Below are 43,060 nucleotides of genomic sequence, written 5' to 3'. Positions count from 1 at the left end.
CGGGCGAGCCGGCTCGCGGACGCGAACGTGCGCGTCGGTGTGGTCCGGGCGTTCTTCGACCCCGTGATCGACCTGCTCCCGAACGTGGGCACGCTCGCGGTGCTCGTCGTCGGGACGTGGCGCGTGTCGACGGGGAGCATCGAGACGGGTGACGTGGTCGCGGCCGCGTACCTGCTGACGCTGCTCGCGGTACCCGTACGCGCCTTCGGCTGGGTGCTCGGGGAGATCCCGCGTGCGCTGGTCGGCTACGACCGGATCGCGCGCGTGGTCGACAGCACCGGCGCGCTGCCCGCCGGCTCGACCCGCTGGAGCCCGGCGGCCGCCGGGGCGGCCGTGCGGTTCGACCACGCGACGCGCGTCGTCGAGACGCCGCAGGGTCCCCTCACGCTCGTCGACGACGTCGACCTGGAGCTGGGCGCAGGCCGCATCGTCGCGGTCGTCGGGCCGACGGGCGCCGGCAAGACGAGTCTCGTCACGCTCGTGCCGCGACTGTCCGACCCCGACCGTGGTGCGGTGCTCGTCGACGGCGTGGACCTGCGCGACCTCGACCCGCACGACCTCGCGAGCCACGTCGCGCTCGTCGCGCAGCACGCGTTCGTCTTCGAGGACACGGTGCGCGGCAACGTCACCCTCGCCGACGCCGACGACCCCGCGTGCCCGACCGACGACGAGGTGTGGCACGCGCTGCGCGTCGCGCGGGTCGACGACGTGGTCCGGGCGCTGCCCGGCGGCCTGGACGCCCACCTGGGCGAGCGCGGCGCGAACCTCTCGGGCGGTCAGCGCCAGCGGCTCGCGCTCGCGCGCGCCCTGGTACGGCGTCCGCGCGTGCTCGTGCTCGACGACGCGACCTCCGCGGTCGACCCGCGTGTCGAGCAGGAGATCCTGCGCGGTCTGCGCGGCACCGCGGGCGAGCCCGGGCCCACGGTCCTGCTGGTCGCCTACCGCATGTCGTCGGTGCTGCTGGCCGACGAGGTCGTGCACCTCGACGGCGGCCGGGTGGTCGACCGCGGCACGCACGCCGACCTGCTCGCGCGCGACCCGGGGTACCGCGAGCTCGCGACCGCGTACGAGCGTGAAAGCGAGCGGCGCGCCGGCCGGGCGTGGGACGAGGACGAGGACCTCGACGCCCCGCTCGACGAGACGGCGGACGCCCGATGACGCGCGCAGGTGAGGAGCCCACGGTGACGGACGGCACGGCGACGGACACCACGGCGACGGACACCACGGCGACGGACACCGCGGCGACGGACAGCGCGGCGACGGGCTCGACGGCGACGGACACCGCGGCGACGGGCTCCACGACGGTGGACGGCTCGAGCGGTTCCGACGACGGCGCGACGCGCGGGCACTCGATGGCGTCCGCGAGCAGCCTGGGCGTGCTCGCGACGCTGCGGCGCGGCATCGAGGTCTCGCCCCGGCTGGTCGAGGGCGTGTGGGTCACCATCCTGCTCGCGACGCTCGCCGCGGTCGGTCGTGTGCTCGTGCCGATCGCGGTGCAGCAGACCGTCGACACGGGGATCCTCGCCGCCGGCGGGCCGGACGTCGCGCGCGTGGCGACGCTCGCCGGGATCGCCGCGACCGGGCTCGTGCTCGGCGCGCTGTGCTCCGCCGCGGTGAACATCCGGCTGTTCCGCTCGAGCGAGGCCGGGCTGCTGCAGCTGCGCACGCGCGCGTTCCGTCACGTGCACGACCTGTCGGTCCTGACGCGCGGCACCGAGCGCCGCGGCAGCCTCGTGTCGCGCGTGACCTCCGACGTCGACACGATCTCGCTGTTCGTGCAGTGGGGCGGGATCATGCTGCTCGTCTCGGTGCTGCAGATCCTGGTCGCCACGGCGCTCATGGCGGTGTACTCGTGGCAGCTCACGCTGCTGGTCTGGTTCGGGTTCGTGCCGCTCGTCATCGCGCTGCAGCCGCTGCAGAAGCGGGTCAACGCGCGCTACTCGACCGTGCGCGAGCGCTACGGGGCGATGCTCGGTGCGATCTCGGAGTCGGTCGTCGGCGCCGAGACGATCCGCGCGTACGGCGTGGCTGACCGCACGCAGCGCTCGACGGACGCGGCGATCGGCGCGACGCGCCGCGCGATGATCCGCGCGCAGAACCTCGTCGCGACGGTGTTCTCCTCCGGCGCGCTCACCGCGAACCTCGTGCTCGCGGTCGTCGTGGTCGCGGGCACGTACCTCGGGGTCGCGGGAGACCTCACCGTGGGGCGGCTGCTCGCCTTCCTGTTCCTGGTGCAGCTGTTCACCGGTCCGGTGCAGATGGCGACCGAGATCCTCAACGAGCTGCAGAACGCGGTGGCCGGCTGGCGCCGCGTGCTGGGCGTGCTCGAGACCCCGGTCGAGCTCGTCGACCCGGGGGAGAGCGGCACGGTCTCCCACCGGGCTCCCGCGCGCGTCGAGCTACGGGGCGTCGGGTTCGCCTACCCGGACGGCCCGCCGGTGCTGCACGACGTGGACGTCGTCGTGCCGGCCGGCTCGTCGGTCGCGGTCGTCGGGGCGACGGGCTCGGGGAAGACGACGATCGCGCGCCTCGTGGCCCGGCTCGTGGACCCGACCCGCGGCCAGATCCTGCTCGACGGGGTCGACCTGCGCGAGATCCGGCACGACCACCTGCGGCGCCGCGTCGTGCTCGTGCCCCAGGAGGGCTTCCTGTTCGACGGCACGCTCGCGCAGAACATCGCGTACGGCCTGCGTCACGACCACGACCCGCGCTGGACCCCACCGCACGACGACCCGCGCGTGCGCGAGGCCGTGGACGCGCTCGGGCTCGGACCGTGGGTCGACGAGCTCGTCGCGGGCCTCGGGACGCCCGTGGGGCAGCGGGGCGAGTCGCTCTCGGCGGGCGAGCGGCAGCTCGTCGCCCTCGCGCGGGCCTACCTCGCCGACGCGGACCTGCTGCTGCTCGACGAGGCGACCTCGGCCGTCGACCCCGCGACCGAGGTGCGCCTCGCTCGCGCGCTCGCCGGGCTCACCGCGGGCCGGACCACGATCACGATCGCGCACCGGCTCTCGACGGCCGAGGCGGCGGACGCGGTCGTGGTCGTGGAGGCGGGCCGGGTGGTCGAGCACGGTCACCACGACGAGCTCGTCGCGGCGGGCGGTCTCTACGCGAGCATGCACGGCGCCTGGGTCTCGCAGACGCGCTGACCACGCGCGGGGCAGGTGCGGTCGGTCCGCGCGGCGCGGACAGGCCGTGGACGTCCGGGCCGGTCGTGGCAGGATTCTCGGGTGCCCACCCTGGATCCCGCAGTCGCCTCGCGCCTGAAGCGCGACGAGGCAGGTCTCGTCGCCGCGATCGTGCAGCAGCACGACACGCGCGAGGTGCTCATGCTCGGCTGGATGGACGACGAGGCGCTGCGTCGCACGCTGTCGTCCGGTCGCGTGACGTTCTGGTCCCGCTCGCGCCAGGAGTACTGGCGCAAGGGGGACACGTCGGGCCACGTGCAGCACGTGATGTCCGTGAGCATCGACTGCGACGGCGACGCGCTGCTGGTCCAGGTCGACCAGGTCGGCGCGGCGTGCCACACCGGCGCCCGCACGTGCTTCGAGGCCGGGGGTGCGCTGCCGTTGACCCTGCCCGGGCAGGCGGGGGAGACCCGATGAGCGGCGCCGAGACGGCCCAGGTGCCCTGGGGCGGGACGTGGCCCACTCTCGAGGGCTTCCGGGAGCTCGCGCGCGACCGCCGCGTGGTGCCGGTCGTGCGGCGGCTGCTGGCCGACGACGTGACGCCCGTCGGCCTGTACCGCACGCTCGGCGCGGGGCGTGCGGGCACGTTCATCCTCGAGTCCGCGGAGGCCGACGGGACGTGGGCACGCTGGTCGTTCGTCGGCGTCCGCTCACGCGCGACCCTCACGGTGCGCGACGGCGAGGCCGTGTGGACCGGTGACGTGCCCGTGGGCGTCCCGACGAGCGGGGACGTGCTCGACGTGCTGAGCGAGACCCTCGACGTGCTGCGCACCCCCGTGCTGCCCGGGCTGCCCCCGCTGACCGGTGGCCTCGTCGGCGCCCTGGGTTGGGACATCGTGCACCACTGGGAGCCCACGCTGCCCCGGAAGGCACCCGAGGAGCTCGACGTCCCCGAGCTGACGCTGCTGCTCGCGACCGACCTGGCCGTGGTCGACCACCAGGACGGGTCGGTCTGGCTCGTGGCGAACGCGATCAACTTCGACGACACCGACGAGCGCGTCGACGACGCGCACGCGGACGCCGTCGCGCGGCTCGACGCGATGCAGGCGCAGCTGCTGCAGCCCGCCCCGTCGGCGGTCGCGGTGCTGGTGGACGTGCCCGAGCCCGAGCTGCGGTTCCGCTCGACCCGTGAGGAGTTCGACCACGCGGTGCGGTTCGGCAAGGACGCGATCCGGGACGGCGAGGTGTTCCAGGTCGTCATGTCGCAGCGGCTCGACCTGGACTGCCCGGCCGAGCCCCTCGACGTCTACCGCGTGCTGCGCACCATCAACCCGAGCCCGTACATGTACTACCTGCAGCTGCAGGACGCCGACGGGCGGGACTTCGCGGTCGTCGGCTCGAGCCCGGAGACGCTCGTGAAGGTCGACGAGGGCCACGTCACGACGTACCCCATCGCCGGCTCGCGGCCACGTGGCGCGACTCCCGAGGAGGACCGCGAGCTCGCCGACGAGGTGCTCGAGGACCCCAAGGAGCGCGCCGAGCACATCATGCTGGTCGACCTGTCGCGCAACGACCTGGTCAAGGTGTGCGACCCGACGAGCGTCGAGGTCGTCGAGTTCATGGCCGTGCGCCGGTTCTCGCACATCATGCACATCACGTCGACGGTCGTCGGGCGCCTGCGTGCGGGGGCGACCGCGCTCCAGACGCTCACGGCGACGTTCCCCGCGGGGACGCTCTCGGGCGCACCCAAGCAGCGGGCCATCGCGCTGATCGACGAGGTCGAGCCCGCACGTCGCGGCATCTACGGCGGCACCGTCGGTTACTTCGACTTCGCCGGAAACATGGACATGGCGATCGCGATCCGCACGGCGCTCATCCGCGACGGACGCGCGTCGGTGCAGGCCGGTGGCGGGATCGTCGCCGACTCCGTGCCCGAGCTCGAGTACGCCGAGTCCCGCAACAAGGCGCAGGCCGCGGTCCGCGCGATCCAGGTCGCGTCCCGGCTGCGTCGGGCCGACTCGTCGCGATGACGGCGTCCGACGACGGCTCGTCCGTCGCACCGGTGCCGGCGCCGTCCGCCGGGCGTGCCGGTCGCGGCCGCGCCGCGGGTGCCCTGCTGCTCGCCGCCGCGCTCACGGGCCTGAGCGCGGTGCCGACGTGGCTCACGGCGACGACCGAGTCCGTGCTCGGCGCGGCCGAGACCATCCGGGTCTCCGGAGCCGCGGCGGCGCCGACTCTCGTCGCGGCGGCCCTCGTCCTGCTGGCCGCGACCGGTGCGGTCGCGCTCGTCGGGCGGATCGGTCGCTGGGTCGTGGTCGCCACCGTGGCGCTGGCGGGGCTGCTCGTCGTGGGCGGAGCCGTCGGCGTGCTGCGGGATCCGGCTGCCGCGATGGCGCCAGCGGTCGCGGACCAGATCGGGATCGAGCGTGTCGTCGGTGACGTCGTCGTCGCGGCCTGGCCCTGGGTCGCCCTCGGGGTCGGGCTCCTCGACGTGCTCCTCGCGGTGTGGCTCGCGCGGGCGTCGGGCGGATGGTCCGCCACCGAGCGGCGCGACCGGCACGCCCGTCCGGAGCGCCACGCGCACGGAGCCGCCGCCGGAGCGACCGCAGGGCCGCGCACCGGCACGCGCGACGAGCCCGTCGACGAGCGTGACCAGTGGGACGCGCTGTCCCGGGGCGACGACCCGAGCGAGGCCGACGACCCGGCCTCGGGCGGGCGCTGAGCGCCCGCGCACGTGTGTCCACCGTCGCAGCGGACGTGCCACGTGGCGCGACGACCTGCACGCTAGGGTGAGCGAAGAACCACTGGAGAAGGGTCGACCATGGCCGACAACACGCTGGCGCACCGCGCACAGAACCCCACCGTGACGGAAGCGGTGCACCTGCCGCCCAGCGCGCCGCCGACGAACCACGGGCACACGGTGGCCGCGTGGACGACGACGTGGACCGTCGTCGCGGGTGCCCTGATCGCTGCGCTCGCGATGGTCTTCGCGCAGGTCTGGCTGTTCTGGGCCGGGCTCGGCGTCTGCGTGGTCGGTCTGGTGGTGGGCAAGGTGCTGCAGGTCCTCGGCTACGGCCAGGGTGGCGCCGCGACCCTCGCGAAGCAGGCGCACGGCGGTCACTGAGCCGCGGCCGGCGGGTCGCGCCCGCTGAGCTCACCGCGGCGCGGCCGGCAGGCCCGTGCGCACGCCGCACGCCGGCGTCGGCGCTTCACGTTCTGCGACGAAGAGGACACATGAGCACTCCTGCGCAGCCGCCCGCCCCCGACGAGCCGCACGAGCCGTCGGAACCGCTCGACCCCTCGGTGCCCGGTGCGTCCGCACCGGACGACGAGGCGCTCTCGAGCCCGGACGCGAGCCCGACGGAAGCGGCGCGCCCCGGCCCACCCGCGTACGAGCCGCCGCCGGCGTACGAGCCGCCCCCGGGCTACACCGCACCGTCGGTCTACCAGGCGCCCGCGACGTTCGGGACGCCGTCCTCGGGCGGCGCGTCGGACGACGACTCCGAGCCCGGCGGCGACGGCGACCCGGACCCCGCGCCTTCTCAGACCCGTGGTTCGGCGCCCGCCGGAGGCGAGGCGCCGGTTCCCGAGTACGGCACCCCGCCGGTCTACGGCACGCCTCCCGCGTACGGCACGCCTCCGACGTACGGCACGCCGGCGACCGAGGACGGTCCGGCGAACGGTGCTCCTGCGTACGGGACGCCCGGTGACGGCGCGCCCGGCGCCGGTGAGCCGCCGCAGCCTGGCTCACCGTACGGTGCCCCCGCGTACGGCTCCGAGGCCTACGGACCTCCTGCGTACGGACCTCCCGCGTACGGACCTCCGGCGTACGGAGCGCCCCGGCGCCCGTACGGGCCGGCGACCGGGGCCTCGTACGCGACCTGGGCCCTCGTGCTCGGCATCCTCGGCGTCGTGCTCGCGTGCGCGTGCCCCGTCGTCGGCCTCGCCGCTGCGATCGCCGCGATCGTCCTGGGCGGCCGCGCGACGTCCGCCGCTGCGCGCGGGCTGGTGGTCAACGCCGGCCAGGCCAAGGCGGGCGTCGTGCTCGGGTGGGTGGCGGTCGGCCTCACGGTGCTCTCCTTCGTCGCCCGCGGCATCGGCTCGATGAGCTCGAGCGGGTTCTGAGCGGACGACGGGCGCAGCAGGGTGGACCAGCGATGAGCACCGTCGAGCACCGCGCGGTTCCCGCCGCGCGGGTGTGGCGCGGGCCGCTGCTGACCGCCGGGATCGTGGGTGCGGCGACGCTCGTGCTCGCGGTGCGGGACCCGCACCGGTCGGGGAGCTACGGGTTCTGCCCGCTCTACGCGGCGACCGGGCTGGCGTGCCCGGCGTGCGGCGGGCTGCGCGCAACGCACGACCTCGCGCACGGCGACCTCGCCGCGGCCTGGGCGATGAACCCGCTGTGGGTCTCGCTCGTCCCGGTGGTCGTGGGCCTGTGGGTCTGGTGGGTGGTCCGCGCGGCGCGCGGTCGCAGCGCCCCGACGCTCCCGGCGTGGTCCGCCTGGGCACTGCTCGTCGCGATCGTCGTGTTCGGCGTCGTGCGCAACCTGCCGGGCTTCTCGGCCCTGGCCCCCTGACGGACCGCCGTCCGTCCGGCCCCGCACCGGCCCGGCCTGCTCCGCGCAGCGCGTGACTCCTGGCAGAGTGAGTCCCGACGACGACGCGACGCGACGGGAGCAGACCTGATGAGCACGCCCGACCAGCCCTCGGACCCGCTGCAGCCGAGCGACCCGGCGAGCTCGTCGCCGTACGCGCCGCCGCCGGCCGACGCCTCGGCGCCCGGTGCTCCCGCGAACGGTCAGGCCGCCGCCTCGGTACCCGCCTACGGTGGGCCGCCGGCACACGACCGGCCTCCGGCCTACGGTCAGCCTGCGGCCTACGGCCAGGCGCCGTACGGGCAGCCGCCGTACGGCCAGGCGCCCGCGTACGGGTACGCGGCAGACCTGCCCAAGAACGGGCTCGCCGTGTGGTCGCTGGTCCTCGGGATCGCGAGCCTCGTGCTCTGCGGCCTCTTCTCGGGCATCCCCGCGATCGTCGTCGGCAACAAGGCCAAGCGCGCCGCGGCGGCCGGCGAGGCGAACAACGAGAGCCTGGCGACGGGCGGCATCATCACGGGCTGGATCGGCACGGTCCTGTCCGGCCTCGGCGTGCTGATCGTCCTCGTCGCGACGCTCTCAGTCTGGCAGACGTCCTGAGCTCGTGTTCGGAGCGGCGGCTCGACGTCCCGGGCCGCTCGTGGGACAGTCGGCGGCGCCCGCCCGGCCGCGCCGAGGACCGGCACCGGCTCCTGCGCCGCGTGACGGGCCACGCGCCCAGCTCGTCGGTCCCCGGACTTGTCCGCAGGGCGGGAACGACCGATAGCAGTGATCAGCAGCACCCCACCGACCGTCCGACCCCTGGAGCGCCGCATGTCCACGCCTTATGACCCCTACAACCCGTCCGGCGAGCAGCCGAACGGCGGGCAGCCCTACGGCGGGCAGCCCGGTGGACAGCAGCCCGACGGCGGGCAGCAGCCGCCGTACGGCACCCCGCCGGCCTACGGGTCCACGCCGTCGTACCCGTCGACCCCGTACGGCGCGCAGGCTCCTGGGTACCCGACCGCTCCGCCGCCCGCGGGCGGCGCCGGCTACGGCGCCCCGCCGCCGCCCAACTACCTCGTGTGGGCGATCCTGACGACCGTGCTGTGCTGCCTCCCGCTCGGGGTGCCGTCGATCGTGTTCGCCGCCCAGGTCAACAGCAAGTGGTACGCCGGCGACGCCGCCGGTGCGTACGACGCGTCGCGCAAGGCCAAGCAGTTCGCGATCTGGAGCGCGGTCGCGGGCGCGGTCGGCATCCTCGCGTACGTCGCCCTCGTGGTCGGCGGGATCCTGTCGAGCGACTCGAGCAGCATGTGACGACGAGCGGTGCCGAGGACCGCACGGTCGCCCAGACCCTGCGGTCCTCGGTGGCGCGCTCGGCACCGGCGCCCGACCGGGCGGGCGTGCGTGCGGCGGTGGCCGTCGCCGCTGCCGCAGTGGTGGGCGTGGCCGTGCTCGCTGCGGTCGACCCGCACCAGCCGGGCCACTACCCGACGTGCCCGTTCCTCACGCTGACCGGGCTGTACTGCCCGGGCTGCGGGTCGTTGCGCGCGGTGCACGACCTGGCCCACCTGGACCTCGCCGGCGCCTGGGCCATGAACCCGGCTCTCGTGCTCACCCTGCCCGTGCTCGTCGCGGCCTGGGTCGCGTGGCTCCGCCGCGGCGTCACCGGCCGGCCGCGGCGGCTCGTCCTGCCGGCGTGGAGCATCTGGACGCTGCTCGTGGTGATCCTGGCCTACTGGGTCGCACGCAACGTGCCCGCGCTCGCGCCCTGGCTGGCCCCCTGAACCGGTCGCTGACGGCTCGGCCGCCCGTCATCGCCGGGTGACCTGCACGACGCCCGTTCGGCGCCGCTCCGGGCGGTCGCCGCATCCGGCGTCCCGCCCGCGCCGGCGCCGGTCCACCAGGCGGGCCGTGGTCGGGGTCACTCTCGGACCCCTCTACGATGGCCGGGAGCGAACCTCGCACATGCCGCACGGCCGGAGGTTCCGGGGGTCGTAACGAGGGGTGAGGCAGCCATGAGCGTGCTCGACGAGATCGTCGCCGGAGTCCGGGAGGACCTGGCCGCCCGAGAGGCGCTCACGCCGTTGGCGCAGGTCAAGGAGCTCGCGGCGCGCCGCGAGTCCGCGATCGACGCCATCGCGCGCCTGCGCGTCGAGGACGCCGTCACCGTGATCGCGGAGGTCAAGCGCTCCAGCCCGTCGAAGGGCGAGCTCGCGGCGATCTCCGACCCGGCCGCGCTGGCCGCGGAGTACGAGACCGGCGGCGCCGCCGCGATCTCGGTCCTCACCGAGGCCCGGCGGTTCAACGGCTCGCTCGCCGACCTGGACGCCGTGCGGGCCCGCGTCGACATCCCGGTGCTGCGCAAGGACTTCATCGTCACGCCGTACCAGGTCTGGGAGGCACGGGCGCACGGCGCCGACCTGTGCCTGCTCATCGTCGCGGCGCTCGAGCAGACCGTGCTCGAGTCCCTGGTCGAGCGCGTGCACTCGCTCGGCATGACCGCGCTGGTCGAGGTGCACGACGAGGACGAGGTCGCGCGGGCGGTCGACGCCGGCGCGCGCGTCATCGGGGTGAACGCGCGTGACCTGCGCTCGCTCGAGGTCGACCGGGGCACGTTCGCACGGGTCGCGCCGTCGATCCCGTCGGACGTCGTCAAGATCGCGGAGTCGGGCGTGCGCGGGCCGCACGACGTCATGGACTACGCCCGGGCGGGCGCGGACGCGGTCCTCGTCGGGGAGGCGCTCGTGACCGACGACGCGCCGCGTCGCTCCGTGGCCGACCTCGTCGCCGCGGGTGCGCACCCGTCGCTGCGCGCGGTGCGCCAGTGACGGCGGACGTGGGCGGTCGCCCGCTCGTGCCCGGTCAGGAGCCGCGGCTCGGCTCGCTCGCGACGCACGTCGGCCCGTACTGGGGCGAGTTCGGCGGACGGTTCGTCCCCGAGGCCCTCATCGCGGCGCTCGACGAGCTCGACACGGCCTACCACAAGGCGTTGGCGGACCCGGCGTTCGGTGCCGAGCTCGCGCGCCTGCACCGCACCTACACGGGCCGCCCGAGCCCGCTGACGGAGGTGCCGCGGTTCGCGGCGCACGTCGGCGAGGGCGTGCGCGTGTTCCTCAAGCGCGAGGACCTCAACCACACGGGCTCGCACAAGATCAACAACGTCCTCGGCCAGGCGCTGCTCGTGAAGCGTCTGGGCAAGACGCGCGTGATCGCCGAGACGGGTGCGGGCCAGCACGGCGTGGCGACCGCGACCGCCGCGGCACTGCTCGGGCTCGAGTGCACGGTCTACATGGGCGAGGAGGACACGCAGCGGCAGGCGCTCAACGTCGCGCGCATGCGCCTGCTCGGTGCCGAGGTCGTCCCCGTGACGATCGGCACCCGCACGCTCAAGGACGCCATCAACGAGGCCCTCCGCGACTGGGTCGCGAACGTCGAGACGACGCACTACCTGCTCGGCACGGTGACGGGTCCGCACCCGTTCCCCGAGATGGTGCGTGACTTCCACAAGGTCATCGGCGAGGAGGCGCGCGCCCAGCTGCTCGCCGAGATCGGGCGCCTGCCCGACGCGGTGGCCGCGTGCGTGGGCGGTGGGTCCAACGCGATGGGCATCTTCAACGCGTTCCTCGACGACGAGGACGTCCGGCTGTTCGGCTTCGAGGCGGGCGGTCGCGGCCTCGGGCACGGCGACCACGCGGCGCGCTTCCAGGGCGGGGCGCCCGGCGTGCTGCACGGCGCGCGGTCGTACCTGCTGCAGGACGAGGACGGGCAGACGATCCCGAGCCACTCGGTCTCCGCGGGCCTCGACTACCCGAGCGTCGGTCCCGAGCACTCGTGGCTGCACGACATCGGGCGCGCCACGTACCTGCCCGTGTCCGACGACGAGGCGATGGACGCCTTCCGGCTGCTGTGCCGCAGCGAGGGGATCATCCCCGCGATCGAGTCGGCGCACGCGCTGGCGGGCGCGATCCAGATCGGTGCCCAGGCGGCGCAGTGGTCGAACGAGCCGGTGGTCCTGGTGAACCTGTCGGGCCGCGGCGACAAGGACGTGGCCACAGCCGCGCGGTGGTTCGGCCTGCTGGGTGACGACGACGGCGAGGGAGATCGGTGAGCGCGGTGGAGGCCACGAGCCAGACGACGGGCGCGGCGGACCCGTCCGCGAGCCCTGCGACGACCGGCCCCCTCCTCGACCGGTTCGCGGCCGAGGGACGCTCGGCGCTCGTCGGCTACCTGCCGGTCGGCTACCCGAGCGTGCCCGGCTCGGTCGACGCGGTGCGCGCGCTCGTCGACGCGGGTGCGGACGTGGTCGAGCTCGGCATGCCGTACACCGACCCGGTCATGGACGGCCCGATCATCCAGCGCGCGGTCGACCACGCGCTGCGGGGCGGCACGCGCGTGCGCGACACGCTCGCGGTCGTCGAGCAGGTCGCCGGTCGCGGTGCGCCGGTCCTCGTCATGACGTACTGGAACCTCGTGCTGCGCTACGGCGTCGAGGCCTACGCGCGCGACCTCGCGGCGGCGGGCGGAGCCGGGCTGATCACGCCCGACCTGATCCCGGACGAGGCCGCGGAGTGGATCGCCGCGTCGGACGCGCACGGGCTGGACCGTGTCTTCCTCGTCGCGCCGAGCTCGACGCCCGAGAGGCTCGCGAGCACGGTCGCTGCGTCGCGGGGTTTCGTCTACGCGGCGTCGACGATGGGCGTCACGGGGGAGCGGGCCACGGTCGGCTCCCGCGCGCAGGCACTCGTGGCGGACACGCGAGCGGCCGGGGCGGCGCACGTGTGCGTCGGTGTCGGCGTGTCGACCCCCGCGCAGGCCACGCAGGTCGCGAGCTACGCCGACGGTGTGATCGTGGGCTCGGCGCTGGTGCGCACGCTCGTGGACGCACCCGACGAGGCGACCGGCATCGACCGGCTCGCGCAGCTCACCTCCGAGCTCGCCGCCGGCGTCCGCGCAGCCGACCGCCCGGCCTCCGGCGGAGCGGGTCGGTGACTCTCACGGCCCTGACGGAGGGCGTACGGGCCGCGATCCCCAGCCCGTCCCAGGGTGTGTGGTACCTCGGACCGTTCCCCGTGCGCGCGTACGCGATCGCGATCCTCATCGGCATCGTCGCGGCCGTGCTCATGACGCAACGGCGCTGGGCGGAGCGCGGCGGCGACCCCGACCAGGTCGTCGAGATCGCGTTCTGGGCGGTGCCGTTCGGCATCCTCGGCGGCCGCATCTACCACCTGATCACGTCGCCCGACGCGTACTTCGGCAAGGGCGGCGACCCGTGGCGGGCCTTCGCGATCTGGGAGGGCGGCCTCGGCATCTGGGGCGCGGTCGCGCTCGGCGCCGTGGGCGCGTGGATCGGCTGCCGCCGGCTCGGCGTGCGTCTGACCGTGTTCGCGGACGCGCTCGCACCCGGTCTGCTCGTCGCGCAGGCGATCGGTCGCCTCGGCAACTGGTTCAACCAGGAGCTGTTCGGCGGCCCGACGACGCTGCCGTGGGGCCTGCGCGTCGACGACGCGGTGGCGGAGGCGGCCGGTCACACCGCGGGCACGCTGTTCCACCCGACTTTCCTGTACGAGATGGTGTGGAACCTGCTGGGTGCCGCGCTCCTGATCTGGGCGGACCGCAGGTTCCGGCTCGGGCACGGCCGGGTGTTCTGGCTCTACGTCGTCGTGTACACCTCGGGACGGCTGTGGATCGAGGCGCTGCGCATCGACCCGGCGCACGGTTTCCTCGGGCTGCGACTCAACGTCTGGACGTCGATCCTGGTGGGCCTCGGAGCGCTGGTAGCGTTCATCGTGGTCGGCCGTCGCCATCCCGGACGTGAGTCGACCGTGACGCTGGACGGCCTGCAGGTACCCCCCGAGCAGCAGGAGGACCAGCACCAGGACGTCCCGCAGGGCGCGGAGGCCGACGAGGCCACCGTCCCGACGGACGACGAGGACGGTCGCCTGGCCACCTGACGGCAGGGTCCGACCGCCCCAGAACGGCCCGGCTCGGTGTGAGCCTGGTCACACAGGGCGATGCGGCTCCCCGTCTCGGCGGGTTGTATCGTCGCCCCACCACCAGGGCCGACGACGTCCCGATCCCCCCAAGTTCGTGCGAGCCCCGGACCCGTCCGGGGCACTGTGAGGACGGTAGAGATGACGTCGCCCAGCGGTCTGCCGAGCACGTCGCTCGACCGCGCGTCGTACCCCATGTACGACGCGTCGGCCGAGCACGACGCCTGTGGTTTCGCGTTCGTCGCGACGCTGCGCGGCACGCCGGGACGCGACATCGTCGACGCCGGCCTGACCGCGCTGCTCAACCTCGACCACCGCGGCGCCGTCGGCGCCGAGGAGGACTCGGGCGACGGTGCGGGCATCCTCACGCAGATCCCCGACGCGTTCCTGCGCGACGTGGTCGACGCCGAGCTGCCGCCCGTCGGCTACTACGCGATCGGCATGGCGTTCCTGCCGCAGGACGAGGTCGAGCGCGCCGCCGCGGTCGCCGCGGTCGAGGCCGTGGCCGCCGAGGAGAAGCTGGACGTGCTGGCGTGGCGCGACGTCGTCGTGACCGCCGACCTCGTGGGTCCCACGGCCCGCGCGTCGATGCCGGTCTTCCGCCAGCTCGTCGTCGCCGACCCGTCCCGCGAGCTGTCGGGCATCGCGCTGGACCGCCGCGCCTACCGCCTGCGCAAGCGCTCCGAGCGTGAGCACGGCGTGTACTTCGCGTCGCTCTCGGCACGCACCATCACGTACAAGGGCATGCTGACCACCGGCCAGCTCGAGCCGTTCTTCGCGGACCTGTCGGACCCGCGGTACGCGTCCGAGATCGCGCTGGTCCACTCCCGCTTCTCGACCAACACGTTCCCGTCGTGGCCGCTCGCGCAGCCGTTCCGGATGATCGCCCACAACGGCGAGATCAACACCGTCCGGGGCAACCGCAACTGGATGGCGGCGCGTGAGGGCATGCTCGCGTCCGAGGAGCTGGGCGACCTCGCGCCGCTGCTGCCCGTGTGCACCCCCGGTGGGTCGGACTCGGGCAGCTTCGACGAGGTGCTCGAGCTGCTCCACCTGTCGGGCCGGTCCCTGCCGCACGCCGTGATGATGATGATCCCGGAGCCGTGGGAGAACCACGCGCAGATGGACCCGGCCACGCGCGCGTTCTTCGAGTACCACTCCACGCTCATGGAGCCGTGGGACGGCCCGGCGGCCATGACCTTCACCGACGGGACGCTGATCGGTGCCGTGCAGGACCGCAACGGCCTGCGCCCGGGTCGCTACTGGGTGACGGAGGACGGCCTCGTGGTGTGCGCGTCCGAGTCGGGCGTGCTCGACCTGGACCCCGCCTCGATCGTCGCGAAGGGCCGCCTCGAGCCCGGTCTGTTCTTCCTGGTCGACACCGGCCAGGGCCGGATCATCGCGGACTCCGAGGTCATGGCGGGCCTCGCGGCGCAGCGTCCGTACGCGCAGTGGGTCGAGGAGAACTCGGTCTACCTGGAGCAGCTGCCCGAGCGTGAGCACGTCGCGCACTCGGCGGCCTCGGTGCGCCGGCGGCAGCGCGCGTTCGGGTACACCGAGGAGGAGCTCAAGGTCCTCCTGACGCCGATGGCCGCCAACGGCGCCGAGCCGCTCGGCGCCATGGGGTCCGACACGCCCGTCGCGGTGCTCTCGCAGCGTCCACGCCTGCTGTTCGACTACTTCACGCAGATGTTCGCCCAGGTGACGAACCCGCCGCTCGACGCGATCCGCGAGGAGCTCGTCACGGCGATCGGCGGCGCGATCGGTCCCGAGCCGAACCTGCTGCAGGACGGGCCCGAGCACGCGCGCAAGCTGATCCTGCCGTTCCCGGTGCTCGACAACGACCAGCTCGCCAAGATCGTGCACGTCGAGAAGGAGCCCCGGCACGGGTTCCGCTCGACGATCATCCGGGGCCTGTACAAGGCGTCCGGCGGTGGAGCGGCGCTCGAGGCCCGCCTCGAGGAGATCTTCGCCGAGGTGGACCGTGCGGTTGCCGACGGCGTCAGCTTCGTCGTCCTGTCGGACCGCAACTCGGACGCCGAGCTCGCGCCGATCCCGTCGCTGCTGCTGCTCTCGGCGGTGCACCACCACACGTTGCGCCGCCACACGCGCACGCAGATCTCGCTCGTCGTCGAGGCGGGCGACGTGCGCGAGGTGCACCACGTCGCGCTGCTGATCGGCTACGGGGCCGCGGCCGTGAACCCGTACCTCGCGATGGAGTCCGTCGAGGACCTCGCGCGCAACGGCTACCTCGGCGACGTGACGCCCGACAAGGCCGTCAAGAACCTCATCAAGGCGCTCGGCAAGGGCGTCCTGAAGGTCATGTCGAAGATGGGCATCTCCACCATCGCCTCCTACCGCGGTGCGCAGGTGTTCGAGGCGATCGGTCTGTCGCAGGCGCTCGTCGACCGGTACTTCACGGGCACGACGAGCCGCCTCGGTGGCATCGGCCTGGACGTCATCGCGGCCGAGGTGGCGGCACGGCACGCCGACGCGTACCCGGCCTCCGGCAACCGCCAGCCCCACCAGCGGCTCGCGGTGGGCGGCGAGTACCAGTGGCGCCGTGACGGCGAGGACCACCTGTTCGACCCCGAGACGGTGTTCCGCCTGCAGCACTCGACCCGCACGCGGCAGATGGACGTGTTCCGTCAGTACACCAAGCGGGTCGACGAGCAGAGCAAGCGCCTCATGACCCTGCGCGGCCTGCTGGCCTTCAAGGAGGGCGTGCGCGAGCCCGTGCCGCTCGACGAGGTCGAGCCCGTGAGCGAGATCATCAAGCGCTTCAGCACGGGTGCGATGTCGTACGGCTCGATCTCGGCCGAGGCCCACGAGACGCTCGCCATCGCGATGAACCGCATCGGCGGCAAGTCGAACACCGGTGAGGGCGGCGAGGACCCGGAGCGCCTGCACGACCCCGAGCGCCGCTCGGCGATCAAGCAGATCGCCTCGGGCCGGTTCGGCGTGACGTCGGAGTACCTGACGAACGCCGACGACATCCAGATCAAGCTCGCGCAGGGCGCCAAGCCCGGCGAGGGTGGTCAGCTGCCCGGGCACAAGGTCTACCCGTGGGTCGCCAAGACGCGGCACTCGACGCCCGGCGTCGGGCTGATCTCGCCGCCCCCGCACCACGACATCTACTCGATCGAGGACCTCGCACAGCTCATCCACGACGCGAAGAACGCGAACCCGAAGGCGCGCATCCACACCAAGCTCGTCTCCGAGTTCGGCGTCGGGACGATCGCCGCGGGTGTCGCCAAGGCGCACTCGGACGTCGTGCTGATCTCGGGCCACGACGGCGGTACCGGAGCGAGCCCGCTCACGTCGCTCAAGCACGCGGGCACGCCGTGGGAGATCGGCCTGGCCGAGACCCAGCAGACGCTCGTGATGAACGACCTGCGCGACCGCGTCGTGGTGCAGGTGGACGGTCAGCTCAAGACCGGCCGCGACGTCGTGATCGGTGCGCTGCTCGGTGCCGAGGAGTTCGGCTTCGCGACCGCGCCGCTCGTCGTCTCGGGCTGCATCATGATGCGCGTCTGCCACCTCGACACCTGCCCGGTGGGCGTCGCGACGCAGAACCCGGAGCTGCGGGCGCGGTTCACCGGCAAGCCCGAGTTCGTCGAGGCGTTCTTCGAGTTCATCGCCACCGAGGTGCGCGAGCACCTCGCCGCGCTCGGCTTCCGGTCGATCCAGGAGGCCGTGGGCCACGTCGAGCTGCTCGAAACGCGTGCGGTGATCGACCACTGGAAGGCCGAGGGCCTGGACCTCGCGCCGGTCCTGGCGGTCCCGCAGCCCAAGCCCGGCTCGGCGCTGCACCACACGAAGGACCAGGACCACGGCCTCGACCGCGCGCTCGACAACCGGCTGATCGCGCTGTCCGCGGACGCCCTCGAGCGCGGCGAGCCCGTGCGCATCTCGCTGCCCGTGCGCAACGTCAACCGCACGGTCGGCACGATGCTCGGGCACGAGGTCACGCGGCGCCTCGGCGGTGCGGGTCTGCCCGACGACACGATCGACGTGACTCTCACGGGGTCGGCCGGGCAGTCGTTCGGCGCGTTCCTGCCGCGCGGTATCACGCTGCGTCTGTTCGGCGACGCGAACGACTACGTCGCCAAGGGCCTGTCGGGCGGTCGCGTGATCGTGCGCCCCGACCGCAGCTCGGTGCTCTCGTCCAGCCACAATGTCATCGCCGGCAACGTGATCGGCTACGGCGCCACCTCCGGCGAGGCGTTCCTGCGCGGCCTGACGGGCGAGCGCTTCGCCGTGCGCAACTCCGGCGCGACGCTCGTCGTCGAGGGTGTGGGCGACCACGCGTGCGAGTACATGACGGGCGGGACGGTCGTCGTGCTCGGGCGGACGGGCCGGAACTTCGGCGCGGGCATGTCCGGCGGCACGGCGTACGTCGTCGACCTGCAGCCCGAGCTCGTCAACGTCGAGGCCGTCCGGTCGGGCGAGCTGTCGCTCGCGCCGCTGGACGACGACGACGCGGCGCTCGTCGAGTCGCTTCTCGTGCGCTACGCGCAGGACACGGGCTCGCCCGTGGCCGCCGAGCTGCTCGAGGGCGACTGGCGCCCGCGCTTCACCCGTCTCCTGCCCACCGAGTACGCACGCGTCCGGCGCGCGCTCGCGCAGGCCGAGGCCGAGGGCCTCGACCCCGCGGCCCCCGGCGTGTGGGACCAGATCCTGGAGGTGGCCCGTGGCTGACCACCGTGGCTTTCTGAAGGTCCGGGAGCGCGAGCTCCCGCCGAACCGTCCCGTCGAGGTGCGGCTGCGCGACTGGAAGGACGTGCACGCGCACCTCGAGGAGGGGCAGCCGTTCCTCAAGGAGCAGGCCGGCCGGTGCATGGACTGCGGCGTGCCGTTCTGCCACAACGGGTGCCCGCTCGGGAACCTCATCCCGGAGTGGAACGACCTCGTCTGGCGCGGCCAGTGGTCCGACGCGATCGAGCGCCTGCACGCGACGAACAACTTCCCCGAGTTCACGGGCCGGATCTGCCCGGCCCCGTGTGAGTCGTCGTGCGTCCTGGGCATCAACCAGCCGCCCGTGACGATCAAGAACATCGAGGTCTCGATCATCGACGAGGCGTTCGCGCGCGGCCTCGTCACGCCGCAGGTGCCGCAGCGGCTCACGGGTCACACCGTGGCCGTCGTCGGCTCGGGCCCGGCCGGCCTGGCCGCGGCCCAGCAGCTCACGCGCGCCGGTCACACCGTCGCCGTGTACGAGCGTGACGACGCGATCGGCGGCCTGTTGCGCTACGGCGTGCCGGACTTCAAGCTCGAGAAGGTCCACATCGACCGTCGCCTCGCGCAGATGGAGGCCGAGGGCACGCGGTTCCGCCCGGGCGTCGAGATCGGCCGCGACCTGTCGTGGGAGCAGCTGCAGGCGCGCTACGACGCGATCGTCATCGCGACCGGCGCGACCGTGCCGCGTGAGCTTGCCGTGCCCGGCAAGGACCTCGACGGCGTGATGTTCGCCATGGACTTCCTGCACCCGGCGAACGCGGCGGCCGCGGGCAAGCCCGTGGCCGGTCAGGTGACCGCCGAGGGCAAGCACGTCGTGATCATCGGTGGCGGTGACACCGGCTCCGACTGCCTCGGCACCGCCCTGCGTCAGGGCGCGGCGTCGGTCACGACCCTCGCGATCGGCAAGCGCCCGCCCACCGAGCGCCCTCCGCACCAGCCGTGGCCCACCGACCCGATCCTGTTCGAGGTCTCGTCCTCGCACGAGGAGGGTGGCGAGCGCGCGTACCTCGCGTCGACCGTGGCGTTCGAGCCGGACGCGACCGGCACGCGCGTCGCGTCGCTGCGCCTGGCGACCACGCACTACCTGGAGGACGGCCGCCGCGTCCCGACGCCGGGGACCGAGCGTGAGCTCCCGGTCGACCTGGTGCTCATCGCGATGGGCTTCACGGGCCCCGAGACCCAGACCGCGGTCGCGCAGCTCGGCCTCGAGCTCACCCCTCGCGGTGCGTTCGCCCGGACCGACGACTACGCCACGGCCGTGCCGGGCGTCTTCGTCGCGGGCGACGCCGGCCGCGGGCAGTCACTCGTCGTGTGGGCGATCGCGGAAGGCCGCGCGGCGGCCGCCGCCGTCGACACGTACCTGTCAGGTGCGACGGAGCTCCCCAGCCCCGTCGAGGCCAGCACTCTGGCCCTTCGCCCCTGACCCCTACCCGCGGGCCGCGGTGGTCCGACGGGACGTTCGGACCCAGCACATGTGAACGAAAGGCATAGGCTCGCCTTCATGCGTAGAGCAAAGATCGTCTGCACCCTCGGCCCGGCAACGGAGTCGCTCGACATGATCCAGGCGCTGGTCGACGCCGGGATGGATGTCGCCCGCATCAACCGGAGCCACGGCGAGCCCGAGGAGCACGCCAAGGTCATCAAGAACGTGCGTGCCGCCGCCCAGGCGTCCGGCCGCTCGGTCGCGGTCCTCGTCGACCTGCAGGGCCCGAAGATCCGTCTCGGCCGGTTCGTCGAGGGCAAGCACGACCTCGCGGTCGGCGACACCTTCACCATCACGGTCGACGACGTCGAGGGCACCAAGGAGCGCGTCTCGACGACGTTCAAGGGCCTCACGGGCGACGTGAAGCCCGGCGACCCGATCCTGATCGACGACGGCAAGGTCCTCGTGCGGGTCATCGAGGTCGTGGGCAACGACGTCGTCACGCGCGTCGAGGTCCCCGGCACCGTCTCCAACAACAAGGGCCTCAACCTGCCCGGCGTCGCGGTCTCCGTGCCCGCGATGAGCGACAAGGACGAGGCCGACCTGCGCTGGGGCCTGGCGCAGGGCTGCGACTTCATCGCGCTGTCCTTCGTCCGGTCCGCCTCGGACTACGACCGCGTGCGCCAGATCATGGAGGAGGAGGGCCGGATCGTCCCGGTCGTCGCCAAGATCGAGAAGCCGCAGGCCGTCGAGAACCTCGCGGAGATCGTCCAGGCGTTCGACGGCATCATGGTCGCCCGCGGTGACCTGGGCGTCGAGCTGCCGCTCGAGCAGGTCCCGCTCGTCCAGAAGCGTGCTGTCGAGCTCGCTCGCCGCAACGCCAAGCCGGTCATCGTCGCCACCCAGGTGCTCGAGTCGATGACGACGAACCCGCGTCCGACCCGCGCCGAGGCCTCGGACTGCGCGAACGCGGTGCTCGACGGCGCCGACGCGGTCATGCTCTCGGGCGAGACCAGCGTGGGCGACTTCCCGATCGAGACCGTGCGCACGATGGCGCGGATCATCGAGGCCACCGAGCAGCTCGGCCGCGAGCGCATCGCTCCGCTCGGCTCGACGCCGCACACGCGCGGCGGTGCGATCACCCGCGCTGCCGCCGAGATCGGCGAGCGGATCGGCGTGAAGTACCTCGTGACGTTCACGCAGTCCGGTGACTCGGCGCGCCGCATGTCGCGTCTGCGTTCGCCGATCCCGCTGCTCGCGTTCACGCCGGTCGAGTCGGTGCGCAACGTCCTGTCGCTGAGCTGGGGCGTGCAGACGCACCAGGTGCCGCAGGTCGGCAGCACCGACGAGATGGTCGGCCAGGTCGACAAGACGCTGCGGGCCAACGGTCTCGCCGAGGTCGGCGACTACGTCGTGGTCGTCTCGGGCGCGCCGGTCGGCGTCGTCGGCTCGACGAACTCGATCGTCGTCCACAAGATCGGCGACGAGTCGGACCGCGTCGCCTGACGTCGCTCCTCACCTGACATCGACGGGCTCGCCGCCCGGTCCTCGCGACCGGCGCGGCGGGCCCGTCGTCGTCAGGCGCCGCGCTGCGGTGCGAGCTCGCGGAGCGCGGCGACGAGCACGCGGTTGAACGCCTCGGGCGCGTGCGTGTTGACGTCGTGCCCGGCACGGGGGACGACCGTCAGGCGAGCCCCCGCGTGTGCGCGCAGGTAGCGACGCTCCTCGAGGCGCAGCGGGTCGTGCCGCCCGTTGACGAGCCAGACCGGCAGGGTCAGCCGGCGCAGGTCCGCCAAGGGGGAGTAGGCCGCGAGCGCGTGCAGCATGTCGGTGACGACGTGCCACGTCCCGCCACCCAGGTGCAGCACGTCGGCGACGCGCGTCGAGACGCGGCTGTAGGCGCGCAGGAGCGGGCCGCGGGTCTGCGTCGAGCAGCCGGCCGCGACGACGCCCGCGACACGGTCCTCGTGACGTCCCGCGTACGCCAGGCTCACGTACCCGCCGAGCGACAGCCCGACGAGGAGCGGGGGAGCCGCGCACGACGTGACCGCGGCGTCCACCGCGTCGAGCGCGCCCTCGAGCGTGAACCGCTCGTGCGTGCGGGCGCCGTGGCCGGGCAGGTCGATCGCGACGGTCCCGTGCCCGCGGCGCTGGAGCTCGGCGACCTGCGGCGCCCAGATGGCCGACGACGTGCGCGTCCCGTGCACGAGCACGATGGGCCGCGCGGGGGCGCCGAGGCCGCGGGTGGCGGAGATCACCGCTTCGTCGATCTCCGCTGCGTCGACCGCCGCGGCGTCGACCACCGCGGCGTCGACCACCGCGGCGTCGATCATCGAGCCGTCGTCGGCGCGCTCGGCCGGGGTGCGCTCGGCGGCGAGCGGGGCGTGGCTCTGCTGGGGGAGGACGGCGGTGACCGGGCGAGCTGAGGTGGTGATGGGGGACTCCTGGACGCGGGGGATCCCGGGAGCATACGCGCGGCGCCTGGGAGCACGGCGGTCGCGACGGCTCCCGCGCGGGGCGTGCACGAGGTCTCCTCAGGTCGCTCGCGTCACCCGCCTGGTGACGGATCGTCAGGTTGTCCTCAGGCCCGGTGGACGGCGTGCCGATAGGTCGATGACGACGGTCATGTGCCACTGGGAGGTGCCGTGAAGCAGCTGGGCGAGATTCTGCTCGAAGAGGGTCTGGTCACGGAGGCGCAGCTGTTGTCTGCGCTGGACGAGCAGATGACCGCCGGTTCGTCGCTCGGTCGCACGCTCGTCGAGCTGGGGATGCTCACCGAGGGACAGCTCGTGCAGGCGCTCGCCGCCCAGGTCGGGATGCCGTTCGTCGACCTCGACGAGTACCCGGTCGACCGCGCCGCGCTGGCGATGGTGCCGGGGGGCATCTGCCGCCGCTACACCGTCCTGCCGGTCGCGATCGAGAACGGTGTGCTCGTGCTCGCCACGGCCGACCCCGGCAACGTGCTGGCGGTCGACGACGTCCGGTCGGTCTCGGGCATGCAGGTCCAGCCGGTCGTCGCGACGTACGACAACGTGCTGCGCGCGATCGACCGCTTCGTGCGGGCCGACGACGAGATGGAGGACCTCTCCAACGCGTTCGAGGAGTCGCAGGCCGAGGCCGAGGCCGCCGACCTGGCTCGGATGGGCGACTTCGTCGAGGACGACGCGCCGATCGTGCGGTACGTCAACCTCCTCGTGACGCAGGCGATCACGGACCGTGCGTCCGACATCCACATCGAGCCGACCGAGCACGACCTGCGTGTCCGGTACCGGATCGACGGCGTGCTCCACGAGACGCAGCGTTCGCCGAAGAACATCACCGGTGGCGTGATCTCGCGCGTGAAGATCATGAGCGACATCGACATCGCCGAGAAGCGCAAGCCGCAGGACGGCCGCATGTCGGTGATGCACAACGGCCGCAAGATCGACCTTCGCGTGGCGACGCTGCCGACGGTGTGGGGCGAGAAGATCGTCATGCGTATCCTCGACAACTCGACCGCGAGCCTCGACCTGCGTGACCTGTCGTTCCTCGACGAGAACTACGCGACGTACAAGGAGTCGTACAGCAAGCCCTACGGCATGATCCTGGTCACCGGGCCCACCGGTTCCGGGAAGTCGACCACGCTCTACGCGACGCTGAACGCGGTCTCGAAGCCCGACATCAACGTCATCACCGTCGAGGACCCGGTCGAGTACCGCCTCGCGGGCATCAACCAGGTGCAGGTCAACCCGAAGGCCGGTCTGACGTTCGCCGCGGCCCTGCGCTCGATCCTGCGCTCCGACCCGGACGTCGTGCTGCTCGGTGAGATCCGTGACCACGAGACCGCGCAGATCGCGGTCGAGGCCGCCCTCACGGGTCACCTGGTGCTGTCGACGCTGCACACGAACGACGCGCCGTCGGCCGTCACCCGTCTCACGGAGATGGGCATCGAGCCGTTCCTCGTCGGCTCGGCGCTCGACTGCGTCGTCGCCCAGCGTCTCGCCCGTCGCCTGTGCCCGAAGTGCAAGGTGCCGTACCAGCCGTCGGTCGACGAGATGATCGCGGCCCGCTTCCCGTGGGTGGACGGCGAGCCGATCCCCGAGCTGTTCCGGCCGGGCGGCTGCACCGCGTGCTCGAAGACCGGCTACAAGGGTCGCCTCGCGCTGCACGAGGTGATGCGCGTCACCGAGGAGATCGAGCGGCACGCGGTCGCCCACTCGTCGTCGGCCGAGATCGCCGCCACGGCCGTGAAGCAGGGCATGATCTCGCTCCGCAACGACGGCTGGCAGAAGGTCGCGATGGGGCAGACGTCGATCGAGGAGATCCTGCGCGTCGTCGCGTGACAACTCCATGTTGTCCGGTTCTCAAGTACGTCCGACCTGGGGCCGATGAACCGTCCAGGGCATCGTGGCCGATGCTGCGCAGGCGCGCGCCGCGCCGTTTCGGGAGGGGAAAGACGTGACCGAGCACTATCAGCCGTCGCCGGGTGATCCCGCACGGCCGCTGCCGCCGTACCGGCCGGCGGGTCCGCAGGCGGGCCCCGCTCCCGTGCAGCCGCAGGCGATGTTCTCGCCGATCCCGTCGCAGTCCGCGGGCGCGCCCGCACCGGCCGCGCCGATGGGCGTGCCGGCGCAGGCCGCCGCGCCGCAGTCCGCCCCGCTGTCGGTCGCGGCCGCGCGCGAGCAGTACGGCGCCCCGGCCGGTGGCACGGCTGCGCACCCCACCTACACGCCCGCGGGCGGTGCCTACCCCGCAGTGCCGGGCCAGGCCCCGAGCGCGCCCGCGGCGTCCGCGGGCTTCGTGCCCGGCGGCGGCGGTGTCCCGGCCCGTGCGACCTTCACGCCGGGCGGCCCGGCGACGAGCTTCTCGCCCGCGCCGACGAGCTTCACGCCCGCGCCCGCGACGACCACGTTCACGCCGGCTGCGCCAAGCGTGCCGTCGGCGCAGGCGCCCGCAGGTGGCGCGCCGGCCGCGCCCGCGGCGCCGCAGGCTCCCGCCGAGCAGCGCAAGACGCGCGACCGCGGCGCGTCGCGCGTCGGCATGGCGCAGGGTGCCCAGGAGGGTGACCTCCCGATCGACGAGGTGCTCACCCGCATGGTCGAGCTCGGCGCCTCCGACGTGCACCTGACCACGGGAGCGATGCCCATGGTCCGCGTCTCCGGCTCGCTCAAGCCGCTCGAGGGCTTCGGCCAGATGTCGCCCGAGCCGCTGCGGCGCACGCTGTACTCGATCCTGACCCAGAAGCAGCGCGAGACGTTCGAGGCGAACCTCGAGCTCGACTTCTCGTACGCGGTGCGGGGCCTGGCGCGGTTCCGCGTGAACATCTACCAGCAGCGTGAGTCCATCGGTGCGGCGTTCCGCGTGATCCCCTACGAGATCAAGCCGCTCGAGGACCTCGGCGTCCCGGCGGTCGTCGGGAACTTCGCGGGTCTGCCGCGCGGTCTCGTGCTGGTGACGGGTCCGACGGGTTCCGGCAAGTCGACGACGCTCGCGTCGATCATCGACCTCGCGAACCGCACGCGCGAGGACCACATCATGACGGTCGAGGACCCGATCGAGTTCCTCCACCGCCACAAGAAGTCGCTGGTCAACCAGCGTGAGGTCGGCGCGGACACCCTGTCCTTCGCGAACGCGCTCAAGCACGTGCTGCGTCAGGACCCGGACATCATCCTCGTCGGTGAGATGCGTGACCTCGAGACGATCTCCGTTGCGCTGACCGCGGCCGAGACCGGTCACCTCGTCTTCGCGACGCTGCACACGCAGGACGCGGCGCAGACGATCGACCGTGTCATCGACGTGTTCCCGTCCCACCAGCAGTCGCAGGTGCGCACGCAGCTTGCCGGCGCGATCCAGGGCGTCGTCTGCCAGACGCTGTGCAAGCGTGCCGACGGCCCGGGCCGTGCGGTCGCGACCGAGGTGCTCGTCGCGACGCCCGCGGTGCGCAACCTCATCCGTGAGGGCAAGACGCACCAGATCTACTCGTCGATGCAGGCGGGCGCCTCGCAGGGCATGCACACCATGGACCAGCACCTGTCGGAGCTGGTGAAGAAGGGCACGATCTCGTACGAGGTCGGGCTCGAGAAGTGCCACCACGTCGAGGACTTCAACCGCCTGACCGGCCGGTTCTCCGGTGGCCCGCAGGGCGGAGCCGCGCTGGCCGACGCGCAGTTCGGAGCCCTGTGATGGCGGCGACGGCAGGCAAGACCTTCGAGTACGCGGTCCGGGACAAGTCCGGGAAGATCATCAAGGGCCGCGTCGAGGCGAGCAACCAGGCCGCGGTCGCGAACCGTCTGCGCGAGATGGGCCTCGCGGCCGTCTCGATCAACGAGGTCTCGACCTCCGGACTGCAGCGCGAGATCACGATCCCCGGCATGGGCGAGAAGGTCACGCTCAAGGACCTCGCCGTCATGTCCCGCCAGATGGCGACCATGATCTCGGCCGGTCTGTCGCTGCTGCGCACGCTGTCGATCCTCGCGGAGCAGACCGAGAGCAAGCCGTTGGCCAAGGTGCTCGGCGCGGTGCGCGCCGACGTCGAGACCGGTGGCTCGCTGTCGTCGGCGCTGCAGAAGCACCGCGACGTCTTCCCGCCGCTGATGATCAACATCATCAAGGCGGGCGAGGTCGGCGGCTTCCTGGAGCAGGCGCTCGTCTCCGTCGCGGAGAACTACGAGGCCGAGGTCAAGCTGCGCGGCAAGATCAAGTCCGCGATGGCTTACCCGACCGTGGTGTTCTGCATCGCGATCATCGCGGTCGCGGTCATGCTCATCTTCATCGTCCCGGTCTTCAAGAACATGTTCGAGGGGCTCGGCGGCGAGCTGCCGCTGCCCACCCAGATGCTCGTGTGGCTCTCGAACCTCATGCGCTGGCTCGGACCCGTGCTGATCGTCGCCGCGATCGTCTTCATGTCGTGGTGGAAGAAGCACAAGAACGACGACAGCGTGCGTCAGCGGGTCGATCCGTGGCGCCTTCGGCTTCCCGTCTTCGGCGCATTGTCGAAGAAGATCGCAATTGCCCGTTTCTCGCGCAACTTCGGCACCATGATCGCCTCCGGCGTCCCTTTGCTCCAGGCCCTCGACATCGTCGGCGAGGTCTCGGGCAACTGGGTCATCGAGGCCGCCATCAAGGATGTGCAGGAATCCGTGCGCCGGGGCGAGTCGTTGACCGGTCCGCTGGGCAAGCACGAGGTGTTCCCCTCGATGGTGACCCAGATGATGGCCGTGGGTGAGGACTCGGGTGCGCTCGAGACGATGCTCGAGAAGATCTCGGAGTTCTACGACCAGGAGGTCGAGGCGACGACCGAGCAGCTCACGAGCCTGATCGAGCCCATCATGATCCTCGGTATCGGCCTCGTCGTCGGCGGCATGATCGTCGCCCTGTACCTGCCGATCTTCAACGTCTTCGACCTCATCGGCTGACCTTTCTGCGGCCGTTCGGGTGAATTCGGATCCCGGGTGGAACTGCCGCTCAAGGCCGAGTCGGACCCGGACGATAGACCGGATGCATCACCCGAACCGGCCCCGCAGGCCGGGGCTTTGATTCTGACAACGACAGACTCCGCTCGAACGAAGAGGACATCATCATGATGGCTCGCATCCGTAAGGCGATGAACGAGAAGGACCAGGGCTTCACGCTGGTCGAGCTCCTCGTCGTCATCATCATCATCGGCATCCTCGCGGCGATCGCGATCCCGGTGTACCTCGACCAGCAGAAGAAGGCCAAGGACTCCGCGGCCAAGACGGACCTCGGCAACGCCCGCATCGCGGTGGCGTCGGTCCTGACCGAGGCGCCCGACGCGACCGGCGTCACCGTCGGTGGCACGGCCCCGGCCTACACCTTCACGGCGACGGGTGGCTCCGCCACGGCCGCTCCCGAGGACTTCCAGGCGAGCCCGGGCGTCACGATCACGATCGCGAGCACCTCGCTCGACGACCTGTGCATCGGTGCCCACGTCGACGGTGGCAAGGTCGAGGACTTCTCGACCAACATGAGCGGCGAGATCTTCTCCGGCTCGACCACCTGCTGATCTAGTCCCCGCTGGGACTGGTTCCAGTCATGACAGTCCCGCTGTGGGGCACCACGCACGTGGTGCCCCACAGCGGTGTCTCGGAGGAGGTTGACGTGGCGCGGTGGCTGCCGGCCCGGCGTGGGGACGACGAGGGCTTCGGCCTGGTCGAGGTCATGGTCTCGATGCTGCTGTTCGCGCTCCTCCTGATCACGACGATCGCGCTGCTGTTCTCGGCGATCAACGCCTCCGCGCGGAACTCGGCGATCGAGTCCGCGACGCAGTGGGCCTCCGAGCAGGTCGACACGGTGCACGCGTCGGTCGCCGGCCTCGACTCGGTCAAGGCGTGCCCGAAGTGGGCCGACGTGGTCTCGGCCGGTGCTCCGCCGAACCGCACGGACGGTCGCGGGCTCCCGCTCAAGATGATCGTCTCCGCGGGCGTAGCGCCCGCCAACTGCACCACCTCGTCGAACGCGCCGGTCGTCACCTACACGGTGACGGTCGTCGAGGCGTCCGACACCAGCAAGGTGCTCGCCACGAGCACCACGCGCATCGCGCTGGGGCTCGAGTGATCGCCCGCCTGCGCACCCGCGTGCGCCGCGCAGTGCGTGAGGACCGCGCCGACGCGGGCTTCTCGATGGTCGAGCTCATCGTCGCGAGCATGATGTCGATCATCATGCTCGGCATCATCGGGTCGCTGTTCATCAAGACCCTGCAGACCCAGGGTGCCGTCACGGATACGACCACGACGAGCAACAACGCGAAGGTCGTCTTCGACGAGCTGCAGGCCTCGGTGCGCCTCGCCGTCGAGACCGACGTGCGCTCGTCGACGTCCATGGCCGTCGAGCCGACCGACGGCCGCGGGGACGTCCTGATCCTCAAGACACGGCAGAACCAGGGCGAGGTCGCGAGCACGGGTACGTGGCGGTGCGTCGCCTGGTACCTCGACGCCGACGACCAGCTGCACAAGATCACCCGACCCGCGCAGGCGAGCGGGACGCCGGCGACCTCGGTCAACCCGGCGTCGTGGCCCATCGTCGCGCGCGGTGTGGCTGCGATCAGCGGTGCGAGCCCGTTCGTCGCGCTCGAGCCCGCGGTCGACGCCGAGGCCTGGTACCCCGGCAGCATCCAGGCCGCCCTGACCTTCCGCGAGGGCGACTCGCGCGTCCCCGTCGACCTCTCGTCCACGATCGTCCCGCGCCGTCAGCTGCAGCTCGACGGCGAGACCCCCGGAGGCATGCCGTGCGTGTAGAGAGCCGCGTGATGTCGCTCGTGCGTCGGGCCCGTCGCGACGACGAGGGTGCGTCCCTGGTGGCGGTGATCGGCGTGAGCGCCGTGATCGCGGTCCTCATGGTGGCCCTCGTCGGCACGGTGGTGTTCGCGATCGGGCAGACGACGGCCTCGCGCTCGTCCGTGAACGCGAAGTCGGCCGCCGAGGCAGGCATGGAGACCGCCGCGGCGAACGTCTCGAGCGGGACCTGCTGGTCCGGTGGCACGGGGTCCGGTACGAGCCCGGCCTGGCGTGCGCAGGTGCAGCGCCTCGTCTCGGCGGGCGCCGACCCGGCGCTCGAGGCCTCGTGGACGAACGGCTGCCCGGTCGCGGCCCCGCCCGGGGGCACCCCGACGCCGTTCCGGGTGATCTCCACCGGGTGGAGCGGCACGCCGGGTACCGGCAACGACTCGGGCGACATCCGCACGATGGTCGGCCAGTTCACCGTCGTGTCGCGTCCGACCTCGCCCGAGTTCGACTCCGCGATCTTCGGCGACGTCAAGACCGAGGCCAAGACGAACCTCACGCTCGTCGGCGCCGACGGCGACATCGTCACCGACCACTTCGACTGCTCGTCGGCGATGGACACCGACGGCGGCGTGTTCGTGAACTCGTCGCTGTCCGAGACGTCGATCATCAACACCGTCTGCAAGATGGACGGGAGCTTCATCAGCAAGGGCAACCTGACGTGCCCGGCCGACGGCTTCGTCGGCGGCGACGTGATCGTCGCGGGCAACGTCACGTGGAACACGACGTGCAAGGTCAACGGCAAGATGTGGGTGGGCGGCAACTTCTACTGCCCGACCTCCGGTGCGACCGTGCTGGGCGACCTCGTCGTCGTCGGCAACGTCGAGATCTCGTCGGCCTGCAACCTCAAGGGCAACATCCAGATCGGCGGGCAGCTCAAGCTGTCCAACCCCCAGACGTGGAACGGCAACGTCACGATCGCGAACGGCGTCAACGCGAACAGCTCGGTGACGATCACGACGCCGGGCACGGTGCGGATCAAGGGCTCGCTCACCGGCGGCTTCACCGCCGCGAAGGTGACGGCGGCCTCCAAGACGATCCCCGACTCGTCGGTGTCCGCGCCGGCGGCGCCGGACATGAGCGTCTACTTCCCGCCGGGCGACCCGAGCCTGGAGTACCCCAAGCTGACCAAGACGGACGCCCGCTGGAGCGGCTGGATCCAGCGCAAGTGGCGGGTGGACCTCGCCGCGCTCAAGACCGGCCCGTACCTCGCGGACGAGTGCTCGCAGGACTGGGTCAGCGGGTCCTCGAACTTCAGCGGTCCACTGGTCATCGCGACCCCGACGATCTACGACCTGCAGCAGCCGACCGCCTCGGGCGGCTGCGGGACGTCGTCCGTCGGGCTCGGAGGCGGGCTGACGATCAAGCTCTACGCGGACGCGGTGCTGTTCATGTCGGGCGCCACGGTCAAGACGGCGTTCCGCGTCGAGTCGGGTGACGGCAACAAGCACAGCCTCTACCTCGTCGAGCCGTGGCCGTCGGGCAAGGCGGACTGCGCGGCCGTCGGCAGCGCCGGCAAGGGCATCACCTTCAACACGACCGGGTTCTCGCAGGGCCCGAACACGCAGGTGATGGTCTACACGCCGGGGACGGTGAAGAACACGACCGGCGGCAGCCCCATGCTCAGCCTCACGGGCCAGCTGTACGGCTGCTCGGTCACGCTCGACACCCAGATGAAGCTCATCTACTCGGCGGCGACGTCGGGCGGCGGTTCCGCGGGCCGGGCGTTCGTCGTCTCGGAGCGCTTCCGGATGGACAACCAGGCGCTCTCGCTTGCACCCTGAGCCCTCGTGATCATCGTCGTCCTCCTCGCCGGGCTGCTCGGCCTCGCGGTCGGGTCCTTCCTCAACGTCGTCGTGTGGCGCGTCCCGCGGGGCGAGTCGGTCGTGTCGCCGCCCAGCGCGTGCCCCCGGTGCGGCCACCGCATCCGCGCGCGCCACAACGTCCCGGTGCTGGGGTGGCTCGTCCTGCGCGGTCGGTGCTTCGACTGCGGTGAGCCGATCGCGGCGCGCTACCCGCTGGTCGAGGCGGGGACGGGGGTGGCGTTCGCGCTCGTGACGTGGTTCGCGGGCGTCTCGTGGGTCCTGCCGGCTCTGCTCTACCTCGCGGCCGTCTCGATCGCGCTCGCGCTGATCGACCTCGACTGCACGCGGCTGCCCGACCCGATCGTGCTGCCGTCGTACGGTGTGGCCGCGGCGCTCCTCGCGCTGGCGGCCTGGAACCTGGGCGGGACGGCGCAGTGGTCGGCGCTGGTGCACGCCGCCATCGGTGCGGCCGTGATGTTCGTCGTCTACTTCGTGCTGCTCGTCGTGTACCCGTCCGGCATGGGCTTCGGCGACGTCAAGCTCGCGGGCGTGCTCGGGCTGTACCTCGGGTACCACGGCTGGGCCAGCCTCGTCGTCGGCTGGTTCGCGGCCTTCCTGCTCGGTGGCCTGTTCTCGGTCGCTCTGCTCGTCGGCGGTCGCGCGGGGCGCAAGACGAAGGTGCCGTTCGGTCCGTGGATGTTGCTCGGGGCATGGGTCGGCATCGTCCTGGGGGACCCGATCGGCTCCTGGTACCTGTCGCTCATCTAGGCCCTCCGGACGCCGCGCGACCAGGAGAAAGAGCGCGGCATTCGCCCTCAAGTCGGACGAGTGGTCACCCGATAGGACTGTCGGAACCGCTCTACTGACGGAGGTCGGCCTGTGGCCAGCACACGTGTGATCGGACTCGACATCGGCGCGGGCGCGGTACGCGCCGCCGAGCTCGAGTTCGGCTCCGGTGGTCCTGGCGGGAAGAACCCGCCCACGCTCGCGCGGTTCGGTGAGGTCCCGCTGCCGCTCGGCGCCGTGCGCGACGGTGAGGTCGTCGAGCAGGGCATCGTCGCGAACGCGCTCAAGCAGCTGTGGTCGAAGGCGAAGTTCCCGACGAAGGACGTCGTGATCGGCGTCGGGAACCAGCGCGTGCTGGTGCGCGAGACCGAGCTGCCCTGGATGCCGCGTCAGCAGCTCACCGACTCGCTCGCGTACCAGGTCGGCGACCTCCTGCCGATGGCCACCAACGACGCGCTGCTCGACTACTGCCCGACCCTCGAGGTCGACGGTCCCAACGGTCGCATGGTGCACGGCCTGCTGGTCGCGGCGCAGCGCGACACGGTCAACGCCAACGTGCTCGCCGTCGAGGGCGCCGGCCTGCGTCCGGTCATGGTCGACCTCAACGCCTTCGCGCTCGTGCGGGCGCTCGCGCGCGGCGACTACGCGCACCGCACCGTCGCCCTGGTCGACATCGGCGCGCAGATCACCACGGTCGTGGTCGCCGCGCAGGGTCAGCCGCGCCTCGTGCGCGCCCTGCCCGTCGGCGGTCACCAGGTCACCACCGCGGTCGCGAGCGCGCTCGGCATCTCCGCCGCGGAGGCCGAGACGGCCAAGCGCGAGATCGGCGTCGGCTACGCGGTCGCCCCCGAGCGTCAGCAGGCCGCCGAGAACGTCGCGGAGGTCGTGCGCCAGCTCGTCGAGTCGGTGCGCAACACGTTCGTGTACTACGCGGGCAACAACCCCGGTGCGGGGATCGAGCTCGTCGTCCTCACCGGTGGGGGCGCGCACCTGCCGGGCCTCGGGCAGTACCTGTCGAGCGCGAGCCGCATCGCGGTGACGCTCGGCGACCCGCTCGCCGGCCTGCGTGCGGCCAAGTCAGCCGGTCGTGAGCGCCTCGCGGGACGTGAGTCGCTCATCGCCCTCCCCGTCGGTCTCGCGTACGGAGTTGCCGCATGACCTCGTTGCTGGATCGTCCGACGAAGTCGAAGTCGACGAAGGCCAAGGCGCCCCAGTCGATCATCACCGGCCTCCCGCAGGTCAACCTCCTGCCGCCCGAGGTGCGCGCCGCGCGCGGGCTGCAGAGCATCAAGCGCTGGCTCGTCATCGCGCTGCTCGCCGTCCTCGTGCTGTGCGCGCTCGTCTGGCTGCTCGCGCAGACCATCGCCGCGAACGCGCAGTCCGACCTCGAGACCGCACAGGCGGAGACCGCACGGCTGACGCAGGAGCAGGCGAAGTACGCCGAGGTCCCGCGCGTCCAGGCGCAGCTCGCCCAGGCGGAGCGCGCGCGGCAGATCGCCGGCTCGACCGACGTCGTCTGGAAGCCGTACATCGACGCGATCACGGCCGTGCTGCCCGAGGGCGCGAGCATCGACTCGTTCATCGTGGCCGGCGCGACCCCGATGGAGGGTGCGGCCGCGCCGGCGAACCTCCTGCAGGCCCCGAGCATCGGCAACCTCACGTTCGCGGCCCGGTCCGTGACCGTCCCGGACGTCGCCGCGCTCATGGACGCGCTCGACTCGATCCCGGGCTTCGCCGACTCCTTCGTGACCGCTGTGACGATCACGGAGACCGAGGGCTTCGGCGTCTACTACAAGATCGACGGCAGCGTGCAGATCCAGCCCAGCGTCCTGTCGGGGCGGTTCGAGCCTGCCGACCCCGCCGCTGACGCGGCTGCGGACGCCGACGCGGACGCGAAGGACGAGGGCGAGTGATGGGGAACAGCAAGAAGTCCACCTGGATCGGCGGCACGGCGTTCATCGCGGTCGTCCTCATGGCGATGGCCTGGTTCCTGCTCGTCTCGCCGGTGCTCAGCCAGGCCGACGAGACGAAGGCCCAGACCGAGCAGACCGAGCAGCAGAACGTGGTCCTGCGCCAGAAGGTCGACGAGCTGAAGGCCGACTTCGCGCACCTCGAGGAGTACAAGGCGGAGCTCGCCGGCCTCCAGAAGGGCATCCCCACCACCGTCCAGCTCTCGTCCTACCTGCGTCAGCTCAACGACGTGGCTGCCGCGTACGGCGTCGTCGTCACGCAGCTCACGCCCTCGAACCCGCAGGCGATCACGCTCGCGACGCCCGTCGGCACCAACCCGGCCGACGCGTCGGGCGGCGTCTCGACCGAGGCGCCCGCGAGCGACCCCACGCCGAGCCCGAGCGCGTCCGCGGGTGCCGGGGACGCGACGGCGGAGCCCGCGCAGCCTGCCGCACCCGCGGTGCCCGCGGGCATGAGCGCGGTCCCGGTGTCGGTCATCGTGATGGGCACCTACCAGAACACGCTGGCCTTCCTCGACGGCCTGCAGAAGACCGAGCGGCTCTTCCTCGTCGGCGGTATGAACGCGCAGGCACAGGAGGAGAACGCGCAGCAGGACGGCAGGCCCGCGACCGAGCTCGCCGACCTCGAGCTCACCGTCGACGGCTTCATCTGGGTCCTGCCCGACGGCACGCTCGGCGCCGCACCGGTCGGCGAGGGCGAGGAGGAGCCGCCGCTGCCGACCCCGGGCTCCGACCGCAACCCGTTCTACCCGATCGAGGGCTCCGACTCGGCCTCGTCCGACTGAGGACGGCAGCCACCCGTCAGGCCGACCAGGGCCGTCCCGCGTGCGGGGCGGCCCTGGGTCGCGTGAGGGGCCCGGCCGGACGGCGCGTCCACGTCGCAGACGACGGACGAGTGGCCGGCACCTGCATGGAAGGATGACCGCATGCTGCGCTGGTTGACGGCGGGGGAGTCTCACGGCCCCGCACTGGTCGGGATCCTCGAGGGCGTGCCCGCGGGGGTCGAGGTGCGTACCCAGGACGTCCAGGACGCCCTGGCGCGTCGCCGCCTCGGCTACGGCCGGGGCGCACGGATGAAGTTCGAGCAGGACGAGGTGCGGCTGCTCGGCGGCGTCCGGCACGGCCTGACCCAGGGAGGTCCGGTCGCGATCGAGGTGGGCAACACCGAGTGGCCCAAGTGGGTCGACGTCATGTCCGCGGATCCCGTGGACGACCCGGCGGTCCTGCAGCGCGCCCGCAACGCCCCCTTGACGCGGCCCCGCCCGGGCCACGCCGACCTCGTCGGGATGCGCAAGTACGCGTTCGACGACGCCCGTCCCGTGCTCGAGCGCGCATCGGCTCGCGAGACCGCGACGCGCGTCGCGCTCGGGGTCGTGGCCGCGAAGCTGCTCGAGCAGGCGGCGGGCATCCGGCTCGTCTCGCACGTCGTCGGCATCGGGCCCGTCGCGGTCCCCGACGACGCCGAGCTCCCGACGCCGGACGACGTCGCGGCCCTCGACGCCGACCCGGTGCGGTGCTTCGACGCGGACTCGTCGGCGGCGATGGTGGCCGAGATCGACGAGTGCCACAAGGACGGCGACACGCTCGGCGGCGTCGTCGAGGTGCTCGCGTACGGCGTGCCGTCCGGGCTCGGCTCGCACGTGCACGGCGACCGGCGGCTCGACTCGCGCCTTGCCGGCGCGCTCATGGGCATCCAGGCGATCAAGGGCGTCGAGGTCGGTGACGGCTTCCGCACCGCGGCACGCCGCGGTTCGCAGGCGCACGACGAGATCGACCGCCTCGACGGCCGCGTGCAGCGCCGGTCCAACCGCGCGGGCGGCCTCGAGGGCGGCATGACGAACGGCGAGGTCCTGCGCGTGCGTGCCGCGATGAAGCCCATCTCGACGGTCCCGCGCGCGCTCGCGACGATCGACACGAGCACGGGCGAGCCGGCCACCGCGCAGCACCAGCGCTCGGACGTGTGCGCGGTCCCGCCGGCGGCGGTCGTCGCCGAGGCGATGGTGGCGCTCGTCCTCGCGGACGCGCTGCTGGAGAAGACCGGAGGGGACTCGGTGGGCGAGGTGCGGCGCAACCTCGAGGCGTACCTCGACGCGATCCCCGAGCTGCTGCGCTGAGCCCCGGCGGCGGCGCCGGCCCGCACGGCACGGCGCGCGCTCCTGAACGACGAAGGTCCGGTCACCCCGAGGGGTGCCGGACCTTCGTCGTCGGACGTCTGTCGCCGGGCGCGGGTCAGCGGGCGACGACGCGCACCTTCGAGCTCGCCGGGCTGTTGCCGAGGTTACTCTTGGCGATGACGCGGAAGTAGTACGTCTTGCCCCTCGTGGCGCTCGACCAGGTCCAGCTCGTCGTGCTCGCCGTCGTGGTCTTGAGCGACCTCCACGTCGTGCCGTTCGTCGAGTACTGCACCGTGTAGCCGGAGATCGTCGAGCCGTTCGCGTTGGCCTTGGCCCAGCTCACCTTGATCCTGCTGGAGCCCGTCGCCAGTGCGCTCACGCCGGTGGGCGCCAGCGGCTTGCCGGCGGGAACCACCGAGACGGCGGAGGAGGCCGTGCCGTCCTTCGCCACGAGCGTGCGAGCGAGCACCCGGAACTGGTACTTCGCACCGTTGACGAGCGAGGAGATCGTGGCCGATCGCGACGGCGTCGTCGTCTTCGTGACCCAGGCGGACCACGTCTTCGTCGTGGCCGAGTAGGAGCGCATCTGCACGACGTACTCGCTGAGCAGGTCTCCACCGAGAGAGCTCGGGGCGCTCCAGGTGAGCGTGACCTTGCGGTCACCGGACTTGGCCGCGAGCGAGCGAGGAGCACTCGCGGTGCCGAGCGCCACCTGCTCCCCGGTCGCCGGCAGGCCGGTACCGACGACGTTCTGGCCCGCGACCTCGACCCGGTACTTCTTGAGCGCGGACAGGCCGGTGATCGTGTACTTCGTGGCGGAGGCCGGCAGTGCGACCGTCGTCCACGTCGACGAGGTGGTCAGGCGGTAGCGCAGCGTGATCGCGGTGAGCGAGGCACCCGACGTCACGGGCTTCGCCCAGGCGACGTCCAGCGAACGCAGCTTGGACGTGAGCGTGAGAGTCGCGGGTGCCGACGGCACCGAGGCCGTCGTCTTCTCGCTGGTCCTGGACCAGGGCCCCTGGCCCTCGCTCGTGCGCCCCGCGACCTCGAACTGGTAGGTCGTGCTCGACGCGAGCCCGCTGACCGCCACGTTCGAGCCGGTGATGGCGTCCAGGTACGTCCACGTCGCCTCGGGCGTCTGCTTCACGCGGTAGCGCACGACGTACTCGACGGTGTCGTCCGAACCCGCCGCGGCGCCCGTCAGGGGCGTCCACGCGTACGTCAGCCCGCCGGTGCTCAGCGTCGGCGTCGTCGTCGCCGGAGCGGCAGGTGCCGTGCGGGTGAAGTACCGGCCTTCCGTGGACTCGCCGAGGACCGGGCGCGAGGCGCTCCCGTACTTCTCGCCGACGGCCCGCACCCGCCAGTAGTAGGTCGTCCCGTACGACGCGACCGTCGTCGGGGCGTACGCGCTCGCGATCGTCTCGACGACCGCGGCGCTCGCCAGACCGCCCGAGGTGGTCGCGACCTGCACGAGGTAGCGCGACGCACCCTCGACCGGCGCCCAGTCGAGCACGCGCGTCGAGGTGGTCAGCACGTCGTCGACGGGCGTGCGCAGGGTCGGCCGACGCTCCCCGACGGCGAACGTCGCACCCGTGCTCCAGGGCGACGCGTTGCCGGCGGTGTCGATCGAGCGGACGCGCCAGCCGTACGTCCCGGCCGAGAGGTCGGTCAGGGAGAGCGCACCCTGGGCGAGCGACTCCGTACCGAGCTTCGAGACCGTGATCTCGCTGCCCGCCGCAGCCCAGTACTGGACCTCGTACCGGGACGCCGTCGCGCTCGTCTGCCAGGACAGCGTGGCGCCCGCCGCGGTCGTCCGGCTCGTCGGCGTGTGGGGGGCGGGCGTCGCGGTGCTGAACTCGATCGTCCTGCTGGGACGCCCGGGCGAACCGTTCGCGTCGAGCGGCGCGACCGTCAGCTTGTAGGAACCGGGCGCGAGGGGCTGCTCGGTCTTCGGGTTGACCGCGACGAAGTACGGGTACTCGATCTTCTGGGTCCCGACGAGGGTGCCGCCGCTCGTGGTGAGCGTCACCTGGTACCCACGTGAGCCGCCGTCCGCGGGCGCGGTGTCGGCCTGGGGGCGCCACGCGAAGACGATCGTGCCGTCGGCGCTCACGGTGCGCGTCGTCTCGTCGTCGAAGAACGACGTGGCCGTGCTGGTCTTCGTCCAGCTCGGCTTCGTCGCGGATCCCAGCGCGGTGTACGTGACCGCCGTCCAGTTCTGCGTCCAGAAGGGACGGACCTGCCAGTAGTACGGCATGCCCGTCTCGTTGTCGCCGAAGACGCCGTTGATCCGCAGACGCGTCGACGGCGTGCGCGTCACCGAGACGGGGTTCGTCATGTCGGGGTTGAGCGCGACCGTGACCTCGTACCCGTCGACGGGCGTCAGCTCCAGCTCCGGGTCGGTATCCGTCCCGCCGACCTTCTTCCAGTACCGGGCGGTGTTCCACGAGAAGGTCGGGGACGGCTGGCCGGCGACGGCGGTGCCGGTGGCCCAGGCGGTGGTGTCCGGCTCGACGTCGAGCGCGCTCGTGTCCCGGGGTGAGGTGACCTCGATCCAGCGCTCCCGGTCGCTCGCCCCGCTCTCCTCGGGGTCGGACCACGCGCTGACGAGCGTGCCGACCGGGTTCGTCGACGCGCTGAGCGCGGTCGTGTCCTTGCCCGAGTAGTCGATCGCCCGCACACGCCACGTGTATGTCCTGCCCGGGGCGATCCGCTTGGCGGCATCGCCGTTCCAGAGGCACTGGCTCTGGCCGACGAGCGCACCGGGCGTGCCGGCTCCCGCAGCGACGTACCCGACGATCGTGGCCGAGGTCGACGCGGTGCGGCAGGTCAGCCGCGGGTCGCCGTTGTGCGGCACGACCTGCACCTCGTACAGGGTCGCGCGGGGCACCGGGTCCCACGAGAGCTCGAAGTCGTCGATCGACACCGGCGTGGGCGCGTACTGCGGTCCGCCGACGAGCGGCGCAGGGTACGTCGCGTCGGCGGCGGGCGCCGTCTGCGGGCCGGTCTGGCCGCCCCAGAGCTTGCGGAACTGCCGGACCTCCGATGCCGTCCCGGGGTTGCCGGCCAGGTCGTACGGGATGACCTGCCAGAAGAAGTTGCGGTCGGCGAACGCGATCGTCGGCACCCACGTGGTGAAGGGCGTCGTGCCGCTCGCCTCCTGGATCCGGCTCGTGACGCTCGTGCCGTCGTCGCTGCGCGACGTCCCGATCACGACCTCGTACCTCGAGGCCCCGGCGACGGGCGTCCACGTGAGCTTGACGTCCGAGACGCCGGGGGCTCCGGCGACCCAGTTCGCGGGCGACGTGAGGGTCGGCTGCGAGGCGGACGCGGGCCACTCGACTCGGAACTCCCACGGCTGCGAGTACGGACCGGTCGTCCCGGCCGTGACTCCGGTGTAGAGGACCGCCTGCACGCGCCAGTGCCACGTGATCGGGAAGCCTCCCGACTCACGTGCGAGCGGCGTCGCGGGTGTGTAGGTCGTCCCCGTCGTCGTGTACGTCTTGAGGTCCGTCGTGAAGCCTGCGTCGGAGGCGTACTGCAGCCGGTAGAGCTGGGCCCCTGCGACGGGCTCCCAGGAGAAGACCACCGGGTCGGGGTAGGTCACGACGCCGCCGGTGGCGCTGCCGGGTCCGAGGAGCGTCGGCACGGCTCCCGCCGTGATGTCGAGCTGCGTCGGCGCGGAGTACGCGCCGAGCGTGGAGCTCGTGGTGCCGGTGCCGTACGACGCGACCCGCCAGTAGAGCGTGCGGTCCTCGGTGGTGCTCCACGACGTGGGAATCACCCAGCTGACGTTGTACGTCGCCACCGTCGTCAGGATCGAGCCCGAGACGAAGCTCGGGTCGGTCGCGACCTGCAGCGAGTAGGCGCTCGCGCCGTCCGCGGGTGCCCAGGTGAGCGTGATGTCGCCGTCCTGGTCGACCGCGGTGGAGGACGTGGCAGGCGCCTCGGGTGCGGCGGTCGCGGCGGGGGCGGTGGCGGCCACCGCCGAGACGATCAGGGTGGTGGAGACGAGGACGGCGAGCGTGCGACGCAGCACGGTTCCTCCGGGTTAGGGCCGACGAGTCAGTCGGCTACTCGGCATCTGGCCGCGTCGAGTTGAGACCGGATCCAGGAATTGGGGCAAGAAGGACCCGAACGGCCCACACCGGACGGCGCAGGAGGCTGAGTCGTCGTCCCGCACGTGGCGTCCGCCCAGGTCAAGCGTGAGTCGCGCAGGCAGGCACGGACACCATCGGGATGCGGGTCGTGGCTGGACTAGGCTCCCGCCCGTGCCCTCCACCGACCGCCCCGGACCCCGCATCGTCCTCGTCGGACCGCCGGGTTCCGGCAAGTCCACGGTCGGCGCGGCGCTGGCCGAGCGGTGGCACCTCGCGCTGCGGGACACGGACGGTGACGTCGAGGCGCGTGCAGGCAGGACCATCCCGGAGATCTTCTTCGACGAGGGCGAGCCGGCGTTCCGCGCGCTCGAGCGCGACGCGGTCGCCGCGGCCGTGGCCGAGCACGACGGGGTGCTCGCGCTGGGCGGGGGCGCCGTGCTCGACGCGGGCACGCAGCGCGTCCTCGCGGATTACGTGGCCTCGGGTGGCGTCGTGGTGTTCCTCGACGTGACGCTCACGCACGCCGCGCCGCGCGTGGGCTTCAACCAGTCACGGCCGCTGCTGCTCGGCAACCCGCGCGCGCAGTGGCAGGCGCTCATGGAGGCCCGGCGCCCGGTCTACGAGCGGGTGAGCACGGTGCGGGTCCTCACGGACGGGCTGCGCCCCGCCGACGTGGCGGAGGCAATCGAGGTGGAGCTGGCGGCGCTGCGGACGGCGCGCGCGACGGGCGAGCCGGCGCAGGCACCGGCACCGACGGACGAGGGGGACGTGTGAGCGACGTGCGACGAGTCACGGTCACGGGGGAGCGCCCGTACGACGTGGTGATCGGCCGGAACCTGCTCGCGGAGCTGCCGGCGACGCTGGGGGAGGCGGTCCGGCGCGTGCTCGTCGTGCACCCCGCGGCGCTCGCGACCACAGCGGACGTCATCATCGAGGACCTCCGGGCGCACGGCTACGAGACGTTCGGCGCCGAGGTGCCCGATGCCGAGGAGTCGAAGACCGCGCAGGTCGCCGCGTTCCTGTGGGGCGTCCTGGGTCAGGCGGACTTCACGCGGTCCGACGCGATCGTCGCGGTGGGCGGCGGCGCGACGACGGACCTGGGCGGCTTCGTCGCCGCGACGTGGCTGCGGGGGATCCGCGTGGTGCAGGTCCCGACGACGGTGCTCGCGATGGTCGACGCGGCCGTCGGCGGCAAGACCGGCATCAACACGGCCGAGGGCAAGAACCTCGTCGGGGCGTTCCACCCCCCGGCGGCGGTGCTGTGCGACCTCGCGGCGCTCGAGTCCATGCAGCCCTTCGACTTCGTCGCCGGGCTCGCGGAGATCGTCAAGGCGGGCTTCATCGCCGACCCGCGGATCCTCGAGCTCGTGGAGGGGAACGTGGACCTCCTGAAGGACCCGGTCGCTGCGGCGCGCTCGGAGGTCCTGCTGGAGCTGGTCGAGCGCGCGGTGGTCGTGAAGGCACGCGTCGTGGGTGAGGACCTGAAGGAGGCCGGCCTGCGCGAGATCCTCAACTACGGCCACACGTTCGGCCACGCGGTCGAGCACGTCGAGCGCTACCAGTGGCGGCACGGCGCGGCGGTGTCGGTCGGCATGGTCTACGTGGCGGAGCTCGCGCGCCTCGCGGGGCGCCTGTCCGACGACGTCGTCGCGCGCCACCGTGCGGTCCTGACGTCGCTCGGTCTGCCGACGACCTACCGCGGCGACCGCTGGGAGCGGCTGCTGACCGCGATGCGTCGCGACAAGAAGACGCGCGGGGACCTGCTGCGCTTCGTCGTGCTCGAGGACATCGGCAAGCCGGTGCGCCTCGAGGGACCCGACCCGACGTTGCTCGCGGCGGCGTACGCCGAGATCGCCGAGGGCGCTGTCACCTCGTCGGCCGTCTCGCTGTAGCGGCGCCCGGGTCCCGGCCGGGCGCGTGACGGACCCGTGCGTGTCGGTGGGCAGGTCGCGGGTGGGCGAGGTCGTGCTGACTACGCTGGCGCCATGACACGTGTGCTGGTGCTCAACGGTCCGAACCTGGCCAGGTTGGGCACCCGCGAACCCGAGGTCTACGGCTCGGCGACGTTGGCGGACCTGACGGATGCGGTCAAGGTCTGGGCGGCCGAGCTGGGGCTGGACGCCGACGTCCGCCAGACCGACGACGAGTCGGAGCTGATCGGGTGGCTGCACGAGGCCGTCGACGCGCGCCTCGACGTCGTGCTCAACCCGGCGGCGTTCACGCACTACTCGTACGCCCTGCGGGACGCTGCGGCGCAGGTCACGGGGGCGCACCTGCGGCTGGTCGAGGTGCACCTCACGAACCCGTACGCGCGCGAGTCGTTCCGCCACCTGTCGGTGATCGGCCCGGTGGCCACGGGGACGGTCGCGGGCTTCGGGGTGGACTCGTACCGGCTGGCGCTCTCCGCCCTCGTCTGACCCGGAACAAGCCTTTGCGCTTGTTGGGCGTGGAACAAGGCCCTACCATGGTGCCATGTTCGCCATGACGATCGACCAGCGCGCCAGCCGCCGGGACGGGGACCGGGTGCCGCAGCTCCTCGACGCGTTCGAGGCCCGGTGGCCCGGCGTCGTCGCAGGCTCGACCGCACGGCGAGCTCCCGGGTGCGTGCGCGGGTTCGAGCGCACCGTGGGCGACGAGGTGCAGGCGCTGTTCGAGGACGCCGCGCTCGTCGTCGAGCTCGCGCTGTGGGTCCTGCGGCACGGGGGATGGAGCGTCGGGATCGGGGCGGGTCCTGTCGACGAGCCCCTTGCCCCGAATGCCCGCGCGGGCTCCGGGCCCGCCTACGTGCTCGCGCGTGACGCGGTCGAGGCCGCCAAGAGCCGGCAGCGGGTGGTGCCCCTGTCCGTGCGCGGCGCGCACCACCAGGCCGGGCTGGACACGGAGGCGGTGCTGACCCTCGTCGCCGCGATCGCGGTGCGGCGCTCGGCCGCGGGCTGGGAGGCCGTCGACGCGCTCGAGGCCGCGGGCCCCGACGCGCGTCAGGAGGACGTCGCCGCCGCGATGGGCATCACGCAGCAGGCCGTGAGCCAGCGCCTGCGGACCGCGCTGTACGACGAGTCGCGCACCGCGGCGCGCGCCGGTGCGCACCTGCTCGTCAGCGCCCAGGGCTGACCCGGGCCGCCGCTGGGGGAGCCGGACGTCCGGTGCTA

Annotated in this window: 36 protein-coding genes; 34 read left to right on the top strand and 2 right to left on the bottom strand. The window is 72.5% G+C overall.

Annotated features, from left to right (window positions below; translation table 11 throughout):
- The 18 genes from CPE01_RS14780 to pyk form a co-directional block, all read left to right on the top strand.
- Nucleotides 1–1,158: ABC transporter ATP-binding protein (locus CPE01_RS14780; RefSeq protein WP_146807578.1), on the top strand; the 1,158-nt coding region annotated here is incomplete at its 5' end.
- 194 nt (nt 1,159–1,352) lie between these two features.
- Nucleotides 1,353–3,146: an ABC transporter ATP-binding protein gene (locus CPE01_RS14775; RefSeq protein ID WP_146807585.1), complete on the top strand. Its 1,794-nt coding sequence runs from the start codon at nt 1,353–1,355 to the stop codon at nt 3,144–3,146.
- Nucleotides 3,147–3,227: 81 nt separating this feature from the next.
- Nucleotides 3,228–3,602 carry a phosphoribosyl-AMP cyclohydrolase gene (gene hisI / locus CPE01_RS14770; protein ID WP_146807577.1) on the top strand — a complete coding sequence of 125 codons (375 nt, stop codon included), beginning with the start codon at nt 3,228–3,230 and terminating at the stop codon, nt 3,600–3,602.
- A complete protein-coding gene (locus CPE01_RS14765) occupies nt 3,599–5,155 on the top strand; it encodes an anthranilate synthase component I (RefSeq protein ID WP_146807576.1) in 1,557 nt (518 codons plus the stop codon). Before hisI ends, CPE01_RS14765 begins: the two co-directional genes overlap by 4 nt.
- Entirely contained in the window at nt 5,152–5,847 is a 696-nt protein-coding gene (locus CPE01_RS14760; protein WP_146807575.1) for a Trp biosynthesis-associated membrane protein, read from the top strand. Before CPE01_RS14765 ends, CPE01_RS14760 begins: the two co-directional genes overlap by 4 nt.
- Before the next feature lie 99 nt (nt 5,848–5,946).
- A complete protein-coding gene (locus CPE01_RS14755; RefSeq protein ID WP_146807574.1) occupies nt 5,947–6,249 on the top strand; it encodes an HGxxPAAW family protein in 303 nt (100 codons plus the stop codon).
- A 110-nt stretch (nt 6,250–6,359) separates the two neighbouring features.
- Nucleotides 6,360–7,250: a DUF4190 domain-containing protein gene (locus CPE01_RS14750; RefSeq protein WP_146807573.1), complete on the top strand. Its 891-nt coding sequence runs from the start codon at nt 6,360–6,362 to the stop codon at nt 7,248–7,250.
- A 32-nt stretch (nt 7,251–7,282) separates the two neighbouring features.
- Nucleotides 7,283–7,702, top strand: a complete 420-nt coding sequence (locus CPE01_RS14745) for a DUF2752 domain-containing protein (RefSeq protein ID WP_146807572.1) — start codon at nt 7,283–7,285, stop codon at nt 7,700–7,702.
- A gap of 108 nt (nt 7,703–7,810) precedes the next feature.
- A complete protein-coding gene (locus CPE01_RS14740) occupies nt 7,811–8,320 on the top strand; it encodes a DUF4190 domain-containing protein (protein WP_146807571.1) in 510 nt (169 codons plus the stop codon).
- Between the two features lie 213 nt (nt 8,321–8,533).
- Complete coding sequence (locus tag CPE01_RS14735; protein WP_146807570.1) at nt 8,534–9,019, top strand: CD225/dispanin family protein; 486 nt, start codon at nt 8,534–8,536, stop codon at nt 9,017–9,019.
- On the top strand, nt 9,016–9,489 hold the full coding sequence (locus tag CPE01_RS14730; protein WP_246783981.1) for a DUF2752 domain-containing protein: 474 nt from the start codon (nt 9,016–9,018) through the stop codon (nt 9,487–9,489). Before CPE01_RS14735 ends, CPE01_RS14730 begins: the two co-directional genes overlap by 4 nt.
- A 231-nt stretch (nt 9,490–9,720) precedes the next feature.
- Nucleotides 9,721–10,533: an indole-3-glycerol phosphate synthase TrpC gene (trpC, locus tag CPE01_RS14725; protein WP_146807569.1), complete on the top strand. Its 813-nt coding sequence runs from the start codon at nt 9,721–9,723 to the stop codon at nt 10,531–10,533.
- Nucleotides 10,534–10,559: 26 nt separating this feature from the next.
- Nucleotides 10,560–11,813 (top strand): tryptophan synthase subunit beta, encoded by a 1,254-nt coding sequence (gene trpB, locus CPE01_RS14720; protein ID WP_146807583.1) that lies wholly within the window; start codon nt 10,560–10,562, stop codon nt 11,811–11,813.
- A gap of 5 nt (nt 11,814–11,818) precedes the next feature.
- Nucleotides 11,819–12,694, top strand: coding sequence for a tryptophan synthase subunit alpha (gene trpA, locus CPE01_RS14715; protein WP_146807581.1), 876 nt, complete (start codon nt 11,819–11,821; stop codon nt 12,692–12,694).
- Nucleotides 12,691–13,656: a prolipoprotein diacylglyceryl transferase gene (lgt, locus tag CPE01_RS14710; protein ID WP_246783980.1), complete on the top strand. Its 966-nt coding sequence runs from the start codon at nt 12,691–12,693 to the stop codon at nt 13,654–13,656. The genes trpA and lgt overlap by 4 nt, the downstream gene beginning before the upstream one ends.
- Before the next feature lie 180 nt (nt 13,657–13,836).
- Nucleotides 13,837–18,396, top strand: a complete 4,560-nt coding sequence (gene gltB, locus CPE01_RS14705; protein WP_146807568.1) for a glutamate synthase large subunit — start codon at nt 13,837–13,839, stop codon at nt 18,394–18,396.
- The gene (locus tag CPE01_RS14700; protein ID WP_146807567.1) at nt 18,389–19,858 is read left to right on the top strand and encodes a glutamate synthase subunit beta; all 1,470 of its coding nucleotides are present in this window, start codon (nt 18,389–18,391) and stop codon (nt 19,856–19,858) included. Before gltB ends, CPE01_RS14700 begins: the two co-directional genes overlap by 8 nt.
- A gap of 78 nt (nt 19,859–19,936) precedes the next feature.
- Nucleotides 19,937–21,364 carry a pyruvate kinase gene (pyk, locus tag CPE01_RS14695; RefSeq protein ID WP_146807566.1) on the top strand — a complete coding sequence of 476 codons (1,428 nt, stop codon included), beginning with the start codon at nt 19,937–19,939 and terminating at the stop codon, nt 21,362–21,364.
- 71 nt (nt 21,365–21,435) lie between these two features.
- On the opposite strand, the gene CPE01_RS14690 is transcribed toward pyk, so the two are convergent.
- Complete coding sequence (locus tag CPE01_RS14690; protein WP_246783979.1) at nt 21,436–22,383, bottom strand: alpha/beta fold hydrolase; 948 nt, start codon at nt 22,381–22,383, stop codon at nt 21,436–21,438.
- 120 nt (nt 22,384–22,503) lie between these two features.
- On the opposite strand from CPE01_RS14690, the gene CPE01_RS14685 reads away from it, so the two are divergent.
- The 12 genes from CPE01_RS14685 (at nt 22,504) to aroC (ending at nt 35,811) form a co-directional block, all read left to right on the top strand.
- Nucleotides 22,504–24,180 carry a GspE/PulE family protein gene (locus tag CPE01_RS14685; RefSeq protein ID WP_146807565.1) on the top strand — a complete coding sequence of 559 codons (1,677 nt, stop codon included), beginning with the start codon at nt 22,504–22,506 and terminating at the stop codon, nt 24,178–24,180.
- A 115-nt stretch (nt 24,181–24,295) separates the two neighbouring features.
- Nucleotides 24,296–26,020, top strand: coding sequence for a type IV pilus twitching motility protein PilT (locus tag CPE01_RS16950; RefSeq protein WP_281285130.1), 1,725 nt, complete (start codon nt 24,296–24,298; stop codon nt 26,018–26,020).
- Nucleotides 26,020–27,252 (top strand): type II secretion system F family protein, encoded by a 1,233-nt coding sequence (locus CPE01_RS14675; RefSeq protein ID WP_146807564.1) that lies wholly within the window; start codon nt 26,020–26,022, stop codon nt 27,250–27,252. Before CPE01_RS16950 ends, CPE01_RS14675 begins: the two co-directional genes overlap by 1 nt.
- A gap of 164 nt (nt 27,253–27,416) precedes the next feature.
- Nucleotides 27,417–27,860, top strand: a complete 444-nt coding sequence (locus CPE01_RS14670) for a prepilin-type N-terminal cleavage/methylation domain-containing protein (protein ID WP_094179962.1) — start codon at nt 27,417–27,419, stop codon at nt 27,858–27,860.
- A gap of 95 nt (nt 27,861–27,955) precedes the next feature.
- On the top strand, nt 27,956–28,411 hold the full coding sequence (locus CPE01_RS14665) for a prepilin-type N-terminal cleavage/methylation domain-containing protein (RefSeq protein ID WP_186811565.1): 456 nt from the start codon (nt 27,956–27,958) through the stop codon (nt 28,409–28,411).
- Nucleotides 28,408–29,091, top strand: a complete 684-nt coding sequence (locus CPE01_RS14660) for a PilW family protein (protein ID WP_146807562.1) — start codon at nt 28,408–28,410, stop codon at nt 29,089–29,091. The genes CPE01_RS14665 and CPE01_RS14660 overlap by 4 nt, the downstream gene beginning before the upstream one ends.
- A gap of 11 nt (nt 29,092–29,102) precedes the next feature.
- Nucleotides 29,103–30,920 carry a hypothetical protein gene (locus CPE01_RS14655; RefSeq protein ID WP_146807561.1) on the top strand — a complete coding sequence of 606 codons (1,818 nt, stop codon included), beginning with the start codon at nt 29,103–29,105 and terminating at the stop codon, nt 30,918–30,920.
- Nucleotides 30,921–30,926: 6 nt separating this feature from the next.
- Nucleotides 30,927–31,709: a prepilin peptidase gene (locus CPE01_RS14650; protein ID WP_146807560.1), complete on the top strand. Its 783-nt coding sequence runs from the start codon at nt 30,927–30,929 to the stop codon at nt 31,707–31,709.
- Between the two features lie 111 nt (nt 31,710–31,820).
- The gene (gene pilM, locus CPE01_RS14645; RefSeq protein WP_146807559.1) at nt 31,821–32,885 is read left to right on the top strand and encodes a type IV pilus assembly protein PilM; all 1,065 of its coding nucleotides are present in this window, start codon (nt 31,821–31,823) and stop codon (nt 32,883–32,885) included.
- Nucleotides 32,882–33,640 carry a PilN domain-containing protein gene (locus tag CPE01_RS14640; RefSeq protein WP_186811564.1) on the top strand — a complete coding sequence of 253 codons (759 nt, stop codon included), beginning with the start codon at nt 32,882–32,884 and terminating at the stop codon, nt 33,638–33,640. The genes pilM and CPE01_RS14640 overlap by 4 nt, the downstream gene beginning before the upstream one ends.
- The gene (locus CPE01_RS14635) at nt 33,640–34,482 is read left to right on the top strand and encodes a type II secretion system protein M (RefSeq protein ID WP_146807558.1); all 843 of its coding nucleotides are present in this window, start codon (nt 33,640–33,642) and stop codon (nt 34,480–34,482) included. Before CPE01_RS14640 ends, CPE01_RS14635 begins: the two co-directional genes overlap by 1 nt.
- A gap of 141 nt (nt 34,483–34,623) precedes the next feature.
- Nucleotides 34,624–35,811: a chorismate synthase gene (gene aroC, locus CPE01_RS14630; RefSeq protein WP_146807557.1), complete on the top strand. Its 1,188-nt coding sequence runs from the start codon at nt 34,624–34,626 to the stop codon at nt 35,809–35,811.
- Nucleotides 35,812–35,926: 115 nt separating this feature from the next.
- On the opposite strand, the gene CPE01_RS14625 is transcribed toward aroC, so the two are convergent.
- Nucleotides 35,927–39,850, bottom strand: a complete 3,924-nt coding sequence (locus CPE01_RS14625) for a fibronectin type III domain-containing protein (protein WP_146807556.1) — start codon at nt 39,848–39,850, stop codon at nt 35,927–35,929.
- A 232-nt stretch (nt 39,851–40,082) separates the two neighbouring features.
- Here CPE01_RS14625 and CPE01_RS14620 point away from each other — a divergent pair, with 232 nt between their 5' ends.
- The 4 genes from CPE01_RS14620 (at nt 40,083) to CPE01_RS14605 (ending at nt 43,022) form a co-directional block, all read left to right on the top strand.
- Nucleotides 40,083–40,685 carry a shikimate kinase gene (locus CPE01_RS14620; RefSeq protein WP_146807555.1) on the top strand — a complete coding sequence of 201 codons (603 nt, stop codon included), beginning with the start codon at nt 40,083–40,085 and terminating at the stop codon, nt 40,683–40,685.
- Complete coding sequence (aroB, locus tag CPE01_RS14615; protein ID WP_146807554.1) at nt 40,682–41,803, top strand: 3-dehydroquinate synthase; 1,122 nt, start codon at nt 40,682–40,684, stop codon at nt 41,801–41,803. Before CPE01_RS14620 ends, aroB begins: the two co-directional genes overlap by 4 nt.
- 93 nt (nt 41,804–41,896) lie before the next feature.
- On the top strand, nt 41,897–42,328 hold the full coding sequence (locus CPE01_RS14610) for a type II 3-dehydroquinate dehydratase (protein ID WP_146807553.1): 432 nt from the start codon (nt 41,897–41,899) through the stop codon (nt 42,326–42,328).
- 55 nt (nt 42,329–42,383) lie between these two features.
- On the top strand, nt 42,384–43,022 hold the full coding sequence (locus tag CPE01_RS14605; RefSeq protein WP_146807552.1) for a hypothetical protein: 639 nt from the start codon (nt 42,384–42,386) through the stop codon (nt 43,020–43,022).
- Nucleotides 43,023–43,060 lie beyond the last annotated feature (38 nt).

Origin of the sequence: Cellulomonas persica (assembly GCF_007989825.1) — a bacterium.
GTDB classification, from domain to species: Bacteria; Actinomycetota; Actinomycetes; order Actinomycetales; family Cellulomonadaceae; genus Cellulomonas; species Cellulomonas persica.
Note: the sequence above shows the minus strand (reverse complement) of the source record. Positions and strands in the feature narration are given on the sequence as shown.

Coding starts and splice junctions, on each gene's coding strand:
- CPE01_RS14775 (WP_146807585.1), top strand. CDS start 1,353: ATGGCGTCCGCGAGCAGCCTGGGCGTGCTCGCGACGCTGCGGCGCGGC.
- CPE01_RS14765 (WP_146807576.1), top strand. CDS start 3,599: ATGAGCGGCGCCGAGACGGCCCAGGTGCCCTGGGGCGGGACGTGGCCC.
- CPE01_RS14760 (WP_146807575.1), top strand. CDS start 5,152: ATGACGGCGTCCGACGACGGCTCGTCCGTCGCACCGGTGCCGGCGCCG.
- CPE01_RS14755 (WP_146807574.1), top strand. CDS start 5,947: ATGGCCGACAACACGCTGGCGCACCGCGCACAGAACCCCACCGTGACG.
- CPE01_RS14750 (WP_146807573.1), top strand. CDS start 6,360: ATGAGCACTCCTGCGCAGCCGCCCGCCCCCGACGAGCCGCACGAGCCG.
- CPE01_RS14745 (WP_146807572.1), top strand. CDS start 7,283: ATGAGCACCGTCGAGCACCGCGCGGTTCCCGCCGCGCGGGTGTGGCGC.
- CPE01_RS14740 (WP_146807571.1), top strand. CDS start 7,811: ATGAGCACGCCCGACCAGCCCTCGGACCCGCTGCAGCCGAGCGACCCG.
- CPE01_RS14735 (WP_146807570.1), top strand. CDS start 8,534: ATGTCCACGCCTTATGACCCCTACAACCCGTCCGGCGAGCAGCCGAAC.
- trpC (WP_146807569.1), top strand. CDS start 9,721: ATGAGCGTGCTCGACGAGATCGTCGCCGGAGTCCGGGAGGACCTGGCC.
- gltB (WP_146807568.1), top strand. CDS start 13,837: ATGACGTCGCCCAGCGGTCTGCCGAGCACGTCGCTCGACCGCGCGTCG.
- pyk (WP_146807566.1), top strand. CDS start 19,937: ATGCGTAGAGCAAAGATCGTCTGCACCCTCGGCCCGGCAACGGAGTCG.
- CPE01_RS14675 (WP_146807564.1), top strand. CDS start 26,020: ATGGCGGCGACGGCAGGCAAGACCTTCGAGTACGCGGTCCGGGACAAG.
- CPE01_RS14670 (WP_094179962.1), top strand. CDS start 27,417: ATGATGGCTCGCATCCGTAAGGCGATGAACGAGAAGGACCAGGGCTTC.
- CPE01_RS14655 (WP_146807561.1), top strand. CDS start 29,103: ATGTCGCTCGTGCGTCGGGCCCGTCGCGACGACGAGGGTGCGTCCCTG.
- CPE01_RS14640 (WP_186811564.1), top strand. CDS start 32,882: ATGACCTCGTTGCTGGATCGTCCGACGAAGTCGAAGTCGACGAAGGCC.
- CPE01_RS14635 (WP_146807558.1), top strand. CDS start 33,640: ATGGGGAACAGCAAGAAGTCCACCTGGATCGGCGGCACGGCGTTCATC.
- aroC (WP_146807557.1), top strand. CDS start 34,624: ATGCTGCGCTGGTTGACGGCGGGGGAGTCTCACGGCCCCGCACTGGTC.
- CPE01_RS14610 (WP_146807553.1), top strand. CDS start 41,897: ATGACACGTGTGCTGGTGCTCAACGGTCCGAACCTGGCCAGGTTGGGC.
- CPE01_RS14605 (WP_146807552.1), top strand. CDS start 42,384: ATGTTCGCCATGACGATCGACCAGCGCGCCAGCCGCCGGGACGGGGAC.